At 74.0% G+C, this 57,671-nt stretch carries 43 protein-coding genes (2 of these 43 cut by a window edge); 20 read left to right on the forward strand and 23 right to left on the reverse strand.

Annotated features, from left to right (window positions below; genetic code table 11):
* Positions 1–571: the 3' portion of a hypothetical protein gene (locus AB0R04_RS09210; protein WP_363369475.1), read on the forward strand. 569 nt of this gene lie to the left of the window's left edge; 571 of the gene's 1,140 nt are visible here — the last part of the coding sequence; its start codon lies beyond the left edge, outside the window; the stop codon is at positions 569–571.
* A gap of 14 nt (positions 572–585) precedes the next feature.
* On the opposite strand, the gene AB0R04_RS09215 is transcribed toward AB0R04_RS09210, so the two are convergent.
* Positions 586–1,464 carry an alpha/beta hydrolase gene (locus AB0R04_RS09215; protein WP_363369477.1) on the reverse strand — a complete coding sequence of 293 codons (879 nt, stop codon included), beginning with the start codon at positions 1,462–1,464 and terminating at the stop codon, positions 586–588.
* 334 nt (positions 1,465–1,798) lie between these two features.
* Between AB0R04_RS09215 and AB0R04_RS09220 the strand changes: the two genes are divergently transcribed.
* Positions 1,799–3,052 (forward strand): MFS transporter, encoded by a 1,254-nt coding sequence (locus AB0R04_RS09220; RefSeq protein WP_363369479.1) that lies wholly within the window; start codon positions 1,799–1,801, stop codon positions 3,050–3,052.
* A gap of 42 nt (positions 3,053–3,094) precedes the next feature.
* Here AB0R04_RS09220 and AB0R04_RS09225 read toward each other — a convergent pair whose 3' ends face one another.
* The 7 genes from AB0R04_RS09225 to AB0R04_RS09255 form a co-directional block, all read right to left on the reverse strand.
* Positions 3,095–3,973, reverse strand: coding sequence for a helix-turn-helix domain-containing protein (locus AB0R04_RS09225; RefSeq protein ID WP_244293271.1), 879 nt, complete (start codon positions 3,971–3,973; stop codon positions 3,095–3,097).
* A gap of 112 nt (positions 3,974–4,085) precedes the next feature.
* Positions 4,086–4,928 (reverse strand): class I SAM-dependent methyltransferase, encoded by an 843-nt coding sequence (locus tag AB0R04_RS09230; protein WP_363369481.1) that lies wholly within the window; start codon positions 4,926–4,928, stop codon positions 4,086–4,088.
* A complete protein-coding gene (locus AB0R04_RS09235; protein ID WP_363369483.1) occupies positions 4,925–6,517 on the reverse strand; it encodes a 4-hydroxyphenylacetate 3-hydroxylase N-terminal domain-containing protein in 1,593 nt (530 codons plus the stop codon). Before AB0R04_RS09235 ends, AB0R04_RS09230 begins: the two co-directional genes overlap by 4 nt.
* Positions 6,518–6,544: 27 nt before the next feature.
* Positions 6,545–7,075, reverse strand: a complete 531-nt coding sequence (locus AB0R04_RS09240; protein WP_079135392.1) for a flavin reductase family protein — start codon at positions 7,073–7,075, stop codon at positions 6,545–6,547.
* Positions 7,072–8,907 carry an asparagine synthase (glutamine-hydrolyzing) gene (gene asnB, locus AB0R04_RS09245; RefSeq protein WP_363369485.1) on the reverse strand — a complete coding sequence of 612 codons (1,836 nt, stop codon included), beginning with the start codon at positions 8,905–8,907 and terminating at the stop codon, positions 7,072–7,074. The genes AB0R04_RS09240 and asnB overlap by 4 nt, the downstream gene beginning before the upstream one ends.
* Before the next feature lies 1 nt (position 8,908).
* A complete protein-coding gene (locus AB0R04_RS09250) occupies positions 8,909–9,688 on the reverse strand; it encodes a hypothetical protein (protein ID WP_079135393.1) in 780 nt (259 codons plus the stop codon).
* A gap of 252 nt (positions 9,689–9,940) precedes the next feature.
* Positions 9,941–10,882, reverse strand: a complete 942-nt coding sequence (locus AB0R04_RS09255) for a response regulator transcription factor (protein WP_363369488.1) — start codon at positions 10,880–10,882, stop codon at positions 9,941–9,943.
* A gap of 743 nt (positions 10,883–11,625) precedes the next feature.
* Here AB0R04_RS09255 and AB0R04_RS09260 point away from each other — a divergent pair.
* The 7 genes from AB0R04_RS09260 (at position 11,626) to AB0R04_RS09290 (ending at position 19,073) form a co-directional block, all read left to right on the forward strand.
* On the forward strand, positions 11,626–12,570 hold the full coding sequence (locus tag AB0R04_RS09260; protein WP_363369490.1) for an ABC transporter permease: 945 nt from the start codon (positions 11,626–11,628) through the stop codon (positions 12,568–12,570).
* Between the two features lies 1 nt (position 12,571).
* A complete protein-coding gene (locus AB0R04_RS09265) occupies positions 12,572–13,519 on the forward strand; it encodes an ABC transporter permease (RefSeq protein WP_363369492.1) in 948 nt (315 codons plus the stop codon).
* Complete coding sequence (locus tag AB0R04_RS09270; protein ID WP_363369494.1) at positions 13,516–14,298, forward strand: ABC transporter ATP-binding protein; 783 nt, start codon at positions 13,516–13,518, stop codon at positions 14,296–14,298. Before AB0R04_RS09265 ends, AB0R04_RS09270 begins: the two co-directional genes overlap by 4 nt.
* A complete protein-coding gene (locus tag AB0R04_RS09275) occupies positions 14,295–15,071 on the forward strand; it encodes an ABC transporter ATP-binding protein (protein WP_363369496.1) in 777 nt (258 codons plus the stop codon). Before AB0R04_RS09270 ends, AB0R04_RS09275 begins: the two co-directional genes overlap by 4 nt.
* Positions 15,072–15,154: 83 nt before the next feature.
* Positions 15,155–16,774: an ABC transporter substrate-binding protein gene (locus AB0R04_RS09280; RefSeq protein WP_363369498.1), complete on the forward strand. Its 1,620-nt coding sequence runs from the start codon at positions 15,155–15,157 to the stop codon at positions 16,772–16,774.
* Between the two features lie 81 nt (positions 16,775–16,855).
* Positions 16,856–17,917 (forward strand): LLM class F420-dependent oxidoreductase, encoded by a 1,062-nt coding sequence (locus tag AB0R04_RS09285; protein ID WP_363369500.1) that lies wholly within the window; start codon positions 16,856–16,858, stop codon positions 17,915–17,917.
* Between the two features lie 64 nt (positions 17,918–17,981).
* Positions 17,982–19,073, forward strand: coding sequence for an LLM class flavin-dependent oxidoreductase (locus tag AB0R04_RS09290; protein WP_363369502.1), 1,092 nt, complete (start codon positions 17,982–17,984; stop codon positions 19,071–19,073).
* A gap of 75 nt (positions 19,074–19,148) precedes the next feature.
* Here AB0R04_RS09290 and AB0R04_RS09295 read toward each other — a convergent pair whose 3' ends face one another.
* Positions 19,149–19,721: an RICIN domain-containing protein gene (locus AB0R04_RS09295; protein WP_363369504.1), complete on the reverse strand. Its 573-nt coding sequence runs from the start codon at positions 19,719–19,721 to the stop codon at positions 19,149–19,151.
* Positions 19,722–19,925: 204 nt separating this feature from the next.
* Between AB0R04_RS09295 and AB0R04_RS09300 the strand changes: the two genes are divergently transcribed.
* Positions 19,926–20,282: a hypothetical protein gene (locus AB0R04_RS09300; protein WP_363369506.1), complete on the forward strand. Its 357-nt coding sequence runs from the start codon at positions 19,926–19,928 to the stop codon at positions 20,280–20,282.
* A gap of 7 nt (positions 20,283–20,289) precedes the next feature.
* On the opposite strand, the gene AB0R04_RS09305 is transcribed toward AB0R04_RS09300, so the two are convergent.
* Positions 20,290–21,066: a helix-turn-helix domain-containing protein gene (locus AB0R04_RS09305; RefSeq protein ID WP_363369508.1), complete on the reverse strand. Its 777-nt coding sequence runs from the start codon at positions 21,064–21,066 to the stop codon at positions 20,290–20,292.
* A 254-nt stretch (positions 21,067–21,320) separates the two neighbouring features.
* On the opposite strand from AB0R04_RS09305, the gene AB0R04_RS09310 reads away from it, so the two are divergent.
* The 4 genes from AB0R04_RS09310 to AB0R04_RS09325 all read left to right on the forward strand — a co-directional run bounded on the left by AB0R04_RS09310 (position 21,321) and on the right by AB0R04_RS09325 (position 26,918).
* A complete protein-coding gene (locus AB0R04_RS09310) occupies positions 21,321–22,124 on the forward strand; it encodes an alpha/beta hydrolase (RefSeq protein WP_363369510.1) in 804 nt (267 codons plus the stop codon).
* A 287-nt stretch (positions 22,125–22,411) separates the two neighbouring features.
* Entirely contained in the window at positions 22,412–23,149 is a 738-nt protein-coding gene (locus tag AB0R04_RS09315; protein WP_363369512.1) for a class I SAM-dependent methyltransferase, read from the forward strand.
* 197 nt (positions 23,150–23,346) lie between these two features.
* On the forward strand, positions 23,347–25,134 hold the full coding sequence (locus AB0R04_RS09320; protein WP_363369514.1) for an ABC transporter ATP-binding protein: 1,788 nt from the start codon (positions 23,347–23,349) through the stop codon (positions 25,132–25,134).
* The gene (locus AB0R04_RS09325) at positions 25,131–26,918 is read left to right on the forward strand and encodes an ABC transporter ATP-binding protein (RefSeq protein ID WP_363369516.1); all 1,788 of its coding nucleotides are present in this window, start codon (positions 25,131–25,133) and stop codon (positions 26,916–26,918) included. Before AB0R04_RS09320 ends, AB0R04_RS09325 begins: the two co-directional genes overlap by 4 nt.
* A 39-nt stretch (positions 26,919–26,957) precedes the next feature.
* On the opposite strand, the gene AB0R04_RS09330 is transcribed toward AB0R04_RS09325, so the two are convergent.
* On the reverse strand, positions 26,958–27,383 hold the full coding sequence (locus AB0R04_RS09330) for a cupin (protein ID WP_363369518.1): 426 nt from the start codon (positions 27,381–27,383) through the stop codon (positions 26,958–26,960).
* 92 nt (positions 27,384–27,475) lie between these two features.
* Here AB0R04_RS09330 and AB0R04_RS09335 point away from each other — a divergent pair, with 92 nt between their 5' ends.
* Complete coding sequence (locus tag AB0R04_RS09335) at positions 27,476–28,138, forward strand: TetR/AcrR family transcriptional regulator (protein WP_363369520.1); 663 nt, start codon at positions 27,476–27,478, stop codon at positions 28,136–28,138.
* Positions 28,139–28,166: 28 nt separating this feature from the next.
* Here the strand turns inward: AB0R04_RS09335 and AB0R04_RS09340 are convergent, their stop codons facing one another.
* The 8 genes from AB0R04_RS09340 to AB0R04_RS09375 all read right to left on the reverse strand — a co-directional run bounded on the left by AB0R04_RS09340 (position 28,167) and on the right by AB0R04_RS09375 (position 36,982).
* On the reverse strand, positions 28,167–29,354 hold the full coding sequence (locus AB0R04_RS09340) for a flotillin family protein (protein ID WP_063346367.1): 1,188 nt from the start codon (positions 29,352–29,354) through the stop codon (positions 28,167–28,169).
* Between the two features lie 56 nt (positions 29,355–29,410).
* Entirely contained in the window at positions 29,411–29,647 is a 237-nt protein-coding gene (locus tag AB0R04_RS09345; RefSeq protein ID WP_350880803.1) for a hypothetical protein, read from the reverse strand.
* Between the two features lie 185 nt (positions 29,648–29,832).
* Positions 29,833–30,513, reverse strand: coding sequence for a hypothetical protein (locus AB0R04_RS09350; protein WP_208869047.1), 681 nt, complete (start codon positions 30,511–30,513; stop codon positions 29,833–29,835).
* 182 nt (positions 30,514–30,695) lie between these two features.
* Positions 30,696–31,328, reverse strand: a complete 633-nt coding sequence (locus tag AB0R04_RS09355) for a LysE family transporter (RefSeq protein ID WP_063346369.1) — start codon at positions 31,326–31,328, stop codon at positions 30,696–30,698.
* 168 nt (positions 31,329–31,496) lie between these two features.
* The gene (locus AB0R04_RS09360; protein WP_363369524.1) at positions 31,497–32,795 is read right to left on the reverse strand and encodes a coproporphyrinogen-III oxidase family protein; all 1,299 of its coding nucleotides are present in this window, start codon (positions 32,793–32,795) and stop codon (positions 31,497–31,499) included.
* 65 nt (positions 32,796–32,860) lie between these two features.
* Positions 32,861–34,366, reverse strand: a complete 1,506-nt coding sequence (locus tag AB0R04_RS09365; RefSeq protein WP_363369526.1) for a radical SAM protein — start codon at positions 34,364–34,366, stop codon at positions 32,861–32,863.
* 35 nt (positions 34,367–34,401) lie between these two features.
* Positions 34,402–35,838 (reverse strand): AmmeMemoRadiSam system radical SAM enzyme, encoded by a 1,437-nt coding sequence (gene amrS, locus AB0R04_RS09370; protein ID WP_063346372.1) that lies wholly within the window; start codon positions 35,836–35,838, stop codon positions 34,402–34,404.
* Between the two features lie 832 nt (positions 35,839–36,670).
* Positions 36,671–36,982 carry a TetR/AcrR family transcriptional regulator C-terminal domain-containing protein gene (locus tag AB0R04_RS09375; RefSeq protein ID WP_363369753.1) on the reverse strand — a complete coding sequence of 104 codons (312 nt, stop codon included), beginning with the start codon at positions 36,980–36,982 and terminating at the stop codon, positions 36,671–36,673.
* Positions 36,983–37,152: 170 nt separating this feature from the next.
* Between AB0R04_RS09375 and AB0R04_RS09380 the strand changes: the two genes are divergently transcribed.
* The 5 genes from AB0R04_RS09380 to AB0R04_RS09400 all read left to right on the forward strand — a co-directional run bounded on the left by AB0R04_RS09380 (position 37,153) and on the right by AB0R04_RS09400 (position 44,591).
* Positions 37,153–38,031, forward strand: a complete 879-nt coding sequence (locus AB0R04_RS09380) for a BadF/BadG/BcrA/BcrD ATPase family protein (RefSeq protein WP_363369529.1) — start codon at positions 37,153–37,155, stop codon at positions 38,029–38,031.
* 200 nt (positions 38,032–38,231) lie between these two features.
* Positions 38,232–40,964 carry a penicillin acylase family protein gene (locus AB0R04_RS09385; protein WP_363369754.1) on the forward strand — a complete coding sequence of 911 codons (2,733 nt, stop codon included), beginning with the start codon at positions 38,232–38,234 and terminating at the stop codon, positions 40,962–40,964.
* A gap of 192 nt (positions 40,965–41,156) precedes the next feature.
* The gene (locus tag AB0R04_RS09390; RefSeq protein WP_363369531.1) at positions 41,157–41,711 is read left to right on the forward strand and encodes a YceI family protein; all 555 of its coding nucleotides are present in this window, start codon (positions 41,157–41,159) and stop codon (positions 41,709–41,711) included.
* A gap of 93 nt (positions 41,712–41,804) precedes the next feature.
* Entirely contained in the window at positions 41,805–43,043 is a 1,239-nt protein-coding gene (locus AB0R04_RS09395) for a pyridoxal-phosphate dependent enzyme (protein ID WP_363369533.1), read from the forward strand.
* A gap of 192 nt (positions 43,044–43,235) precedes the next feature.
* A complete protein-coding gene (locus tag AB0R04_RS09400; protein WP_363369756.1) occupies positions 43,236–44,591 on the forward strand; it encodes a hypothetical protein in 1,356 nt (451 codons plus the stop codon).
* A 64-nt stretch (positions 44,592–44,655) separates the two neighbouring features.
* Here AB0R04_RS09400 and AB0R04_RS09405 read toward each other — a convergent pair whose 3' ends face one another.
* The 4 genes in view from AB0R04_RS09405 to AB0R04_RS09420 are tightly spaced (at most 26 nt apart) and all read right to left on the reverse strand, a layout consistent with a single transcriptional unit that may run on beyond the window.
* On the reverse strand, positions 44,656–45,711 hold the full coding sequence (locus tag AB0R04_RS09405) for an NADP-dependent oxidoreductase (RefSeq protein ID WP_363369535.1): 1,056 nt from the start codon (positions 45,709–45,711) through the stop codon (positions 44,656–44,658).
* Positions 45,708–47,372, reverse strand: a complete 1,665-nt coding sequence (locus AB0R04_RS09410) for an NAD(P)/FAD-dependent oxidoreductase (protein WP_363369758.1) — start codon at positions 47,370–47,372, stop codon at positions 45,708–45,710. The genes AB0R04_RS09405 and AB0R04_RS09410 overlap by 4 nt, the downstream gene beginning before the upstream one ends.
* A gap of 26 nt (positions 47,373–47,398) precedes the next feature.
* Positions 47,399–49,078 carry an NAD(P)/FAD-dependent oxidoreductase gene (locus AB0R04_RS09415; protein ID WP_363369537.1) on the reverse strand — a complete coding sequence of 560 codons (1,680 nt, stop codon included), beginning with the start codon at positions 49,076–49,078 and terminating at the stop codon, positions 47,399–47,401.
* Positions 49,065–57,671: the 3' portion of an amino acid adenylation domain-containing protein gene (locus AB0R04_RS09420; protein ID WP_363369539.1), read on the reverse strand. Its footprint extends 636 nt past the window's final position; 8,607 of the gene's 9,243 nt are visible here — the last part of the coding sequence; its start codon lies off the right edge, out of view; the stop codon is at positions 49,065–49,067. Before AB0R04_RS09420 ends, AB0R04_RS09415 begins: the two co-directional genes overlap by 14 nt.

The raw sequence follows: 57,671 nt of genomic DNA on the forward strand, positions 1-57,671 counted from the left end.
CACCGACTTCAGCGTCGGTTCGATCGTCCTGCGCCCCAACGGCCAGGACCTGTACGTCACCACCGGAGCCGGCCTGGTCCACCTGGCCGCCACGCCCACCTCGCTCACCACCGTCCGCGCCCTCACCGCCGGACACGGCGCCTCCGGCGGCGCGGTGCTCAGCCCCGACGGCAGCACGCTGTACGGCCTCGGCGGCTACGAGAGCGACTACCTCGTCGACACCGAGACCGACGCCGTCACCGAGAACTTCCACTTCGCACCGGGCAACACCGACCTCCGCTACCCGGTCGTCAGCCCAGACGGGAGCCGCCTGTACTTCATCTCCAAGTCGACCGTCTTCGTCGCCCCGGGCGGACCCACCCCTCCCGGCTACCACTACGAGAGCGTGATCCTCTCCTACGACACCGAGGCCCACGCGCTCGTCCCCGCCGAGACGGTGAACCCGCAGAAGGTGGAACTCGCCACCGGCCTGGCACTCGCCCCGGACGGCCACACCTTCTACCTCGGCGGCAACACCTACCCCGGCGGCGTTCCCGGCACCGCCGCCAGCCTGGAGATCATCAATAACTGACGCTCAGTCAAGTTCTAGGCGGGCGACCGACCTTCGGCGATCCGGCGGATCTCGCGGGCCAGGGTGTCGGGGTCGCTGGTCGGCACCATGTGGTCGGCGTCGGCCGCCAGTACGTGGCGGCCGACCTCGGCGCGGCCTACGCGGTAAGCATGGGAGGCGTTCACGGCCTCCCGGACCTTCGGGCCCATGCCGGTCGAGGTCCGGGCGGCCGAGACCACCGTGAGCGGGATGCCGTCCAGGGCCGGCGGGTTCTCCTTCATGGCGGTCAAGTCCGCCACCACTGAGCCGAGTTCGGCTCCCCGGGTGCGGATGGTGGAGACGGTGAAGCCCTCCTCGCGCATCTCGGCCGCGGCGTCCGCCGGCAGGGCGTCGAGCATCGGGCGGAAGGCCCGGGCCAGCAGGCCGGTGCGGGCCAGCAGCATGCTGACCGCCTGCCCGATCCGCTCCTGGCGGCGCACCGAGGGCGCGAACACCAGGTCGCAGGACTCGTCCGTCGGGTCGGCCAGCACCAGGCCCGCGATCCGCTCGGGGCGGGCCGCGGCGGCGATCCGGACGATCGGCCCGCCCCAGCTGTGCCCGACCAGGACGAACGGCCCGGGGCCGAGGTCGCCGAGGTGGTCGAGCAGGTCGTTGAGGTCCTCGGCAAGGCGGCGCAGCGGGCGCGGCGCGGGGTCCGGCGCGCTGCGGCCGAGCCCACTGCGGTCGTACGCCACCGTCGCCGCGACCCCGTCCAGCCGGAGCTGCACCGGCGCCCAGTACGAGCGGCTGGAGGCGAGCCCGCCCTCCAGCACGACCGTCGGCACGCCCTCGCCGCCGGGCCCCGGCCGCCGCAGGTAGAACAGCTCCCGGCCGTCCCGTGTCCGCGCCCGCCCCGGCTCACCCTGACTGTGCATCCCCGGCACCGCCCTCACCCTCGACCGTCCATCAAGTTTGGTTAGCCTAACCTCACTTCCTTGGTGATCGCGACCATTCCGCGGCCGACCTGCGGGGCCGCGCGGGCGGCGGGGTCTGCGGGGCGGCGGGGTCGGTCAGTGGTCGGCCGCCGGGTCACCGGCCGGACCAGGGCGGCAGCCTGTGACCTGGGGTCACAGGATGACCGCCTGTCTGGCTGGCCGCGGGGGCCGTCCGCAGGATGGCCGCATCGGACTCCTGCCCTCCCGTCGCGGCCGCTCCCGCCTGCCGTCCGAAGGCCCGGCCGCTCCCTCGCACGACAAGGTGGTGATCGCTGTGAGCAGCATCTCCGACCCGCCCCGACCCGAACAGGCCGAGGACGTCCCGCCCCTGGCGCCGGCCCAGACCTTCGACCGGTGGCGCTACGCGGGAGTGTTCCTCCTGCTGTTCCTGTTCGGCACGGAGACCTTCCTGGTGTCGCCGCTGCTGCCGACCATCGCGGACTCGGTGCACACCACCGAGGCGGCCGCCGCCTCCAGCGTCACCGCCTACGTGCTGGTGTACGCCGTCGCGGCGCCCTTCCTCGGGCTGCTGAGCGACCGGTTCGGCCGCCGTCGCACCCTGGTGGCGGGCACCCTGCTGTTCGTCGTGTCCAACGCGGCGGCCGCCCTCTCCACCGGGCTGACGCTGCTGGTCGTCTCCCGCGCGGTGGCCGGGCTGGCGGCGGCCGCGGCCGGGCCGGCGATCTGGGCGCACATCGCCGAGACCGCGCCGGAGGCGGTGCGCGGGCGGGCCCTCGGCCTGGGCATGGCGCTGTTCTCCTGCGGCCAGGTGATCGGCGTGCCGCTCGGCGGCTTCCTCGCCGGACTGGCCGGCTGGCGGTCGGCGTTCTGGGCGCTGACCATCGGCACCGCGGCGGCCGTGCCGCTGCTGCTGAGCCAGGTCCGGCGCCGTTCGGCGCAGGCGGCCGCGCCGCAGGTGGGGGCGGTCCGGGCGATCCTGGCGGGCTGGGCCGACCCGACGCTGCGGCGCGCCCTGCTGGTCAACACGGTGTTCAACACGGCCAACCTGGGCGCCTACACCTTCCTCGGCGCGGTGCTGGTGCAGCGCTTCGACCTGTCGGTGCAGGCCCTGGGCCTGGTGGGCGTGCTGGTCGGTGCGGGCAGCCTGGTCGGCTCGCTGCTGGGCGGCCGGCTCGGGGACCGGGCCAGGACGGCCGGGCGCTCCGACCTGCCGATGCTGCCGCTGTGGGGCGTGCTGCTGGCGGCGGGCGTCGCGCTGGCGGCCAAGGGGCCCGGCCTGGTCCTCGCCCTGGCCGGCGTGGTGGTGTGGTTCCTGGCCTCCGGAGGCTTCGTGACGGACCAGCAGACGCTGGCCGGCACCATCGCCCCGGAGCTGCGGGCGACCTCCAGCGCGTGGCTGACCTCGACCATGTACGCGGGCACCGGCCTCGGCGCCTGGGCGATCGGCACGTTCGGCAACGTCACGGACGGCACCCTGCTGATCGGCACCGGGCTCGCGCTGGTGGCCGCCCTGGGCGCGCTGGCGGTCAGCCTCGGCCTGCGCCGGTCCACCGCATCGGGCACCTGAGGCCCCGCCGGAACGGCCGGGATGCCCGGCAGGGCCGGCGGCTCAGCCGACCCGGCGCTCCCCCTCCACGCCGCCGACCGCGCGCAACGGATGATCGACGAGTTCGGTCATCCGCGCCCGGTCGGCGGCGCCGTGCGGGGTGAACAGCAGCACCGTCGCGGTCGGGTCGTCCACCGGGTGGAAGGACGACAGCGTCAGCCGGACCGGGCCGAGCCCGGCCGGCTCGACGGTGACGGTGCGGACGGTCAGCTCCGCCACCGAGTGGCACCCCCACCAGTGCCGGAACTCGGGCGCGTCCTCGTCCAGGTGCCGGTAGACCTCGCCGGTGCGGGGGTCGGCCAGGGCGGGGCCGGCCTGCGCCCGGAACTGCTGGAAGACGTTCATCGCGAGCGGCTCCCAGTCGCGGAACACGGCCCGCACCCGGTGGTCGGCGGCCATCACCCACATCAGGTTGCGCCGGTCCGCGGGGACGAACTCGGGCGAGCCCCAGAGCGCGACCCAGGCGGCGTTCCAGCCGAGCAGGTCGAAGTGGCGGTCGAGCAGGACGGCCGGGCTGGTGGGCCAGGAGTCCAGGACCGGCCGGATGGCCTCGGCGAGCCGGTCGGCGCCGTCCTCCGAGGCGGCGGCCGCCGTCGGCTCGTGGTAGCCGGCCAGGCGCATGGCGTGCCGCAGCCCGGCCGCGTCCAGCCGCAGCACCCGGGCGATCGCCTCCAGCACCTGCCGGGAGGCGGTGACCCGCCCCTGCTCGACCCAGGTGTACCAGGCCAGGCCGACGCCGGAGAGGGAGGCGACCTCCTCGCGGCGCAGACCGGGGGTGCGGCGCCGGGTGGTCGCGGTGAGGCCGACGTCGGAGGGCTTGAGGAGCTCGCGATGGGCGCGCAGGAAGGCGCCGAGTTCCCTGCCTGCGGGGGGAGTTGACACGGTTGGCTCCTCGGCCCTGGTCGGTGCCGTCGAATGCGGGGGTGTGGGCTGCCACCAGCGTAGACGCAGCCCGCCGCCCACCCCAGGGGTGAGCGGCGGGCTACACATGTTGTTAACGAGACGTCAGCTGCCACAGCCGGACGGGCATGTGGCTGACGTGGCCGCGCTCCTGCTGCCGGCGCCAGGCGCTCTCGCCGACCGCGCGGAAGAAGGCGGGCCGCTGCTGCGCCGGCACCGCACGGCTGTAGTAGTCCCCGAAGGTGGCGGCGTGGAAGTGCTCGTACTGGGCGGCGCCGTCGACGGTGACCACGGCGTCGCGCTCCAGGTGGCCGGCCACCGCGAGGTGCGGGCCCACCACCGCCGCGAGTTCGTCGACGGTCCTGGTCCGGGTCGCGATCGGCAGCACCCCGGCGCGTTCCAGGACGCCGGGCACCTCGTCGTACGGGGTGCCGAGGGCGACCAGGGCGTCGCGGACCAGCTCGTCCTCGCCGCCGAGGCCGCGCTCGTCCCGGGCCGGGTGGTAGGTGGTGAGCAGGAAGCGGCCGCCGGGGGCGAGGTGGGCGGCGGCCCAGGCGAAGATCCGCTCCTCGTCCGGGTACAGCCAGTGCAGCACCGAGGTCTGGGTGATCAGGTCGGCCCGGAACGGCAGCGGCTCGGGCACGGTGAGGTCGGCCCGGTGCAGGGCGACCCGCTCGCCGTAGGGCTGGAGCCGGGCGGCGGCCTCGGCGATGCGGTGCTCGGAGCGTTCCAGGCCGACGGCGCGCCGCAGGGAGGGGAAGCGCTCCAGGGCCTCCTGGAGCAGCTGGCCGATCCCGCTGCCGAGGTCGATCAGGGATTCGGGGGCTCCGGTGACCTGGTCGAGCACCCAGTCACGGTCCTGGACCTGGCGCAGCCGGCTGGCGTCGGCGTACCCCGCGAGGGTGCGGGCCTGGATCTCGACGGCGGACGTGCTCACGGCTGGTTCTCCTCCACGGTGGACGGCTGTGCGGTGGACGGCTGGTTGGTGGACGGCTGGTCGGTGGACGGCTGCTCCGCGGCGGACGGCTCCACGACGGCGGGCTGCTCCGCGACACCCTGGTCGACCAGCTTCAGCAGCCGTTCCCGGGCGGCGCTCTGGTCGTAGCGCTTGAAGAGGTTGATCCGGTTGCGGGCCAGGTCGCCCCGGTGCACGTACTCGTAGAGGTCCTGGCGCTGGCCGAAGCCGTCGCCGGTCAGCTCCCAGGCGATCCGGAAGAGCCGGGCCTTGCGTTCGGCGTCGATGTCCCGGCCGCGCATGTAGCGGTCCAGGTGCGGGCGCAGCCGGGGGTTGGCGAGGTCGCCGGCGGTGGGCTGGATGAGCAGCCCGGAGGCGCCGATCCTGCGGACGATCTCGACCGCGCTGCCGGCCACCTCGGCCGACCAGACCCGGGAGGCCGCCGTGTCGCCGGGGGCGAACAGGCCGCCGTCGGTGAGGCCGCCGCGCGCCTCGGCGGCGTCGAGGAAGTACTCGGTCAGTTCGGCGTACCCGGCGAGGCGGCCCAGGTCCTCCTGGATGTTGCGGAAGCCGTCCACCCCGATCGACTCGGCGACCAGGGTGGCGCTGGCCAGCAGGGTCCGCAGGCGCTCGCGGTAGCGGATGTGGCCGACGTAGGCGCTCCAGGCGTTGATCCGGCCGAGGCCGGTGCGCGCCAGGTTCGCGTCGCGCAGCAGGAAGACGCGGTCCCAGGGCACCAGGACGTCGTCGAAGAAGAGCATCGCGTCCTGCTCGTCGAACCGCGCGCCGAGCGGGTGGGCGTGCCCCCAGGAGGCGCTGCCGAGCGGTTCGCGGGCGAGGGTGATCAGGCCGGGGGTGTTGAGCGGCAGGGCGAACCAGGTCACGAACTGCTCGCCGCGGCCCTCGGTGAACGACGCCGAGAGGTAGACCAGCACCTCGTGGGCGATCGGGGCGAGCGTGGTGAGCTGCTTGGCGCCGCGCACCACGATGCCCCGGTCGTTCTCCTCCACGACGCGCAGGGCGAGGTCCGGGTCGTCGAGCGGGTTGGCGGAGCGGTCGATCTGCGGGTCGCCGAGGGCGTGCGAGAGGACCAGGTCGTTGCTCGCGCAATGCCGGTACCACGCCTCGGCGTTGGCGCCGAAGCGCGGGTCGGCCCCGGCCAGCTGGTGCCGGAAGTCGTAGACGCCGACGGCGATCGAGGCCATGAAGGCGGGTGAGCGGCCCTGCTGTCCGAGTGCCTCGGCGTGCCACAGCTCGGCGCTGCGGCGCTGGAGCCGCAGGTCCTCCAGGGTGCGCGGGGGCTGGTAGGCGCGGGCGAGCCGCAGGCCGCTGTCCGGGTCCTCCCAGGTGAGCAGGTCGCGGTGGGCCGGGTCGTGCTGGAGGTCGATCAGGCGGGCCAGTTCGTCCACGGCCGGGCGGAACGCGGGGTGCTCGGCGGGGTTCGCGATGCGCTTGCCGTCGAGGTAGAGCTCGCGGCCGTCGTCCAGTTCGGCCCGGTACCGGTCGCCGGTCAGCAGGCCGCGGGCGGTGGCGGGTGCGCCGCGGCCGGTGATGGTGCCCAGCAGTGTCATGCGCCAACTCCGTTTGATGTCAAGGGTTCAAGGGTTCAAGGGTTTCGGGTCGATCACGCGGTACCGGCCGTCGTGGTAGAGCAGCGGGTCGCCGTCGCCGCGGTCCGCGGCGGCGACCCGGCCGACCAGGATGGTGTGGTCGCCGCCGGGCAGGGTGCCGTGCAGCCGGCAGTCGAACCAGGCCAGGGCGTCGTCGACGAGCGGGGCACCGGTGACGGCCGTCCGCATCGGCACCGCGGTGAAGCCGCCGAGCGCGCGCCCGGCCCCGGGGGTGGCGAAGCGCCGGGCCACCGCCGACTGGCCGTCCGTCAGGACCGAGAGGCCGAACCGTCCGGCGGCGCGGGCCGCGGCCACGAGCGGGCTGTGGCGGCTGACCGCGACGGTGACCAGCAGCGGGTCGAGGGAGAGGGTGCTGAAGGAGGAGACCGTCTTGGCGAAGACCTCCTCGTCCGCTCGGGTGGTGACCACCGCGACCCCGGTGGTCCAGCCGCGGGAGGCGGCCCGGAAGGCCTCCTCGGTGGCCTTCGCCGTGGTCACGGCCGCCGCGGGGCCGCTCATCGCAGCCCCACCCGGTAGGCGCGCAGCCACTCGTCGACCTGGACCAGGTGGTCGAGGCCGCCGACCGGGTTCGGCGCGGTGCGCGGGCTGGGCAGCGGGCGGCCCTCGGCGAGCAGCCGGCGGACCAGCTCGCGGTCCACCAGCTCGAAGACCGGCGCGTTCGGGTCGGCCAGCAGCTCGTGCGCCCGGGCGGTGAGCACCTCGGTGTAGCGGACGGCCGGGGTGGACGGGTAGCCGCTCTTGGGCCGGTCGGCGACCTGCGGCGGGAGGAGGTCCCGGACGGCGTCCCGGAACAGGCCCTTGGCCCGCCCGTCCGGCGCCTTGAGCGCCCACGGGACGTTCCACAGGTACTCCACCAGGCGGTGGTCGCAGAACGGCACCCGCACCTCCAGGCCGACCGACATCGACACCCGGTCCACCCGGTCCAGCAGCGGGGGGAGCCAGCGGGTGAGCGCGAGGTGGAAGACCTCGCGGATCCGCGCGTCGGCGGCCGACTCGCCGGGCAGGCGCGACACCTCGCCGAGCGAGCGGTGGTAGGCGGCGGCGGTGTACTCCTCGGGGCGCACCTCGGCCCGGACGTCCGGGCGCAGCAGGTCCGCCGGCGTGGCCTTGCCGTGCAGCCACGGGAAGGTCGGCGCGGCGACGGCCTGCGCGTCGTGGAAGTACGGGTAGCCGCCGAAGATCTCGTCCGCGGCCTCGCCGGAGAGCGCGACCGTGGAGCGCCGCCGCACCTCGCGGAAGAGCAGGTGCAGCGAGGCGTCCATCTCACCCCAGCCGGGCCGGTCCCGGGCGCGCAGGACGGCGTCGCGGGCGTCCAGCAGGTCGTCGTCGGGCACCAGGACGGTGGTGTGCAGGGTGCCGATGTGCTCGGCGGCGGCCTGCACGTACGGGGCGTCGAGGGTGGTCCGCCAGGCGTCCGGGGTGCGGTCGGTGCTGCCGGGGAAGTCGACCGAGAAGCTGGCGATCTTCCCGTGGCCGGCCCGCTCGCGGGCGGCCGCGGCCAGCGCGGTGACGGCGCTGGAGTCGACGCCGCCGGAGAGCAGGGTGCACAGCGGCACGTCGCTGATCAGCTGCCGCTCGACGGCGTCGGCGAGCAGGTCCCGGACGGTGCCTCGGGTGGTCGCGGCGTCGTCCCGGTGCTCGGCCGACTCCAGCCGCCAGTACCGGAGTTCGCGGGTGGCGCCGCGGCCGACGACCACCAGGTGGCCGGGCCGGACTTCGTGCAGCCCGCGGAACAGGCCGTGGCCGGCGCTCGGCGCGGCGGGCAGCGCGAACAGTTCGGCGATGCCCTCGGCGTCCAGTTCGGCGCGGAACAGCGGGTTCGCGAGCACCGCCTTGGGCTCGGAGCCGAACAGCACCCCGGTGGCGTGGGCGTGCCAGTACAGCGGCTTGATGCCGAGGTGGTCGCGGACCAGCAGCAGTTCCTCGCGCGCGGCGTCCCACAGGGCGTAGGCGAAGATGCCGTTGAACCTGGTCGGCGCGTCCTTGCCCCACTGGAGGTGGGCCCGCAGGACCACCTCGGTGTCGGAGCGGGTCCGGAAGACGTGCCCGAGGGCCTCCAACTGCGCGCGCAGCTCGCGGTGGTTGTAGAGCTCCCCGTTGTAGCAGAGCACGGCGCCGGCGTCGGGCCCCGGGCGGTCGGCGAGCGGCTGGGCCCCGCCGTCCAGGTCGATCACGGACAGCCGGCGGTGGCCGAACGCGGCGTGCCGGGAGAGCCAGACGCCGTCCGCGTCCGGGCCGCGGCAGGCCAGGGTGGCGGTCATCTCCCGGACCGTCCGCACCTGGTGGCGCAGGTCGGTGTCCCAGTCGATCCAGCCGGTGACACCGCACATCTCAGGACTCCCCCGGTTCGTCGTTGGCGGCGGGCCCGGCTGCGGCGCTCGACTCCCAGCGGCAGCCGTGGCCGGTCGGGCCGTTGGTCAGGCGGTGCGCGGGCCGGTAGCCCTTGGCGCGGATGTTGGCGGACAGCGCCTCGGTGCAGTAGGTGCAGGGCGAGGCGAGGGTCAGCTGGACGCCCGAGCGCCGGGCCTTCTCCCGGTAGTCCCAGATCGCACAGTGCGTGATGGTGAGCGCCGCGTGCTCGGCGCCGGGCGGCTCCTCGTCGTCGAACTCGTACTCCGAGCCGTACAGTTCGGCCTGCCGGGCGATCCGGTGGATCGGGTCGGCGGCGCCCCGGCCGTGGTCGGGTTCGACCTCGCGGTGCACCTCGGCATTGGACCGGGCCCAGTCCCCCAGCCCCTCCTCGCCGTAGCGGCGCACGAGGAAACGTTCCATCAGCGCCTGGTCGCGGAAGAACACCCGCTGCCACTCCGGGGCCGGGGCGTCCGGCGCGGGAAGGTCGGCGAAGAGCTCGGACTGCAGCACGAACCAGTCGGTCAGGTGCAGCCCGTTCCCGCGCGACACCAGGTACCGCGTCAGGCCCGCCTCGGCCTCGTGCAGCCGCTGGCGCCAGAGCGCCGACCGCTCGGCGTCCGACATCGCGCGGTACGGGGACCTCGGCTGCTCCGCGCCGGGGCTCCGGTGGCTCGCGGCGGCCAGCACCGCCGTGCGCGGGCCGGCGTCGGCACCCGCCGCACCGGTGGAACCGGTCGGACCGCCGGTCCTGTCGGACACACCCCCCATCGGGCCATCTCCCTTCGGCTGGACGATCCTTCGGACCGTCGTGTGGTGGTCGTTTCCCGCCACGCTACGGAGCGGGCCGGGCGCCCCGGTAGCCCCGAACGGCGCCGCTCAGGGCGCCGATCGTCGCCTCGCGCATGCTCCGAAGGTCACCTGCGGGAGGCGGCCGGAACACGACGGAGGGCGGGCCCCACGTGCTGCGGGGCCCGCCCTCCGGAGGGTGGTGTGGTGACGAGGACCTGCCGACTACCCGGCGAGGCCGTGCCGGTGGGCGTAGAGCGCGGCGCGCAGCCGGTCGGGCTGCCCGATCTTGCGCATGGCCTGGGTGAGGTGCTTCTTCACGGTCGCCTCGGCCAGGGCGAGCTCCCGCCCGATCTCGGCGTTGCTCAGCCCGAGCCCGAGCTGGACCAGCACCTCGTGCTCACGATCCGTCAGTCCGGCGTGCTGCGGCGGCAGTTCGCCGACGTGCTGCGGGGGCACCGCCGCGTGGGAGCGGGCCGGCGGCGGCGCCGGCAGGAACACCGACCCGCCCGCCGCGGCGAGTTGGACGGCGCTGATGATCCGGTCCTCGGCCAGGTCGAGCGGGAAGCAGCCGCTGGCCCCGGCCAGCAGCATCCGGCTCGCCTCGGCGGTCGACTCGGCCCGGCGCAGCAGCAGGACCCGGGCGTCGGGCGCCGCGTCCGGGCCGCGCAGCGCCACCACGACGGCGAGGTCGGCCTCCAGGCTCGCGCCGCGGCCGAGCAGGATGACGTCGGGGGCGACCCGACGCACGGCGGCCACCGCGCGCAGCGGGTCGCCGGTGGACCCGACCACGGCCAGTCCGGGCACGGTGGTCAGCACGCTGCGCAGCCCGGCGCTGGCCACCGAGTGCCGCTCGACCAGGAACACCCGGGCGTCGGCGGTGCGGTCGCGGTCCTCCTCCACGCACATCGGATGGCCGCACCCACAGCCGGTGGCGGTCGGCCCGACCGACGGTGGCGGCGTCACCGTCTCCGCCAGCAGCTGGTGACCGGCGATCAGGTCGAGCGGGTTGTCGATCTCGGCCTGCGCCGGGGGTGCGGCGTGCACCGGCGGCGCGCCCGCGGCGGGGGCGTCCACCAGGGTGGCGCCGCCGCAGGCGCCGCGTCGGGCGGGAATCCGGCGGCCGCGCGGGCCGGCCGGTACGGCGAGCTTGCTCACTGCTGCCATCGCGCACCCCCGGGGGCGGAGGCAGGGCGTCTGAGGTACGGCATGGCGATACGGTCCCCTTGCTGGTGGCGGGCCGGCCCGGTGGGCACGGGTGCTGCGGCGAGGATCCGTCGAGGACGCGCACGGGCGTCGGCTGCGGAGTCCGGGACTGGGGAGGGGCGCCGACCGCAGCGGCTGGGAACGGGGCGGTCAGCGCGCAGCGCGCGGGCGACAGAGCTCGTCGAAACACCGTCGGTGCCACGAGCCGCCGATCCCGACCAGGGTGATGTCGGTCCGCCGAATAGCCATGCGGGGAACCCTAGGTCCGGTTCCTTGTGCAGGTCAAGGACGGAACCGGGGCTCGGCGTCCTGGGCAGTGGCGGTCCTGACACTCCGGATGCTGTGACCAGGAGTAACAGCATCAAGTGCTGACTGGCTGTCCGGGCCACTGGTCCGCAACGCTCCTTCAAGCGGCCGCAGCTGCCGGAGCGGCACCGACGTCCCCCGTCCCACGGACCGCCCGACCCGTGCTCCGGCACCCGATCCCGCCCGGACGCGGCATCCGCCCCCCGGCGAACGGCCCGTCCCACGGCCCCGGTCCGGCGCTCCAGCACCCCGGACGCCGCCGGTGACCGCCGGTGACCACCGGCGACCGTCCCGAACCGCTCCCGAACCGCCCCTCCCGGAAGGACCACCAGCCCCATGCCCGCCCCGCCCAACCGGCCCGCCGCCGGCCAGTCCGGCGCCACGCCACGGAGGGCCGGGTGACCCGCTTCCTGCTGCGCCGCCTCCTGCTGGCCGTACCGACCCTGCTCGGCGTCACCGCCGTCGTCTTCGCGACCGTCACGCTCGTCCCCGGCGATCCGGTGGCCCTCTTCCTCGGGCCGGGCGCACCGCCCGAGGCCCGCCGCGAGCTCTCCGAACGGCTCGGCCTGGACCAGCCGTTGCCCGCCCGCTACGCCTCCTGGCTCTGGCACGCGCTCACCGGCGACCTCGGCATCTCCGTCTCCGGCCAGCGCCCGGTCGCCGACCTGCTGCTCCCGGCGCTCGGCCAGACGCTGACCCTGACCGCGGCCGCCTTCCTGCTGGTGCTGGTCGGCGGGGTGGCGCTCGGCGCCGTCGGCGCGCTACGCCCGCGCGGCCCCGGCGGGCGGATCTCCGGCGCGCTGTCGGCCCTCGCGGTCTCCGCCCCGCAGTACTCGGTGGCCCTGCTGCTGATCGCCGTCTTCGCCGTGGGCCTGCGCTGGCTGCCGGCCGGGGGCACGCACGACGTGTTCGGCTCCGGCGGCCTGCCCGACCTGGCCCGCCACCTGGTCCTGCCGGCCGTGGCCGCCGCGCTCGTCCCGCTCGGGCTCACCGCCCGGGTGTTCCGGGCCGCGCTGGGGGGCGTGCTGGCCGGCGAGCTGGCCGACTCGCTGCGCGCCCGCGGCCTGCGCCCGGCCACCGTGCTACGGCACTGCGTGCACAACGCCTCGCCGGCGCTGCTGACCATCGGCGGCCTGCAACTCGCCTACCTCCTGGAAGGGGTGATCTTCGTGGAGACCCTGTTCGCCTGGCCCGGCGTCGGCCGGCTGCTGTACGACGCCCTCACCTCCCGCGACCTGCCCCTGGTGCAGGGCGGGGTGCTGGTGGTGGCGGTCGCGTTCGTCGGCGTCAACATCCTCGTGGACGCGGCGCACGCGGCGATCGACCCGCGAGTAAGGAACTGATGTGACGTCACGTGTCCTCGCCCGAGCGAACCTCGGCCTGACCGTCCCCGCCGCCCTGGCCGCGCTGCTGGTCCTGCTCGCACTCGCCGCGCCGCTGGTCGCCCCGTACGACCCGGCCGCCGGGCGGCTGGCGGACCGGCTGCTCGACCCGGGCAGCCCCGGCCACCTGCTCGGCACCGACGGCCAGGGCCGCGACCTGCTCAGCCGGCTGATCTGGGCCGGGCGCGCCTCGCTCACCGGCGGGCTCGTCCCGGTCGCGGTGGCCGCCGTCGTCGGCACCCTGCTCGGCGTCGTGGCCGGGCTCGGCGGCCGGATCACCGAACAGGCCCTGCTGCGCCTGCTGGACGTGCTCTACGCCTTCCCCGGGGTGCTGCTGGCGATCGCCATCGCCTCGCTGCTCACGCCCGGCCTGGGCGCGACGGTGCTCGCGCTGTCGGTGGTGCTCACCCCCGCGGTGGCGCGGGTCGCGTTCACCGAGACCCGGCGGGTCCGGGCCGCCGAATACCTGGTGGCCGCCCGGGTCAGCGGCGCCGGCTGGGGGTCGCTGGTCCTGCGCCAGGTCGCCCCGGTGGTGGCGCCGGTGGTCCTGGTGTACGCGTCCTCGCTGGTCGGGCTGGCCATCATGTACGCCGCCGGGCTGTCCTTCCTCGGGCTCGGGGTCGCCCCGCCCACCGCCGAGTGGGGCGCGATGCTGGAGGAGCTGCGGCCCTCGCTGCTCACCCACCCCTGGGTCGCGGTCCTGCCGGCCCTGGTCATCATCGCCGTCTCGGTCGTCTTCAACACCCTCGGCGAGACGCTGCGTACCCGCGTCGGCGACACCGGCGCCCTGCTGGCGCACGCCGCCCCCGCCGCCGCGAGCCGGTCCACCGACCGGTCCGCCGACCAGTCCGCCGACGGCTCGGCCGACGGCTCGGCCCGGCCGCGAGCCGCGAAGCGGGTGGGCGCATGAGCGCGCTGCTGGAGATCAACGGCCTGACCGTCGAGTACCCCGGCGGGGTCCGGGCCGTCGACGACGTCTCCCTCACCCTGCCCGCCGGCCGCTCCCTGGTGCTGCTCGGCGAATCCGGCAGCGGCAAGACCACCGTCGCCCGCACGGTGCTCGGGCTGCCGGGGCACGGCGCCGCCGTCACCGGAGGCGTCCGGCTCGCCGGGACCGGCCTGCGGGCGCTCGGCGAACGCGCACTGGCCGACGTCCGCGGCCGGCGGATCGGCTACGTTCCGCAGGACCCGACCGCCTCGCTCGACCCGCTGCGCCGGATCGGCCCGCAGCTCGCCGAGGTGCTGCGGCGGCACGGGATCGCCGCCGACCGCCGGGCCGCCCGCGCGGCCGTCCCGAAGCTCCTCGCCACCGCCGGCATCCCGGACCCGGAACGCGTCGCCCGGGCCTACCCGCACGAGCTCTCCGGCGGCCTGCGCCAGCGCGCCGCCATCGCCGTCGCGATCTGCTGCGGCCCGGAACTGCTGATCGCCGACGAGCCGACCACCGCGCTCGACGCGCTGATCCGCGGGCGGATCCTCGACCTGTTCACCACCCTGCGCGCCGACTGCGGCATCGCCCTGCTGCTGGTCACCCACGACCTCGCGGCGGCCCGCCGGATCGGCGGCACCGTGGCGGTCATGCGGGCCGGCCGGATCGTCGAACTCGGGCCCGCCGAACGGGTGCTGGGCGACCCGGAACACGCCTTCACCGCCGCCCTGGTGGCCGCCGAACCGGGAGCCCGCCGATGAACACCGTTGACCACACCCAGCCTGGCCCGGTCCTGGTCGTCGACGCCGTCACCAAGCGCTACGGCGACCGGACCGCCCTGGACGCCGTCAGCCTCACCGTCGCGCCGGGCGAGACCGTCGGCCTGGTCGGCGAATCCGGCTCGGGGAAGTCCACCCTGGCCCGCCTCGCCCTCGGGGTGCTCACCCCCGACGCCGGCAGCGTCCGCTTCGCCGGCCGCGATCCGTACCGGCTGCGCGGCCGCGCCGACCGGGCGCTGCGGGGTCGGCTCCAGTTCGTCCCGCAGGACCCGCGCGGATCGCTCAACCCCAGCCTGCGCGCCGGGGAGGCGGTCGCCTTCGCGCTGCGCCTGCACGGCACGCCGCGCGCCGAACGCGCCGCGGCCGTCGCCCGGCTCTTCACCCAGGTCGGCCTGGAGCCCGCGCTCGCCGACCGCTACCCGCGGGAGCTGTCCGGCGGGCAGCTCCAGCGGGTGGCCGTCGCCCGGGCCCTGGCCACCGGGCCGGACCTGGTCGTCTGCGACGAACCGACCTCCGCCCTCGACCGCAGCGTGCAGGCCCGCCTGCTCGACCTGCTGACCGACCTCCAGGAACGCACCGGCCTGGCCTACCTGTTCATCTCCCACGACCTCGCCGTCGTCCGGCACCTCGCCCACCGGGTGCTGGTGCTGCGGCACGGCCGGGTGGTCGAGGAGGGCCCGGCCGGCCTGCTCTGGGACTCCCCCGCGCACCCGTACACCCGGGCGCTGCTGGAGGCCGCCACCGGCGTCGCGTGACCCGCCGCCGAAGCCCGGCACACACCTCTTCTCAGCCCCCGCACCACCGAACCTCCGCACCACCGAACCGACGAGGAATCACCATGACGCGCACCAGCCGTATCCGCTCCAGAGCCGTCGCCCTGCCGGCCGCCGCCGTTCTGCTCGCGGCGGCGGCCGGCTGCGCCGGCTCCGACGGCGGCGGCTCCGCGGGAGCGGGCGGCGGTGACGGCCGCGGCGGCACCCTGGTCATCGGCGCCACCGGCAAACTCCCCAACCCCGACACCGTGATCGGCGGCGCCGGCTTCGAGGGCAAGCGGCTGGTCTCCTTCCAGCTCTACGAGGGCCTCACCCGGTACGAACTGCTCAAGGACACCGACAAGCCGCCGGTCGTCACCGGCGCCCTGGCCACCGACTGGCAGGTCGCCGCCGACGCCAGGACGTGGACCTTCACCCTCCGCAAGGGCGTCACCTTCCAGGACGGCACCCCGTTCGACGCCGACGCCGTGGTCTTCAACCTGGCCCGCTACCTCGACAAGAAGAGCCCCGAGTACACCGACGCCCTCGGCGCCGCCGCCGCCGAGTACGCGGGCGACATCGCCTCGTACCGCAAGACCGACGCCGACCACGTCGAGCTGGTCACCAAGGAGCCCAACGGCCACTTCCCCGAGGACCTCGCGCACGTCCTCATCGCGAGCCCCACCGCCGTCCGCAAGTCCGGCTCGGCGGACTTCGCCCAGCACCCGGTCGGCACCGGCCCCTTCTCGTTCGTCTCGCAGACCGAGGGCCAGCAGATCGAGCTGGCCGCCAACAAGGGCTACTGGCGCGGCGCCCCCAAGCTCGACCGGCTCGTGATCAAGGCGCTGCCGGACGCCGCGGCCCGCACCGCCGCCCTGCGCTCCGGCGGCGTGAACTGGATCGAGTACCCGAACCCGGACGACATCGACAGCCTCAAGGCCGACGGCGTCCAGATCGCCACGAACAGCTACGACCACCTCTGGTACTGGATCCTGGACACCTCCAAGGCGCCCTGGGACAACCCGCTGGTCCGCAGGGCCGCCAACTTCGCGATCGACCGCAAGGCCATCGCCGAGAAGCTGCTGCACGGCACCGCCGACCCCGCCTACCAGACCGCGCCGCGCGCCACCGCCGCCTACGACCCCGCCGGCGACGTCTACTCCTACGACCCCGCCAAGGCCCGGCAGTTGCTCGCCGAGGCCGGCGTCCCGAACGGCTTCAGCACCTCCGTCACCGTGCCCACCGGCGGCAGCGGCAACCTGCTGCCGGTGCCGATCGCCGAGGCCCTCCAGCGGGATCTCGGCGCCGTCGGCATCAAGGTCGAGCTGCGCACCACCGACTGGACCACGCTGATCGGCGCCGAGGCCAAGGGCCAGGTGGCGCTCGGCTCGGACGCCGTCGCCCAGTCCACCACGCTGTTCCAGTCCGAGGCGCTGCTCCCGCTGTTCATCGGCTCCAAGAGCCCGTTCTGGACCGGCCACTACGCCAACCCGCAGGTCGACGAGCTGCTCGCCTCCTCGGCCGCCAATGCCGACCAGGCCGCCCGGCAGGCCGGGTACCGCAAGGCGCTCGCCCTGGTCACCCAGGACGCGCCCTGGCTGTTCGTGGTCAACGACCGCAATCCGCGGGCCCTTTCGCCGAAGGTCCAGGGGCTCGTGCAGCCGCAGTCCTGGTTCCTCGACCTGACCACCGTGTGGGTCCGCTGACCCGCGGACACCGCCTCTCCCCCGCCCTCGCCCCGCCACCGCTGAAGAGCACCGCGCACCACAGGAAGGACGGCCATCCCGATGACCGACCCGCACCGACCGCACCACCACAGCGGGACCGTCCCGCCCGGCTCCGCACACGGCCCCGAGCACGCCGCGCCGCCCAAGTGGGGCATCACCCTCCCGCTGCCCGGCCTGACCATCGACCGGCACCGGTTCCTGGTCGAGCGGCTGCCCGACCTCGGCTACACCGACGTGTGGAGCGCCGAGGGCGGCGGCACCGACGCCTTCACCCCGCTGGCCGCCACGGCGGCCTGGTCCCCCTCGCTGCGGATCGGCACCGGCATCGTCCCGGTGCACACCCGCGGCCCGGCCGTGCTCGCCCAGACCGCCGCGACGCTCGCCCAACTCGCCCCGGGCCGACTGCTGCTGGGCATCGGCGCCTCGGTGCCCGCACACGTCACCGACATCAACGGCATCCCGTTCGACGAGCCGTTCAAGCGGACCAGGGACGTCCTGCGCTTCGTCACCCGGGCGCTGCGCGGCGAGTACGTCACCGGCGGGTTCGACACCTTCGACATCACCGGCTACCGGCTGCCGCACCCGCCGACCGAGCCGGTCAAGGTCATCCTGGGCGCGCTGCGGCCCAACATGCTCCGGCTCGGCTTCAACGAGGGCGACGGCGCCATCACCAACCTGCTGTTCCCGCACGACGTGCCGAAGATCCTGGACGCCGTCGGCCCGCAGCCGCCCGGGAAGGAACTGGTCGTCAAGGTCTTCGTCTGCCCCACCGACGACACCGACTACGCCCACCGCGCCAGCCGGCCGTTCCTCGCCTGGATCCTCAACCGCGAGCCGTACCGCAAGTTCCACGAGTGGCTGGGCCACGGCGAACTCCTCGCCGAGACCCACCGCCTGTGGGCGGCCGGCGACCCGGAGGGCGCCCAGAAGGCGCTGCCCGACGAGGTCGTCGACGGGCTGTTCATCAGCGGCTCGCCGGAGGAGTGCCGGGAGCGCATCCTCGCCTACCACCGCCCCGGCGTCACCACCATCCAGCTGTACGTGTCGCTGCCGCCCGAGGTGTTCGTCAGCCGCGCCAAGCTGCTCGACACCCTGGCCCGGCTCGGGCCGGCCGCCCTCTGACCGTCGCGCCCCACCCGCCCCCATCCCCTGCCACCCTCACGACGCTCACGACCGGAGGAGAGCCGTGCCACTCGAAATCCGCGGCGGGGTCCGCGCCGCACCCGTCCCCGGCCACACCGCGCAGGAACGCCAGGCCCTGCGCTGGGCCCCCGACGGCCGCGACCGCACCGCCGACCCCGCGTACGTCGCCCGCACCGCGCGGGAGAACGAGGAGGACGGGCTGGACAGCGCCCTGGTGGTGCAGTCCAGTTCGTGGCCCGACCCGTGGCTGGTGGCCTCGTGGGCCCTGGCCGCCACCACCCGGCTCCGCATCGCGGTCGCCCACCGGGTCGGCACCACCGCGCCGACCGTCGCCGCCCGCTCCCTCGCGACCCTGGACCGCCTCTCCGGCGGGCGGGCGGCGGCCCACGTCATCATCGGCTCCAGCGACCACGACACGGCCCGCGACGGCGACCTCCTGGACAAGCAGGAGCGCTACCGCAGGGCCGACGAGTACCTCGACCTGTTCACCCGCTACCTCGCCGCCGACCAGGACATCGACCACAAGGGCGAGTTCTACACCGTCACCGCCGCCCGGCCCGGCCTGCACCCCAGACCCGGCGGCGAGCTGCTCTCCTTCGGCGGCTCGTCACCGCAGGGCCTCGACCTGGCGGCCCGCTACGCGGAGGTGTACGCCGTCAGCCCGCTGCCGCTGCCGGACACCCGGCGGCGGATCGCCCAGGTCCGCACCGCCGCCGCCGCGCACGGCCGGACCCTGCGGATCTGGCGACACGTCACCGTCGTCCTCGCCGACACCGACGAGGCGGCCCGCGACCGCGTCCGCCGGCTGCGCCGCGACGCCCTCCGCCTCACCTCCGGCGGCGGCGGGCCCTGGACGGAAGCCGTCCAGCTCGACCGCGACCGCGAACGCGGCCGCTCCGACCCGGCCCGGGGCGACGAGCAGGTGGCTGCCTACATCCGCCGCTCCCTCACCGCCGCCTACGCCGGCTCCCCCGCCACCGTCGCCGCCCGCATCGGCCTGCTCCGCTCGGCCGGCGTGGACATCGTCCAGCTCGACCTCCCCGTCGAGACGGACCAGGACCGCGAGCTGCGCCGCAGCCTCGTCCGCCACCTCCGCACCGGCCTCGGCACCCCCGCCGACCGCCGCGTCTGGTGACCGGCGCCCCCCGTCCGGCCGGGGTCGAGGCGATCACCGCCTCGACCCCGGCCGCGTCTATACCCCTGACAGTGCTTAGATGTTGGGGTTGATCGGACGGTCGCTGTCGGAGTGGTGCCAGTCGAACTCCTGGGTCTGCCCCATGCTCGCGTTCCGCCCCAGCGTCCAGAGTCCGTAGGAGGACCGCGGGCCCTGGTTGCCGACGTAGGTCAGGCAGGCACCGACGGCGTTGCACACGCCGCGGTCGGTGTCGAACGTCCAACGCTGCTTCGGGTCACCCCCGTTGCACCCCACCGCCGTGGCGCCCGGGCCGTCGGACGGGCCGCTCGGGACGTGGCCCGACAGACAACGGCCGTCGTTGGTGCTGTGGATGAGACCGTCCGGCGAGACGAACCAGAACTGGTTCCAGGAGCCGTCGCACGGGCGCAGGACGACCGGCCGCCCGTCGCCGTTGGTCTGCCGGTACTCGTCCATGCAGTAGTAGGTGCCGTTGGGGCCGCCGCTGGCCGGGCGGGCGAGCGCGGCGAGGAAACCGTAGGCGTAGGGCTGCGGATTGGCGGGGTCGGCCTGCGCGGCGGCGACGGGCAACGAGACGCTCAGGCCGATCGCGAGTGCCAGTGCTGAGACGATCTTTCGGGCGGACTTCATGAGGTCCGACACCTCCCTCTCTGACGGTGTGTCACTGCGGAATGCGGCCATCCTGGCAGCGGGGGTGAGGGCCTGGGCCAGCTTTCCGAACGATCCCGAACAAACGGGAGTGTATGGATTTCGCCATTTGATTCACCTCAGTTGACAGGAACCCCCAGCGCGAAGAGGCTGTTCACGCAGGCCCGGCGGGGGGAGGACAGAGCTTTGACCTGGTCACCTATGCACACCACGGCGGCCCCGTGCATCTGCCGGGCAGCCGAGGCCAACTCCGCTTCGACGCTAGCCCGTTCGCACTCCCTGGACGCACTGACCGAGTCCCTCACTCTGCTCCGACAGGAGGCCGGCAGCCCCTCCTACTCGACCATCGTCCGGCGGATCAGCTCCGTCCGGGCAGCCCGCGGCGTCCCGGCCGGGGAACGCACACCCGGGCGGATCACCGTCTACGACTGCTTCCGCAGCGGGCGCCAACGCCTGGACGTCGAACTTCTCTCCGACATCGTCCAGGCCCTCGGCGCGGACCCGGACCCCTGGCGCCGCGCCTACCGCGCCGCCTCCCGGTGATCGCCGACTATCCGCGGCCCGAACCCGGAGCGGCCGTGTCGGCCGTGTCGGCCGTGTCGGCCGGGGCCGCCTCCGGCTTCGTGTGGAGGATCTCGCGGGCCTGCTCCGCCGCGCGGACGATGCTCTCGGAGACGAAGTCGACGAAGCGGGCGATGTTCTCCAGGCGGGTGGCGGCCGGGGTCTGCGGGCCGAGGACGCCGACGCCCTGCCGCGCGACCTCGACGAGGTGGGCCGTGGCGCGGGCGCTGGCCATCATCGACTGGTACCAGACGTCGTCGTCGACGACGTAGCGCTCGCGGCGGCGCTCGTCGCGCTCCCGGCGGACGAGGCCCTGGCCGTCGAGGAACGCGATCGCCTTGGAGATGGACGGCGGGCTGACCTGGAGGTGCCGGGCCAGCTCGGACGCGGTGAGGCTGCCGCTGTCGGTGAGGGTGAGGCAGGCCAGCACCCGGGCCGTCATCTTGGGCATGCCGGAGGCCATCAGGACGGTGGTGTACGTCTCCTGGTACTCGCGCACGGCCTCGGCATCGCGCCCGTGGGCCTGCGGCGGCGCCTCCGGCCCCCGGGGTGCGGCCGGCCGGCGCCGTTGGGCACGGCGGCGTTCGGTGGCGCGGTGGGCCAGGTCGGCACGGTAGGCGGTGGGGCCCCCGTTGCGCATCACCTCGCGGGTGACCGTCGAGGTGGGGCGGTCGAGCCGCCTGGCGATCTCCGCGTAGGCGAGGCCGTCGGCCATCCCCAGCGCGATCTGCTGGCGTTCCTGCTGAGTGAGCCTGCCTCCCGGCACCGCGATTCTCCCTTCACGCTTCCCTGAATGCCCTCACCATAGCGTTCACTCCCATTCCAGTGCAACGAACACGGTGGCTGACGTTGCGTTAAATTCAAAGCCACTGCAACGATAATTCCGCTTTCACCTGCATCGATACCGATTTCAAGCAACGACCTTGTTGCCACTACTTGTGAAGGCAACGTAGCGTTTCCATCATCAGAAACAACGAGCCGCAGCAGCCCGCCACCCCCACACCTGGAAGAAGGCACCCCATGACCATCAAGCAGCCCGTCTGGACCGGCATGGTCTCCGTCGACGACACCGCCCTGGCCGTGACCGACACCGGCGGGCCCGGCCGTCCCGTGGTCTACCTCAACGGCTCCTACGCCGACCAGTCGCACTGGCGGCGCGTCATCGCCGACCTCGGCGACGACTACCGGCACATCACCTTCGACGAGCGCGCCCGCGGCAAGTCGAAGCGCTCGGCGGACTACTCGTTCGAAGCGTGCCTGCGCGACGTCGACGCCGTCCTCACCGCGAGGGGCGTGGACCGGCCGATCCTGGTGGGCTGGTCCTACGGCGCGATGCTCGCGGTGCACTGGGCCGCCCGGCACCCGGACCGCGTCCTCGGGGCGGTGTCCGTGGACGGCGCGTTCCCGCACGAGTGGCTCGACGACGCCACCCGGGAGCAGGTCCGCAAGCTGTTCCGCCGGCTGAGCCCGCTGTTCCCGATCGCCCGCCGACTCGGCATGGCCGCGCGGATGAGCGCCGAGCAGCACGCCGAGATCAATCTTGAGATCAACGAGCTCTGCGCGCCCGCCGCCCTCGACCCGGTCTTCGACCAGGTGACCGCACCGGTCCGGTACGTGGTCGCCACGGGCGGCAACCTGGGCGGCGAAGCGAAGCTGATGGAACAGATCCGCACCAACCTCGACCCGGTGCTCGCCCGCAACCCGAACATCCGGGTCAGCACGAAGGTCGAGAGCAACCACTCCAAGATCCTGCGCAAGGACTTCCACGCCATCGCCGACACCGTCCGCGACCTCGCCGCCACCCCCGCGAGCGTGGCCTGCTGAGCCCCGCACCGACCCTGCGGGGTCACGGTGGAGCGCTCGCACGGCGGGGCGGCCGTTCGGGCGAACTTCCCTCGGAATTACCGCATTCGGGTGACGCGCGGCCGGCCTCGCCGGCCCGGGCCGTTAGCGTGACTGACCGTCATCGACCGTCCGGTCGGGCAGAGCTGCGCGCAGCTCGGGGGTCAGGGAAAGCCGGGGGCGGAGGCCTTCGTGGGACTCCCCACACGCCGCTCGCCGTCCGGGGACGATCCCGACACCGTGCTTCACCAGCTGGGAGGTTCTCCGCCATGCCCGTGTCGAGTCGGTACCTGAACGCCTGGGAGGGCTTCTGGCGCGACGCACCGGCGGAGGCCGGCGCGGTGATCTGGGACGCGGAGCCGGCGCTCACCGCGAGCGTGCACCTCGCGCTGTTCGACCCCTACCTCGCCGACCCGGCGCTGCCCGTCGTCGACGTCGGCTGCGGCAACGGCACCCAGACCCGCTTCCTCGCCGAACGCTTCGACCGCGTCCTCGGGGTCGACCTGTCCAGCGCCGCCGTGGAGCTCGCCCGCACCCAGCATCCGGACGGGCGGCCCGAGTTCGCCCAGCTCGACGCCACCGACCGGCAGGGCGTCCGGGAGCTGCACGCCCGGCTCGGCGATGCCAACGTGTACGTACGCGCCCTGATCCACCAGTGCGAACCGGCCGACCGCCAGCCGGTCGCCGACGCCATCGCCGCCCTGGTCGGGGATCGCGGCCGGGCGTTCGTCGTCGAGCTGTCCGCGTCGGCGAAGGCCGTCCTGGCCGGCCTCGCCCAGAGCCCGCAGGGCCCTCCCCCGAAGCTGCGCCCCGTCTTCGAGCACGGCCTCGCCCCCGCCGAGGTCGTCGACTCGGCCTTCGGCGAGCTGTTCCGCACCGCCGGGCTCACCGTCCTAGCCTCCGGCGAACTGCCGTTGTTCCTCACCGAGTTCGCGCCCGACGGCAGCCGGATCGACCTCCCGTCCCACTGGCTGGTGGTGGGCGCGGACGGCACACCGCAGAGGTGACGCGGTGGGGGCGGCCGCCGGAACCGGCCGCCCCCACCGCGTCACCCCCGGGTCAGCCGGCGCTCCGCGGGCCCCCCACCGCCAGACCTGGGGGTGCGTCAGTTCCGTGGCGGGGCGGTCTGCCAGACTCCGGGAATGAGACGTCAACGGATCCTGGACCAGTTCATAGCTCGGGGGCCCGCCCGGGGGCAGGCGGGATGACCGGCGACGGACCGGACCTGCCCGGGGGTGCGCGCCGGGTCCCCTACCGCGATCCCGGGCTGCCGGACCACCGGAGTCCGCTGCGCTTCCTCTGGTGGCTGGTGCGCAGGCAGCGCGGCCGCGTCCTGCTCGGGTCGACCTGGGGCAGCCTGTGGATGTGCGCCCTGATGCTGCCGCCCTACCTGATGTCCAGGACGATCGACGAGGGGCTCCGGGCCCGCGACAGCGGCGCGCTGGTCTTCTGGGTGTCGGCCGTCCTCGTGGTCGGCGCGCTCATCGCCGTCCTCGGGATCCTGCGGCACCGCACCATGACCTTCATCCGGGCGGACGCCGCGTACCGCACCGTCCAGGTCATCACCCGGCACATCAACCGGCTGGGGACGACGCTGCCGCGCCAGGTGTCGGCCGGTGAGCTGACCCACCTCCAGGCCGGCGACATCGGCCGGATCGCGCAGACGCTGACCATCACCGGGCCCGGGGTCGGCGCGGTCATCGCCTACCTCGCCACCGCCGTCCTGCTGGTCCGGATCTCGGTCGTGCTCGCGGCGGTGATCCTCCTCGGGGTGCCGCTACTGGCCCTCACCGTCGGCCCGTTGCTGGGGAAGTTGCACGGCGCCGAGGGCGGCTACCGCGAGCAGCAGGGGGCGCTGACGGCCCTGGCCGGCGACCTGGTCGCCGGGCTGGGCATGCTGAACGGCATCGGCGGCAAGCCGATGTTCGCCCGGCGCTACCGGGAGCGCTCGCAGGCGCTCGTCCCGCTCGGTTACCGGGTGGCCTCGTTCACCAGTTGGGTGCAGGCGCTCGGCGCCTGCCTGCCGGTGGTCTTCCTGGCCGTGGTGACCTGGCTCAGCGCCCGGATGGCGGCCGCCGGTTCGATCACGGTCGGTGAACTGGTCTCCGTCTACGGCTACGTGGCGGCCCTGCTGGTGCCCGTCTCCGCCTTCGTCGAGGGCGCGGACGACCTGCCGCGCGGGCTGGTCTCCGCCCGCCGGGTCATCGACATCCTGGCGCTGCGGCCGGATTCGACGCGCAGCCGGACGCTGACGGCCCCGCCGGAGGCTCCGGCGGGGCTGAGCGATCCCGACTCCGGCCTGCTGCTGCGGCCCGGGCGGCTCACCGCGCTGGCCGCCGCCCGGCCCGAGGAGGCCCGGGCCGTCGTCGAGCGGCTGGGCGGCTACACCGACTCGGACGCCACCTGGGGCGACACCAGGCTCTCCGACTGGGTGCCCGCCGAACTGCGGCGTCACGTCCTGGTGTCGGACGACGACGCGTACGTGTTCGGCGGCACACTCCGTTCCGCGGTGGCGATCCGCGGCGACCGCACCGAGGAGGAGCTGCGGCGCGCCCTGCACGCCGCCGCGGCCGAGGACATCGTCGACGCCCTGCCGGGCGGCCTGGACGCGCCGCTCGACGACCGCGCCGGCAACGTCTCGGGCGGGCAGCGCCAGCGGCTGCGACTGGCCCGCGCGCTGCTGGCCGACCCCGAGGTGCTGCTGCTGGTCGAGCCCACCTCGGCGCTGGACGCGCTCACCGAGGCGGCCGTGGCGGCCCGGATCGGCGCCGTGCGCGGCGGCCGGACGACGCTGATCGTCAGCACCTCCCCCCTGGTGCTCGGCCGCGCCGACGAGGTGGTCCACCTGGTGGACGGCAAGGTCCGGGCCACCGGCACCCACGGCGAGCTGCTGGCCCGCGACCCCGGCTACGCGGCGCTGGTGTTCCGCGGCGGCACCGACGACTGCCCGGCGAGCACCCCTGCGGACGCCGAGGAAGGCATGGTCCGATGAGCAACCCCGACGCCCCCGACACCCCCGACGCCCCCGACGCCCCCCACCGCCTCCCGGTCGCCGACACCGCGACGGTGCGCCGGGCCAGTTGGCGCCTGCTGGCGGACGACGGCCGGGCGATGGGCGCGATCGTCGCCCTCACCTGCCTCGCCGCCCTCGCGGGCGTCGCCGGGCCGTGGCTGCTGGGCCGCATCGTCACCCGGGTCGAGAACGGCGAGCTGACGGTCGGCCAGGTGGACGGCTTCGCCGCGGCGGTCCTGGGGTTCGCCCTCGCCCAGCTGGTGCTCACCCGCTACGCCCGCTACCTCTCCCACCGGTTCGGCGAACGCGCCCTGGCCCGGCTCCGCGAGGAGGTCGTCGACCGGACGCTCGCGCTGCCCGGGCGGTACGCGGAACGGGTCGGCGCCGGCGACCTGGTGACCCGCTCCTCGCTGGACGTGGGCACCGTGGCCGCCACCCTGCGCAACGCGGCCCCGGACGTCTTCATCGCCGTCGTCCAGGTGCTGGTCATCCTCACCGCGACCTTCCTGCTCGACCCGCTGATCGGGCTCTGCGCCCTGGTGGGCCTGCCGATCGTCTGGGCGGTGAGCCGCTGGTACCTGTCCCGGGCCCGGGAGGCCTACCTCGCCGAGGGGGCCGCGGCGGGCGGGGTCACCGAGGTCCTCGACTCCACTGCCCACGGCGCCCGGACCATCGAGGCGTACGGGGTCGGGGCGCGCCAGGACGGCGCGGTCGACCGGGCCGTCGACACCGCCTACCGGGCCGGGGTGCGCACTCTCTTCCTGCGGACCGTGCTGTTCCCGGTCACCGAGTTCGCGCACGCGCTGCCGATGGCGCTCGTCCTGCTGGTGGGCGGCCTCGGCCACCTCCACGGCTCGGTGACGCTGGGCGCGGTGGTGGCGGGCGGCCTCTACATGTGGCAGCTCGTCGACCCGCTGGACCGGGCGCTCAACTGGGTCGAGCAACTGCAGCGCAGCGGTGCCTCGTTCGCCCGCATCAAGGGCGTCGGCCTGGTGGCGCAGGAGCCGCCGGCCACCGGCCTGCGCCCCGCCGGCGACCGGATCGAGGCCGTCGGCGTGCGGTACGCCTACACCGGCTCGCACGACGTGCTGACGGACGTCGACCTGGTGGTCCGGCCGGGCGAGCGGCTGGCCGTGGTCGGCCCGTCCGGGGCCGGCAAGTCGACCCTCGGCAAGCTGCTCGCCGGCGTCGACGCCCCGGACGCGGGGCGGATCCTGGTCGGCGGCGTGCCGGTCGCGGACCTCGCCGCGGCGGGCGAGCTGGGCAACCGCGTCGTGCTCATCACCCAGCAGCACCACGTGTTCATGGGGACGCTCCGGGAGAACATGACGCTGGCCGCCCCGGACGCCGAGGACGCGGCGGTCCTGGCCGCGCTCGCGCTGGTGGAGGCGGACTGGGTGCGCGACCTCCCGGACGGGCTGGACTCGCTCCTGGGCACCGGCGGGACCGAACTCGGCGCCGCGCAGGCCCAGCAGCTCACCCTGGCCCGGGTCCAGCTGGCCGATCCGCACACCCTGATCCTGGACGAGGCGACGTCCCTCCTCGACCCGACCACGGCCCGGCAGGCGGAGCGGGCGATGGCGGCCGTGCGCTCCGACCGCACGGTCATCTCCATCGCCCACCGGCTCCAGACCGCGCACGACGCGGACCGGGTCGCCGTCATGGCGGCGGGCCGCATCGTCGAGCTGGGCACCCACGACGAGCTGGTCGCCGCCGGCGGGCCGTACGCGGCGCTCTGGCGGTCGTGGAGCGGGGAGTCCTGACCGGCCGCCGCTGAGAAAGCCGCCCGGGGACGCCTGCGGTCAGGGGGTGTCGGTGCGCTTTTCGAGCCGGGTGCCGTGGCGCAGGGTGAGCGACATCAGGTCGCTGGGGCCGTCGAGTTCGAGGCGGTGCCAGCGGCCGCGGGGGACGACCACGGCGCTGCCGGCGGGCAGCGGCACCAGCTCGTCGACACCGCCCCCCGCGCCGTCGCCGCCCCCGTCCGCGTCCCCGTCCGCGGGGCGGAGGTAGAGCCGCGCGCCGCCGGTGAGGCAGCACACCGCCTCGTCGGCCTCCGGGTGCATCTCCCAGTGGTCGGCGTGGACGTCGGCGTCGGTCTCCACGTGGAAGGCGCCGAGGTGCCAGGTGCCCGGCGCGCCGCCGGCCATCTGCCGCTCGGCGGCTCGGACTTCGCCGTCGGGGTGGAAGTGCAGGGCCGAGGCGAACAGGTCGACGGCGGTGGGCGTCATGGCGGTGTTCCTTCCGGTCAGCAATTTCTATACGCGTAAGAAAACTAACCCCACACCATCGCCGCTGTCGACCTCTGGGGAAGAATGGACCCATGCCGACCGCACCGCGCAGGACCTCGGGCCGACCGCCCCGCATCTCCCGTGAGCAGGTCGTCGAGGCGGCCCGCCGGATCGTGACCGAGGAGGGCGCGGACCGGCTGACCATGCGCCGCCTCGCCTCCGAGGTCGGCAGCACGCCGATGGCGCTCTACCACCACGTACGCGACAAGGAGGAACTGCTCGTCCTGCTGCTGGACGACCACGCGGCACGGACACTGCGCCGGCCCGAGCTGCCCGCCGACCCGCGCGACCGCGTCGTCCGGTCCGCCGCCGCGATCCACCAGGCCCTGGCCGACTGCCCCTGGATCGTCGAGGTGCTCACCGCCGACGACCTGATGTCCGCGTCCGCGCTGTGGTTCGTCGAGCAGATCGTCGACGGCCTCACCGCGTGCGGCCTCACGCCGGAGCGGGCCGTGCAGGGGTACCGGACGATCTGGTACTACACCGCCGGCGAGCTGGTGGTCCGGGCGGCGGCGGCCCGGCGGCGCGCGGACGACGAGCGCGCCACCTACCGGGAGCAGGTGTTCGGCGGCCTCGACCCGGACGAACTCCCCCGCCTCGCACAGGTCGCGGACCGCTGGGCCGCGCTGACCACCGACGACACCTACCTGGACGGCCTGCGGGCCCTGGTGGACGGCCTCGTCGCCGCCCGTTGACGCCTCGACCCGCGGGCCCTTGTGTGCCTCAAGTCCGTTCCGGGAAGCGGGGCTTGGACTTGCCGTCGCCGAACGGGCCGGTCGAGTGCTGGAGCGAGTGCAGGATGGCGAGGCCCTGGCTGACGATGCCCGCCGCCATCTGGTTGACCCCGTCGCTGCCGTTGAGGACGGTGAGCTCGGCTCCGGACATGCCCCGGGCCGCCGCGTCGGCGAGGGCCGGCAGGTTCTCCACGATCCGGTTGGCCGCGATGAGCTCCTGGTTGCCGCCGCGCAGGGAGTCGGCCCGGGCGGTGTTGGCGTCCGCCTGCGCCTGGGCGAGCGCCCGCTCGCTGTAGGCGCTGCCGTCCGCCTCGAACTTCACCCGGTCGCGAGCGGCCTCGGCCAGCGTCCGCTGCCGGTAGGCCTCGGCGTCCGCCGGGCGCCGCACGTCGGCCTCCAGCTGCTGGGCGGCCAGCGCGGCCCGGCGCTGAGCGAGCGCGGTCTGCTCCTCGATGACGTCCTGGGAGGCCCGCGCCTCGGCGAGCGGCCCGGCCTGGGCGGCCCGGGCCCTGGACTGCTCGGTCTCGGCGAGGAACCCGGCCCGTTTGATCGCGGTGTCGCGCTCGTACTCGGCCTTCAGCGCGGCCGCCTGCTGCTCCCGCTCGGCGGCCTCCTGGTCCGCCTTGGCCTGGGCGATCCGGGCCTGGCTGGCGACCGCCGCCACGTGCGGCGCGGCCAGGTTGTCGATGTACCCGGTCGAGTCCTCGATCTCCTGGATCTGCAGCGCGTCGACCACGATGCCGAGCTTCTCCATCTCGCCGTGGCTGCCCGCCATCACCTCCTGGGCGACCCGGCTGCGCTCCCGGATGATCTGCTCGACGGTCAGCCCGCCGATGATCGAGCGCAGGTGGCCGGCGAAGATCCGGCCGACAAGCTCCTCCATCTGGTCCTGTTCCGACAGGAAGCGGCGGGCCGCGTTGGCGATCGACACGGCGTCGTCGCCGACCTTGAACACGCAGACCGCGCGCACGGTGAGCCGGATCCCCTGCTGGGTCACGCAGTCCTCGGCGATCTCCGCCTCCCGCAGGGCCAGGGAGAGCATGCGGACCTTCTGCTTGACCGGCAGGACGAGGCTGCCGTGCCCGGTGACGATGCGGAACTGGGTGTCCTGCGCCTGGTGCTTGGACCCGGAGATGAGCATCGCCTCGTTGGGTGCGGGAACGTGCCAGAAGAACATGACCGACCACCTGACCAGCTGGGATCCGAAACCGCTATTGGGCGGCAACAGCTCGACTAGGGCGGCAGCAGCTCGACGATCACCGAGCGGGCCGAGATCGCGTCCACCACGACCACCCGGACGTCCCGGCCGACCGGCTCCGAGCACCAGGCCGCGAACACCTCCGAACCACCCCGGAGGGCGACCAGGACCTCGCCCGGGCCGCCCGCCGGAATGGGCACCGTCACCTTGCCGACGGCTCCGACCGGGCTCTGCCGGGAGTCGTCGACCGCGGGCATGCTCTCTCGCGCCACCGGCGCCTCCGGTCCCCACGTCGCACCACCGGGTCGAGGACACCTGCGGCAACCGCCGACGGCGGCGGTGCCTCGACCCCTTCCACGGTACTCCGGCAACCGCCCCGCCACCGGCCGTCGCCGACCACCGCCGGCCGCCGCCGGAGCGGGCCGAACCGCCGCCGGAGCGGCCGGACCGGCACCGGTCAGGGCACGGCCAGGGCGACCGCGAAGCCGTGGTCCGGGATGTCGAGGAAGCGCCGGTTGAACCGGACGAAGGGCTCGATGAGCAGGTCCACGAAGACCAGGAAGGCCACCGTGCCGATGCCCACCGGGCCCCCCAGCAGCCAGCCGCAGAGCAGCAGCACTCCTTCGATCAGCCCCTTCGCGCACCAGAACGGCCAGGTCCAGCGGTGCCGGATGGTGATCGCCAGCAGGTCGATGGCCCGGATGCCGAAGCCGCTCATGATGATCAGCGCCGAGGCGTAGGCGCACAGCAGCGCGCCGAGCAGCATCAGCGGGTAGCTGCTCAGCCCCAACCAGGCCGCCGGCCGCAGCCATTGGAAGAGGTCGATCAGGCTGCCGCACAGGAAGAAGGTCACGAAGGGCGAGACCACCGGGCGTTTGCGGTTCCACGCCGCCCACGCCCCGATGCACACCACCGCGACGGCCGCCTGGCACAGGCCGATGGTGAGCGGCAGGTGCTTGAGCACGCCCAGCGAGAAGACGTCGAGCGGGTCGGTGCCCAGATCGGACTGGATGAAGAAGTGGGCGCCCGTCGAGAAGACCACGCAGCCGGCCAGGTACACCAGCGCCCTGGGCAGTAACTCGCCCAGCCGCCAAGGTTTTCCGTTCGGATCGACGCCAGGGGGACGATGCGACGCCATGGGTTCCTCCAGGGGGACGGGCGTCCGGCCCGTTGCCGTCCCCAGAGGCGCGGAGGCGGGCAGCGGCGCGGACACCGGGCTGTTCGGAAGCCGGGGCCCCGCCACCGAACTCCCGTCACACAGCTGGGAGTTCGACGCAGGGCCTCGGTCAGCCGCCGCCCGACGCCGTCACCGCGGCCGGTTCAGGCGAGCGACTGGTAGGCCAGGAAGCCGCCGAAGAGGATGACCCCGATCCCGGCGACCAGGTCGACGCCCTTCAGCAGCCGGGCGCTGAAGCGCCGGCGGAACACCACGACGCCCGTGCTCAGCAGGGTGAACCACAGGAGCGTGCCGCAGCCGACGCCGACCAGCATGGACACCGAGGCGGGCAGCGTCCCGGTGACGTTCGCCGCCGTGGCCGCGGCGAAGGCGGCGGCCCAGTAGCCGATCGTCGCCGGGTTGGAGGCGGTGGCCGCCAGCGCCGTGCGGAACGCCGCCAGCGGGCGGACCACTTCGGGGTTCCGCTCGTCGTCGGTGGCCGCCTGGACCCGGAAGGCGGAGCGCAGCGAGCGCGCGCCGATGTACACCAGCACGGCAGCCCCGGCCAGCCCCAGGGCCGTCCGCAGCGCGGGGACGTCCAGCAGCCTGCCGACCCCGGCGAGGCCCAGGCCCGCGTAGGCGATGTCCACCAGGGCCGCGCCCAGGCCGATCGCCCAGCCGGTCGGGAAGCCGTCGCGCAGGACGCTGCGCACGCACAGCAGGCCGATGGGGCCGAGGGGCAGTGCGACCAGGAAGCCGAGGCTGAGCCCGGCGAACCACGCGGGGAGGATGTTCACCGCTGTCCCCCGCAGGTCACCGCGATCATTCCGGTCCGGTGAAAGTCCCGGCGAAAGTCCCGGTGAAAGTCCCGGCTCAGGTCCCGGCTCAAGGCCCGGCGGAAGGCCTGGTGCGAGCACGTGCGCGACAATTCGCTCTGCCCCTCGTCACAACACCCGCCGATCAGGTCACTCGACGAGCTCCGATATGCCGAACCGTACCTCATCCCCTTCGGCGGGACTGAGATCTTCCGGCGCGTAGAACAGCTCGTACACATTGGTCGACAACAACTGACCGAGCCTGGTCAGCGCATACACGTCGGTGCCCCGTTCCTCCAGCCAGCCCTTGTCGATGAGCTGCTCGATCTCCGCCCCGAAGACAGCCTCCATGGTGACGCCGAACCGGTCGTGGAAGTCCGGCCGGTTGACCTCGCACATCTTGAGGCCGCGGATCATGACGCGGCGCATTTCCTGCTCCTTGGTGAGGTACGTGGCGAAATCCAGCGGAATTTGACCACTTCCGACCATCTCGTAGTACTTCTTGAGCGGCTTGACGTTGACGAACAGCCGGTCGTGGATCACGCTCTTCGACGAGACGCCGAATCCGATCATCGGCCAGGTCCGCCAGTAGTACTCCAGGAAGCGCGAGTAGTCGGCGCAGCGGTCGGGGTGGTAGTACCCCGTCGAGCTGCGCCGGGCGAAGCCCGCCGCCTCCAGCGCGTCGATGGCGTACTCGTACATCCGGCGCTCTTCCTGCGCCGAGGGGAGCGCCATCTTCCCGGACGTGATGAGCGAGTGGAACGCCGTCTTGGGCCAGATCTCCAGGCCGTAGGCCGTGATGCAGGCCGGTTCGAGTTCGATGGCCCGGTCGACGCTGCGCTTCCAGTCGTCCACGGACTGGCCGGGCAGCGGGAAGATCAGGTCGATGTTGGTGTGCGTGAAACCGCCGTCGACGACGGTGCGGAAGGCGCGTTCGGCGGTGGCGAGGTCGTGCGAGCGGTTGCAGATCTCCAGCAGCCGGTCGTCGAAGGCCTGGACGCCGACGCTGAGCCGGGTGAATCCGGCCTCCCGCATGCGCGCGATCTTGGCCTCGTCGACCGTCGAGGGGTCGAATTCCAGGCCGATCTCCGCGCCCTCGTTGAATTCGAACGATTCCCGGCAGGCGTCCAGCAGCCGGGCCGTCTGGTCGCCGGTGAGGATGCCCGGCGTCCCGCCGCCGAAATACACCGCGTCGACCCGGAACGCGGGGAAGGCCCGATTGGCGGCGAAGGCGCGGATCTCACGTTCGAGCACGTCGACGTACTGGGCGAAGTGCTGCTCGTTCCGGTTGATGTAGACGGTGTAGTCGCAGAATCCGCACTTGGTGATGCAGAACGGGACGTGCAGGTAGAGCACCGCGTTCTCGGGGCGGAAGTACTCGTCGTACTCGTGGTGCCGGTATTTGAACGGGTACGTGTGGATGTTCCGTCGGATGATCTTCTCGGCCATCTGCTGTCACTCCTTCGTCGGGGCCGGCCTGGCGTGGTGGTGGACGGGTCCGGGGGCGGAGGCCGTCAGCAGAGGACCTGGAACGGGCGGACGTCGGCGGCCGCGTCGAGGGCCGGCCGATCGTTGGGGACCACCGGGCGCCCGCACGAGACGAAGAGGTCGTCGTAGCGCTCCCGCGACCGCTCGCGGTAGTCGGCGGCGGAGCGGGCCAGCATCTTGACGACCTCCTCGGCGAGCATCAACTGGTACTGGCAGGACTCGGTGTTGAGGACGTTCACGTCGCCCGAGGCCACGTGGTTCTCCTGCCGGCAGCCCCCGCCGCACAGGTAGCGGGCCCAGCAGGACCCGCACACCCGGTGCTCGTCGACGGTGCGCCGCCACTCGGGGTGGTCCCGGGTGAGGCCCTCGGCCCCGGTGCCCACGTCGAAGCCCTGGTCGCCGACCAGGCGGTGGCAGGGGCTGACGCTGCCGTCCGGGGAGTGCGTGTAGTACGTCCGGCCGCCCGAGCAGAACGCCAGCGCCGCCGCGCCCTCGGTGACCATCTGCACGGCACGCTCGTACTCCAGCACGCCCTTGAACCGGTTGTCGGGGGCGAACAGCCGCGGGTAGTGGACCAGGAAGTCCTTGAACTGCTCCACGATGCCGGGCTGGAGGAAGTGGTTGATGTACTGGATGCCCTTCGGCTCGGACAGCTTCCGGTCCCCCAGCGTGAGGGCGATCGGCACCGTCGTGCCCTGCTCCACCGGGTAGACGCCCGGGTAGATCTGGAAGTAGTCGAAGAGGTCGAGCCCCCACAGGTCGAGCACGCTCTCGGTGAGGCTGGGCGCCGCCGTCGCGATGGTCATCCGGGCCACCAGGGTGACGTCGTCGCCGCACGCCTCGCGCAGCCGGAACAGGTTGCGGATGATCCGGTCGTAGGATCCCTTCCCGTTCTTGGACGGGCGGTTGGCGTCCTGGACCTCGCGGCCGCCGTCGATCGAGACCGAGACGATGAACCGGTGGTCGCGGAACAACTCCTCGACGCCCTGGGGCATCAGGGTGAGGTTGGTCGAGATCCGGTGGACGAACTCGGTGCCCGAGCGCCCGGTGAGGTCGCGGGCGCGTTCGCAGATCTTGCGGATCACCGTGAAGTTCGCCAGCGGCTCCCCGCCGAAGAACTCGAAGCGGACCCGCTGCCCGGGCGCGGCGTAGCGGTGGATGAAGTCGAAGATCCAGGCGATCGAGTGCTCGCCCATCGCCTCGGTGATCCGGCCGTAGTCCCCGCCCTCGGCGAAGCAGTACGTGCAGGCGAGGTTGCACACGTTCGTCAGGTTGACGTTGACCGCGAAGTCGGCGCCGTCGGAGAGCGCGCTCTCCCGGAGCCGGATGCGGTTGGCCTCCCGGCCGGTGGCGGCGCCGGCCTGCAGCCGCTCCCACGCCCGCCGCTCGTCCAGCCGCAGCTGGTCGACGCCGGAGGCCAGCCGCTCGGCGGTGTCCGCCGGGGCGAGGAGCAGCCGGTGGCTCCCGGTGATGAGGACGGCCGACAGGTCGTCGCTGAACGGCAGGACGCGGTAGTCGGTCCCGTGCCGCATCGGACCCGCCTGCTCCGTCGTGCTCGCGGGCCCGGTCATGACCTGGCGCGGGGCTGGAAGAGCGGCAGCGGCGAGACGTCCTCGTTCAGCGTTCCGGCGGAGGCCTCCACGGTCGGGAAGTGCGCGCGGTCGAAGACCTGGTGGAGGCTGGAGGTGCACTGCGGCGGTACGGCCACCTGGACGCCGACCTCGCCCGCCGTGCTCTTGGCCGCGATGTACCGGAAGCTCTCCTGCGGGGCCAGGTCGATGACCTGCCAACCCTGGTCGGCGGCCGGGTCGCCGTAGCGGCGGTGGTAGGCCCGCACCGGTGCGGCGGAGGTGTTGCGCACCTGGACGTGCAGGGCGCGGACGTCGCCGTGCCAGTCGAAGCGGGCCAGGTCCAGGCCCTCGGCGGCGGGGAGTTCCGGCACCCGGGCGCGCGGGCGGGCGTCGGGCAGCAGGACGATCGGCGAGCGGGCGCCGCAGCCGATGCAGGCGCCGGCCGCGTCCAGGCCGACCAGGTCGGCGTTCAGGCCGTAGCGGGTGATCTGGAGCTGCCCGCACCGGTGGCACCAGGTGTTGGTCGACTCCGTGTCGTACACGTTCCCCAGGTAGACGTGGTTGAGCCCCATGTCCATGGCGACCTTGCGGGCCCGTTCCAGCCGGTCGACGGGGGTGCGGATGGTGTTGGTCATCTTGTAGTCCGGGTGGAAGCGCACGAAGTGCGTGGGCACGTCGGGGCTGAGCCGCTCGCCGACGAACCTCGCCATGTCCCGGGCGGTCGCCTCGTCGTCGCTGAGGTCGGTGACCATCAGCGTGGAGACCTCGACGTGCTTCCCGGCCCGGAACACCTGCTCGGTGCCCTCCAGGACCGGTTCCAGCCAGCCCTTGGTGATCTTCCGGTAGTACTTCGGGTCCAGGGACTTGATCGACACCGAGAAGATGTCGATCACCGGGATCAGTTCCTCGATCGCCTCGCCGCTGATGAAGAACGCGGACTTGTAGAGGTTGACGATTCCCGCCGCCTTGGCGAGAGCGGCCGTCTCCACCACGAACTCGTGCCACACCACCGGGTCGTTGTAGGTCCAGGAGATCACCTTCACGCCGTGCCGGACGGCGATGTCCACGACCTCCTCGGGCGTGTAGTGGTAGACGTCCTTGTCCTCCACGTGGCGCGCCTGCGACGTCTTCCAGTTGTGGCAGTAGTCGCAGTTGAGCATGCAGCCGACGTTCCCCATCGAGAGGATCCGGGCGCCGGGCGCGTAGTGGAACACCGCCTCGGTCTCGATGGTCTCCTCGGTGGCGTGGACCGAGCGCCCGTAGTTCAGGGTCACCAGGCGACCGTCCCGGTTGGCCCGGACCATGCAGAATCCGTGCTGGCCGGGGCGGATCCGGCAGTTCCGGGGGCTGAGATGACATCGGACCACTCCGTCGTCCAGGCGTTCCTCCAGCCTGGCGGGGCGTGGTTCCTTGTCCCAGGTGTTCTGCGACATGGCTGTTCCTTCCGTGCGGTGGTACGGAGGCGGTGGTGCGGCGGCGACGGGTCGGGGCCGGACGGGCAGGGACGGGCAGGGACGGGCGGCCCGGCGCGGTCGTCCGCACCGGGCGGGGCCCTCCGGATCAGGCCGTCGCCGGAGGAGGTGCGGTCACGTGCGCGGGGCGCGCCGGGACGGGGCGCGCCGGGACGGGGCGGTCGGGCAACCCGAATTCCCGCACTGCGGTGCGGAATTCAGCATCGGCCCGCCCGTACATCCGCCCGTACATCCGCCCGCGGTCCGGAACCCCGCTGTCCCGGTGTCTCGCTTTCGCCGGGCGGGCCGGTTCCGCACGGGTTTCCGCGGTCACGAACGTCAAGCGGATCTCACTTTCCCTCATGACGAAGCCACTGCTGAGAAAAACGCCTCGTGAAGAGGCCGAAGCGGAGCGGGAGTTCGGTGAGAAATTCGCCAACTGCGATGAGCTTCGGCGTATGGGCTCCCGCCTGTCAAGAAGTCCGCGTGCCGCCCGATCCGGCCAACACCTCGAAGCGGACAGCGCCCTCCGGTCGCAGCGGGGCACAGGTTAGGCAAGCCTCACAAACGGTGATCTCGCGCCTGCCCAGCGGGTTCCCGGGCCCGGGAACGGCGGGGGCCGATCCGGCGGGGTGGCGCGGCCGGGATCGCCCGATGTGGGAGGAGGGCCGAAAATCGCCGCCCGTCGACGGAATACCTGCTGTCACAGAGCCGATCGGCCGCCCCACCCGCCGCTCGCCGAGCACCGGTAAAGGCAGTCCCGAGGGGGGGCGTGTGGAGCGACCGGGGTAACGAGGGGGCGGCCGTTGGGAATTCAGGGGGCGATGGGGCCGGACGGGGAGAGGATCCGGGAGAGGCCGAACTCGAAGCGCTCGGTGAAGGCGGCATCCTCCAGGTGCGGGACGACCCGGGCGAGCGCCGGGTAGCCGCCGCCGGCGAGGGCCGGGCCGAGGGTGTGCACGCCGTCCTGGGCGGCCAGGGCCTGCTCCTCCTGGGTCAGGCCGAAGGCCAGGTACCGGATGGTCCAGAACACCCAGGACGCGCGGCGCCCGTCCAGCCCGCCGTCGAGGAGCGCGGCGATCATGACATCGGCGAAGCGCAGGGTGCCGGGCTCGACGGCGTAGATGCCCCTTCTGCCGCGATCCCTCTACGCTGAGGACCGGTCAGCCCACCGGCGCCCCCTCCGGAGCCCCGGCGGCAGCCGCTCGCGCAGGTCCGCGGCGCCCTGCCGGCCGCCGACCTGATGCCGCTCACCACCACCCCGGCCACCCGCCGAGCCCGCACCGGAGGCGCCCGATGACCACCCTCCACCTCGGCGTCGACGCCGGCGGCAGCCACACCCGCGCCGTCCTCCTGGACGCCGCGGGCGCCGTCCGGGGCCGCGGCGAGAGCCCCGGCGCCAACCCCGCCGGAGAGGGCCCGGAGCCGGCGCTCGACCGGCTGGCGGCGGCGGTCACGGCCGCCCTCGACGGGCGCGGCCCGGGCCGGATCGCCGCCTGCCTGATCGGCCTCGCCGGGTACCGCTCCCTACCGGACCCGGACGCGTTCGCCGAGCGCTGCCGGGCCGCCCTCGGCCTCCGCCACCCGGTGCGACTCGTCCCCGACACCGTCCCGGCCCTGGCCTCCGGCGGCGTCACCGACGGCCACGGCACCGTCCTGATCGCGGGCACCGGCGCGATCTGCGTCCGGCTCGCCGGCACCCGCACGCTCGCGCGCGGCGGCGGGCTCGGCTGGCTGCTCGGCGACGAGGGCGGCGGCTTCTGGCTCGGCCGCGAGGCCCTGCGCCACGCCCACGCCGACCCGGCCGGCCCGCTCGGCACCGCCGTCCGCGCCCACTGCGCCGCCGACTCCCCCGACGCCCTGCTCCACTGGGCCTACGCCGGCCCGCCCCGCCGGCTCGCCACCATCGCCCCACTGGTCTCCCGGCTCGCCGAGCAGGGCGACCCGGCCGCCCGCGCCATCGCCGACACCGCCGCCGACCACCTGGCCGACCTCGCCCGCGCCACCGCCACCCCCGCCGAACCCCTGGTCCTCACCGGCTCGGTGGCCACCGCCCCCGGCCCGATCCGCGACCGCCTCCACCACCTCCTCGCCGACCTCCACCCCCGCCTCCCCCGCACCGACGCCGCCACTGCCGCCGCCCACCTCGCCACCCGCCTCGCCGCCGGGCGGTAGGCCGTAGGCGGTCCCGACGGATCACCAACTCTACTGCGCCCCACCGGAAATGGCATGCACGCCACTAGCCAACCGGTCAGTAACGCCCCTACCGTCGAGCTCCCGTGGCTTCGACGGAGGAGCTCCCCTTGCGCCTACGCCCCCACCCCCTGCGCTTCCCGGCCGCCGCCGCCGCGTCGGCCCTGCTCGTCACCGCCGCCCTGACCACCACCCCCACCGCCGCCGCCCCCGCCGCCCCGACCGCCACCGCGGCCGACTACTGCGGCGGCCACTGCCGGGACATCCTGCCGCCCGGCGAGAACGGCAACGCCACGCTCGCCGAGATCCTGCTCAACCGGATGTTCGGCAGCCGCCCCGCCCACACCGACGACCAGCTCGGCCCGTACGCCGCCCTCGCCTCCGGCTACCCGGGCCTGACCGAGGCCAAGCTGCGCGACTTCTTCAACGACGCCTCCTTCGGCGTCCCCGCCGACCAGGTGGCCAGCACCATCAGCCCGCGCGCCGACGTCACCATCGTCCGCGACAAGGCCACCGGCGTCCCGCACATCACCGGCACCACCCGCTACGGCACCGAGTACGGCGCGGGCTACGCCGCCGCCCAGGACCGGCTGTGGGTGATGGACCTGTTCCGGCACGTGGGCCGCGGCCAGCTGTCCGGCTTCGCCGGCGGCGCCGCCGCCAACCGCCAGCTGGAGCAGAGCTTCTGGCAGGCCGCGCCGTACACCGAGGCGGAACTGCAGCAGCAGATCGACGCCCTGGCGGCCCGCGGCGGCCGGGCCGCCCAGGCCCTCACCGACGCGAACGCGTACCTCGACGGCATCAACCAGTACGCCAAGGAGTCCTACAACGCCCGCACCTTCCCCGGCGAGTACGACCTGACCGGGCACATCGACCCGATCACCAACGCCGGGTCGATCGAGCCGTTCAAGCTGACCGACCTGGTCGCCCTGGCCTCCGTGGTCGGCGCCCTGTTCGGCTCCGGCGGCGGCGGTGAACTCGCCTCCGCCCAGGTCAAGTCGGCCGCCGAGGCCCGCTACGGCAAGGACGCCGGGGACGCGGTCTGGAAGTCGCTGCGCGAGGCCGACGACCCGGAGGCCGTCCAGACCCTGCACGACGGCCAGCGCTTCCCCTACGCCCCGGTCCCCGACGCCCCGCAGGGCGAGGCGCTGCCCGACCCCGGCTCGGTGGTGCCCGAGCGGATGATCTACGACGCCACCGGCACGGGCGCCGGCGCCGCGAGGACCGCCGCCCCGGGCGTGCTGCCCGGCAACCTGCTCACCGCCAAGCACGGCATGTCCAACGCGCTGCTGGTCTCCGGCGCCCACACCGACGACGGCCACCCGGTCACCATGTTCGGCCCGCAGACCGGCTACTTCGCCCCACAGCTGCTGATGCTTGAGGAGATCCAGGGCCCCGGCATCAGCGCGCGCGGCGCGGCCTTCGCCGGCCTGAGCTTCTACGTGCAGCTCGGCCGCGGCCAGGACTACGCCTGGAGCGCCACCTCCGCCGGGCAGGACATCACCGACACCTACGCCGTCCCGCTCTGCACCACCGACGGCTCCCCGGCCACCACCGCCGCCAACTCCTACCTCTGGCACGGCCAGTGCGTCCCCTTCGACCGGCTGGAACGCAAGAACACCTGGAACCCGACCACCGCCGACTCCACCGCCGCCGGCTCCTACACCCTGGTGATGTACCGCAGCAGGTACGGCCTGGTGACCGCCCGCGGCACGGTCGGCGGCGCCCCCGTGGCCTTCACCTCGCTGCGCTCCACCTACCGGCACGAGGCGGACTCCATCATCGGCTTCCAGGAGCTCAACGACCCCGGCGCGGTGCACGACGCGGCGGGCTTCCAGCAGGCGGCGCAGGACATCAACTACACCTTCAACTGGTTCTACGCCGACTCCCGCGACATCGCGTACTACAACTCCGGCAGCAACCCGGTGCGCGCCCCCGGGGTCGACCCCGGCCTGCCGCTGCGCGCCGAACCGGCCTACGAGTGGGCCGACTTCGACCCCGCCACCAACACCGCCCGGTACACCCCGGCGGCCGAGCACCCGCAGTCCGTCAACCAGGACTACTACATCTCCTGGAACAACAAGCAGGCCGACGGCTTCACCTCGGCCGGGTTCGGCAACGGCTCGGTGCACCGCGGCAACCTGCTCGACGACCGGGTCAAGGCGCTGCTGCGCAACGGCGGCAAGGCGAGCCGGGTCTCGCTCACCCAGGCCATGGCCGGCGCCGCCCTGGCCGACCTGCGCGCCGAGGACGTCCTGCCGGACCTGATCCGGGTGCTGCGCAGCGCCCCCGTCACCGATCCGGCCGCCGCCACCGCGCTCCAGCAGCTGGAGGCCTGGCTGGCGGACGGCGCCCAGCGGAAGGAGACGTCGCCCGGCAGCCACGGCTACGCGGACGCCGCCGCGATCCGCGTCCTGGACGCCTGGTGGCCGCTGGTCGCGGAGGGCGTCATGCGGCCCGGCCTCGGAGACCAGCTGTTCACGGCCCTGACCGGCGCCCTGCAGATCAACGAGTCGCCCTCCGGCGGCCAGCCCGGTCCCGGCGGCGGCGGCCCCGTGAGCGCCAACGAGGCGATCCCGCACAAGGGTTCGGCCTTCCAGTACGGCTGGTGGAGCTACCTGGACAAGGACCTGCGGTCCGTCCTGGGCGACCAGGTGGCCGGCCCGCTGGCCCGCCCGTACTGCGGCGGGGGCGATCTGGCGGCCTGCCGGGGCGTGCTGCTGGACACCCTGAAGCGGGCGGCCGCCCAGACCCCGGCCCAGGTCTACCCGGGCGACGCGGACTGCTCCGCCGGCGACCAGTGGTGCGCCGACACGATCATCCAGCGCCCGCTCGGCGGTGTCACGGACGACAAGACCACCTGGCAGAACCGTCCGACCTACCAGCAGGTGGTGCAGTTCCCGAGCCACCGCTGAACCCATGCCGCTGTCTTCCACCCGGGCGGGGGCACCCGCGTGGAAGACAGCGGCCCGGGCCCGACGGGCGGGGACGGGGCGCAGCACCTAGCGTGGTCCGGGGCGACCGGGGCGGCACCGCCGCCGAGGTCGGCGACCCCCGAGGACCCGACCCCCGCGATTCCCCGCAGAGGCCCAGGAGGTAAGCCGACCATGACCGTCTCCCTGTCCGATCTCACCGGGGACTACGTCCTCGACCCCGCCCACACCCGGATCGGCTTCGTGGCGCGCCACGCCATGGTGACCAAGGTCCGCGGCTCCTTCACCGCCTTCGAGGGCAGCGCCCACCTCGACGGCGCCGACCCGGGCCGTTCCACCGCCCGGGTGACGATCCGGACCGACAGCATCGACACCGGCGTCGAGCAGCGCGACCAGCACCTGCGCACCAACGACTTCCTGGACGTGCCGAAGTTTCCGACCATCGCCTTCGCCACGACGGCAATCGAGCCGCGCGGGGACGGCGAGTTCCGGGTGACGGGCGACCTCACCGTCAAGGACGTCACCCGCCCGGTCACCATCGACGTCGAGTACACCGGCAACGCCGTCGACCCCCAGGGCAACCTGCGGGTGGGCCTGGAGGGTTCGGTGACGATCAGCCGCAAGGACTTCGGGGTGACCTGGAACGCGGCCCTGGAGGGCGGCGGCGTCCTGGTCGGCGACAAGGTCGTCCTGGAGTTCGACGTCTCGGCCGTCCGGCAGGGCCAGTAGCGGCCGCAGGAACCCCTGAGGCCCGCCATCCCCCGCCCACCGGGCCCCGAAATCCGCCGGACCGGGCGCCGCAGGTCCGGTTAGGCTCCTGACATGGCGACAGACGGCTCCCTCGCAACCGGCCAGCGCTCCCTCGGCGATCCCACCCTCGACTACCCGTTGTGGCCCCCGCTCACCGCGGGCTGTCCCCGCACCGGCACCGAGGACGTGTCCTACCCCGTCGAGGTCGACTACGCCTACCGCAAGGCCGACGCGGCCGCCCTGTTCGCCCCGGGGTCGGACGCCGGGGCGCCGCGCGGCGGGCTGGAGCGGTGGGCCCCCCTGCTGCCGCCGCTGCTCGCGCCGGGCCTGGGCGAGGGCGGCACGCCGCTGGTCGAGCTCGAACCCGGGGTGTACGTCAAGGACGAGGCCCGCAACCCGACCTGGAGCCATAAGGACCGGCTGAACCGCTGCACCACCAGCGCCGCCGTGGGCGTCGGCGCGCCCGGGATCGCGGTGGCCTCCTCCGGCAACCACGGCGCGTCCGCCGCCGCCTACGCCGCCCGGGCCGGGCTGCGCTGCGTGGTGTTCACCGGGCCCGACCTGCCGCCGGCCGTCGACGCGTTCCTCAACGCCTACGGCGCCGTCGTGCTGCCGGTGCCGTGGGAGGCCCGCTGGCCGCTGCTGCGGCAGGTCGTGGACCGGCTGGGCCTGCACCCGGTCAGCAACCTCACCACCACCCACACCGGCCACGCGTACGGCCCCGAGGGCTACAAGACCGTCGCGTACGAGATCTTCCGGGACATCGGCGTGCCGGCCGCGGTGTTCGTGCCCACCGGCTACGGGGAGCTGCTCTTCGGCGTCTGGAAGGGCTTCAGCGAACTGCACCGGCTCGGCCTGGCCGACCGGGTGCCGCGCATCGTCGCCTGCGAGTCCGCGTCCGGCGCGCCGCTCGCGCTGGCCGTCCGCCAGGGCCTGCCGGCGGCCCGGGTGACGGTGGGGCCGAGCGAGGCGTACTCGATCGCCTCCCCGGTCGGCGGTTACCGGGGCGTGGTCGCGGTCCGCGAGAGCGGCGGCCGGGTGCTGACCCTGGACGACGGCCAACTCGCGGCCGCCCAGGCCGAACTGGCCCGCTCCGGGCTCTGGACGGAGCTGTCCGCGGCGGCCGGGCTCGCGGGGCTGCGCAGCCTCGGCGGCGTCGAGGGCCTCGGGCAGGCCGAGGGGCCGGTGGTGTGCGTGTCGACGTCCAGCGGTTTCAAGGACCGGGGCGTCGGCGCGCGGTCGACCGCGCCGGTCGCCCCGGAGTGGGAGGAGGTCCGCCGCCGCCTGCATACGGCCGGAATCCGCGGCTAGGCCATGCCCGGCCGGGCCTTTCCCCCAACTCCCGCCCGCCGTTGGAGGCCTGCTGTTCGCCGTCCGGTTCTCCGGCGTAGGGTTGGCGTTCGCCGCGGCCGCCCAGGCTGGTCCGGATCCGCACCGCCCCCGCTCCTCCCCGTGCGTCGAAGGGCTGTCACCGTGTCCCGTTCCCCCCGCCGTCTGCTGCCGCTGGCCGTCGCCGTCGCGGCGGTGCCCGTACTCGCCCTGCCGGTCGTCCCGGCCGCCGCGGCCTCGTACGGCACTCCGACGATCACCTTCTCGGCCGGCTACCTGTCCGGCGCGGTCGGCGCCACCGGCGACCCGACGGTGTCCGTGGCGGTGGCGCAGAGCGGGGCCGCGGCCTCGGCGCTGACCGTCGCCGCCTCGGCGAGCACCCGCAGCGCCGTCGCGCGGACCGGCGACGTGGCGGTGACGGGCACCGGCGGCACCCGCACCCTGGCGGTCGCCGCGCAGGGCGTCGGCTACACCGACCTCACCATCAAGGTGACCGGCCTGGGCGGCAAGACCGCGACCCGCACCCTGCACTACGCGGCCTCCCCCGCCGTCCAGTTCCCGGCCGCCAGCCGCTACCTGACCGGCTCCAGCGACGCCTCCGCCGCGGTGGACGCGGGCGGCGGCTACATCCTGGTCGGCGACGACGAGTCCAACGTGCTGCGGCTGTACGACCGCAACGCCTCCGGCGCGCCGGTCCGCACCTGGGACTTCAGCTCCGCGCTCGGCGTCTCCAAGGAGATCGACATCGAGGCCGCGGCCCGGGTCGGCGACACGATCTACTGGACGGGCTCGCTCGGCAACAACAAGGACGGCAAGGTCAAGCCGGACCGGCACACCGTGTTCACCACGAAGGTCACCGGCTCGGGCGCCAACACCCAGCTGTCGCTGGCCGGTTCGTACCACGGCCTGCGCGACGACCTGATCGCCTGGGACGGCGCCCACGGCGACCGCTACGGCTTCGCGGCGGGCGCGGCGGACGGCCAGGCGCCCAAGCAGATCGACGGATTCAACGTCGAGGGGCTGGAGTTCGCCCCGGGCAGCACCACCACCGCGTACATCGGCTTCCGCGCGCCGCTGACCCCGGCGGTCACCGGCGGCCGCGCGCTGCTCGTCCCGGTCACCAACCTCCCGTCGCTGCTGTCCGGTTCGGCCTCGCACGCGACCTTCGGCGAGCCGGTCGAGCTGGACCTCGGCGGGCTCTCCATCCGCGACCTGCGCCGCAACGACCTCGGCCAGTACCTGATCGTGGCCGGCTCCTGGTCCGCCGAGGACAACTCCGCCCCGTACGCCCTCTACCGCTGGAACGGGCAGCCGGGTTCCCAGCCGGCCAAGCTGGTCGACCTGCCGACCAGCGACGCCGGCGCCTGGGAGGCCGTCCCGGACGTCCCGAACCTGGACGCCCCCGGCGCCCGGGCCCAGCTGATCACCGACGACGGCTCCGCCGACCTGTACGGCGACGGCACTGCCGCCAAGGACCTCGCCCAGCCGGAGTGGAAGAAGTCCCGCTCCACCTGGTTCAGCCTGAACTGACCTGCGCCCGGCCGGGGCGGGCCCACGAACCGCCCGCCCCGGCCGGCCCCGCGGACCGCCCGGCTCAGAGTTCGACGAGCACCTTGCCCCGGCTCGCGGAGCGGTCCACGTACAGGCTGCGGTAGGCGGCCGGAATGTTGTCGAAGCCCCGGTGGACGGTCTGCTGGTAGCCGAGGTCCCCACTGCGGACGAGCGCGCCCAGCTCCTGCCGCAGCGCCGACCAGTTCTCCTCGGTGAACCACTCCAGCGAGAAGATGCCGCGGATGGTGGTGCGCGGGAACATGATCATCGGCAGCAGTCGCGGGCCCGCCCAGTCGCCGCCGACCTGGCTGCCCCACTGCCAGCAGACCGCGACCCGGCTGTCCACGGCGAGCTGGGAGAAGACCGCGTCGGTGAGCGCCCCGCCCAGGCTGTCGAAGTAGCGGTCGATGCCGGCCGGGGCGAGCTTGGCGATTTCCTCCCGCAGCCGCTCGGGGTCGTCGCCGTCGCGGTAGAGCAGGACCGCGTCGAAGCCCAGCTCACTCAGCCGGGCGGCCTTGGCCGGGGTGGCGGTGGTGCCGATGACCCGGGCCCCCCGGTGCCGGGCCAGCTGTCCGACCACCGAGCCGACCGCCCCGGACGCCCCGCTGACCAGCACGGTGTCCCCCGGCCGGACCTTCAGGAACTTCTCGACCGTACCCCAGGCGGTCATCCCCGGGCCGCCGAGGACGCCGAGGGCGGTGGAGATCGGCAGGGCGTCGTCGTAGTCGCTCCGGTCCAGTCGCCGGTAGGCGGGGAAGACCATCGGGAAGGTGCCGGTCTGCCAGAGCGCCGGGGCGCCGTTGCTGATCACGTGGCTGCGCCAGCCGCCGAAGCCCTGCACGAGGTCGCCGACGGCGAAGGCGGCGTCCGGCCCGGCCTCCACCACCTCCATGATGGAGTCCGCGCCCATGTGGTCGCCGATCGGGGTGTCCAGGGCGATCCCCTGGAGGTACGGGTCGACCGAGACGTACCTGGTCCGCAGCAGCATCTCGTCCGCGGCGAGGCGGACGTCCACCTCCTCGACCACCTTCCGGTACATCCGCTCGACGTCCGGCACGCCGTCCACGTGCTCGCGGACGACCCACTTCTCGACCCTCATGAGGTGACTCCAAACCGCCGGTCGGCGGGCCCGACCGGTTCGATGACCAGGGTGGGCGGCGGCGCGCTGTCGTCCACGGCGGCGGTGAACGGCCGGCCGTCGTCGCGGCAGATGAACTGGACGACGTGCCGGCCGGCGGCGGCCGCCCGGATCAGCCCCCCGGTGGTCGCCCACACGCCGGAGAGGTAGAAGTTCGCCAGGCCGGGCAGCCCGGGCCCGTTGCGCTTGATCTCCTCCTCCAGGGTCTCGCCGCTCTCCACGAACGGCTGCCAGCCGAGCACCGTGCCGTCGTAGTTGCCGGTGTAGCGGACCTGGGTGAGCGGGGTGGACACGTCCTTGACCGCGACGGCGTCCCGCAGGCCGGGGTGGTGCCCGTCCAGGAACTCCACGATGGCGTCCCGCACCCGCCGCTTCTCGCGCTGGTACTCGCGGCCGCGCCCCACCGGCAGGGTGTGCAGTTCCTCGCCCCGCCGCAGCCGCGGCGCCTGCTCCGGGCCGGTGCTCAACTCCCGCCAGGGGGCGATGTCGCAGAAGTAGCTGGCGTAGACGACGGTCGTCGCGGCGGGCGACAGCTCGGGGTAGTGGCGGCTGCGGAACTGGACGTTGATGCTGGCGTGGCGGATGCCGGTGAGCCGGTCGGCGACCTCGTCCTCCAGCAGGTAGGTGGTGCACGGGTCCCCGGCCGGGAAAGGGCGGCGCAGGCCGAGGAAGACGGTGAGGTAGCCGGGGAAGACCATGCCGGGCTCGGTGATGGTCCGGGTGTACAGCCGGCGGTAGGTGTCGTTCAGGTAGCGGCCCTTGAGCAGGTCCAGCATGGTGGTGCGTCCGTCGCAGGCGGCGACCACGATGTCCGCCCGGATCTCCCGGCCGTCGCTCAGCCGCACCCCGACGGCCCGGTCCTGCTCGACCAGGATCTCGGCCACCTTGGTGTTGTAGCTGATCTCGCCGCCGAGCCGCCGGTAGCGCTGCTCGATCGAGCGGGCCAGCCCGAGCGAGCCGCCCTCCGGCACCCCGGCCGACTGCCCGGCGTGCGAGGCGAGTTGGAAGTAGGTGGGCAGCACCGGGAAGTTGGGGTGCTGCTCGTAGAGCACGAAGTTGAACGCCTCGCGTAGCAGCGGGCTCCGGAAGCGCGCCGAGTAGTCGCTCATCAGCACCGTGATCGAGCGCCGGATGACGTTGAAGTACGGCAGGAAGGAGGCGAGCATCCGCCAGCGTTCGGCCCGGCCCATCAGCCCGACCGGCTTGAGGAAGGGGTAACGGACCAGGGCGCGGCGGAACTTGCGCAGCCCTGCGCAGAACTGCCGGATCCGCCGGGCGTCCTCCGGGGCGAGGTCGAGCAGGTGCGCTTCGAGGCGGTCGGGGTCGGAGTAGAAGTAGACGGCGCGGCCGTCCCGGGTGCGCACCACGTTGAAGACGTCGAAGTTGCGCATCACCTTGCCCTGCAGCGCGCCGAGTTCGAGCCAGATCTGGTGCATCTCGTTGCCGGGGCCGCTGCCGAGCAGCCAGCTCACGCAGCAGTCGAAGGTGAACTCGCCGCGGTCCCAGGCCGTGCAGCAGCCGCCGGGGAGTTCGTGCATCTCCAGGACGGTGGTGCGGTAGCCGTTCATCTGCGCGTAGCAGCCGGTCGACAGGCCGCCCAGCCCGCCCCCGACGATCACCATGGTCTGCCTGCTGGTATTCGTTCCGGTCATTCCGGCACTCCCACGGTGGCCCGGTCGAGTTGCGGCAGTTTGCCCAACTTGCCCGTGTGCCAAGGTTCCTGGTTTTCGCTGGGCCAGGCCCGGAACGGCCGGCCGAGCTCCCGGCAGAGGTACTGCGCGGCGTACCGGCCGCTGGTGGCGGCGCGGATCAGGCCGCCGAGGCCGGCCCACTGCCCGGCCATCGAGAAGCCGCGCAGCCCGGGCAGCCGCATCCGGTCCCGGTTGACCAGCCGGTTGGCGGCGTCCTCGGCCTCGGAGAAGGCCTGCCAGGCGAGGATGCTGCCGTAGGTGTTGCCGGTGAACCGCTCGGTGGTCACCGGGGAGGCGACGTCGACGAGTTCGATCCGGCGGCCGAGCCCGGGGTACGTCCGCTCCAGGAACTCCCGGACGAACGCAGCGACTTCCTGCTTGCGCGCCCGGTAGGCGCGGCGGTCGCGGACCCGCAGGTCCTTCCAGGAGCGGTAGTCGCTGAAGTAGGTGCAGTGCAGCACCGACTTGCCGGGCGGCGCGAAGCCCTCCGCGTAGTCCGACCGCATCTGGACGACCAGGCTGTGCTGGAGCGAGCCGGGCAGCCGGGCGCCCTGCTCGGGGGGCAGCAGGTAGGTGGTGCTGTGCGGTTCGCCCTCGGGCAGCGGGCCGTCCACGCCGACGAAGGCCGAGACGACGGCCGGGTACAGGTTGCCGGGCTTGTCCAGCAGCTCGCCGTACAGCCGGTCGGTGGCGGGGCTGGACCAGCGGCCTTCGAGGAGCCGGTCGAGCACCGTCGGTCCGTCGCAGGCGGCCACCACGTGGTCGGCGAAGTGCCGGGAGCCGTCCCGGAGTTGGACGCCGACGGCGCGGTCCCCCTCGATCAGGATCCGCTCCACCCGGCAGCGGTAGCCGATCACCCCGCCGAGCGAGGTGTAGCGCTCCTCCACCGAGCGGGCCAGCCCGAGCGAACCGCCCTGCGGGAAGCCCGCGTTGCCGTTGTGCGCGGCGGCCAGGGTGTACAGGTACGGCAGCAGCGGGAAGCCGGCCGGCTCCTGGAGGAACATGTTGGGCAGCGCCCGCCGCAGCAGAGGGTCCTGGAAGCGCTCGGCGAAGCCGCTCATCGGGGTCGTCGCGGTCCGCCAGAAGAGCCGGAACGCGGGCAGCACGGTGCGCAGGGTGCGCAGCCGCTCGGCCGGGCCGCGCAGCGGCGGCGGGGTGAGGTCCCAGGGCAGGTCGATGGCGGCGAAGCGGCGCAGGTCCCGGCAGAAGGCGCGGATCGGCTTGGCGTCGCCGGGGGCGGTGGCCAGCAGGTGCTGTTCCAGCCGGTCCGGGTCCCCGTAGAAGGTGACGGCGCGGCCGTGTTCGTCGACGACGCGGTTGAAGACGTCGAAGCGGGTGATCGACTTGCCGTCGAGGGCGCCGAGTTCGCGCCACACCTGGTTCGCCCCGGTGCCCTCGGCGGTGCCGATCAGCCAGTCGATGCAGTAGTCGAACAGGTAGCCGTGCCGGGACCACGCGGTGCAGCAGCCGCCGGGCAGCACGTGCTTCTCGAAGATCCGGGTCTCCAGCCCGCTCATCTGCGCGTAGCAGCCGGTGGAGAGCCCGCCGATGCCCGCGCCGATCACGATGACCCGGGGCGGGCCGCCGGAAGCCCGCTCCCGGCTCGACCAGTCCGGTCCGCGCTCAGGCCCGGCCATCGGCGGTGCCTCCGGCCAGGATGGCGCCCGCCAGTTCGGCGTTGCGGGCGGCGAATTCGGCGTCGAGCATCTCGGCGTGGCTGCCGTGCCCGGCGTGGACGGCGGTGCCGGCGCTGGAGGCGCCGTGCCAGGAGCCGTGCTCGCCGCCCGCGTGCAGCGCCAGCCGGTCCCGTTCGCAGACCACGTTGAGCGGGGCCTTCAGGACGCCCAGGTTGGGGGTCCGGCTGCAGAACGCCAGGTAGTCCCGGGCCTGTTCGAGGGTCTCCTGGGCGACGATCCGGGAGCCGGTGTGCCGGTGCAGGTGCTCGTGGAGTTCGCGCTCGAAGACGGCCAGGTGCTCCTCTCCGAGTTCGAAGGGCTCGGGGATCCGGTAGGAGTCCACCACCAGGACGGAACTGACCGTACGGCCTCGGCGTTCGAGCTCCCGGGCCACCTCGAAGGCGAGGTTGCCGCCGAGCGAGTAGCCGAGCAGGACGTACGGCCCCGACTCCTCCAGCTCCTCGACCAGGTCGGCGTAGCGGGCGGTCTTGTCGTCGCCGGTGAGGTAGTTGAAGGCGGCGAGCCGGTGGTCGGGCAGGTGGGCGGCGAGCTGGCGGTAGACCAGGCCGTGGCCGCCGGCCGGCGGGAAGCAGAACACCGTCCGCCCCTCGGGCGCCCCGGGGTTGAACCAGAGGTACGGCTGCCCGCCGGCGACTTCGCCGGTGATGATCTGCTCCAGCGTGCGGGCCATCCCGTGCAGGGTGGTGACCTTGAACAGCAGCCCGACCGGGATGCTGATGTTGAACTCGGTCTGCAGGTGGTGGATCAGCTCGATCAGCCGGATGGAGCTGCCGCCGAGTTCGAAGAAGTCGTGCTGGAGGCCGACCTCCGCCACGCCGAGCAGCTTGCTCCAGTGCTCGGCGGTGCGGATCTCGTAGAGGGTGACGGGCGGTTCGTGCTGCGCGTCGCCGGTGTCGATCCGGGGCTCGGGCAGGGCGGCCAGGTCGACCTTGCCGTTGGGGGTGAGCGGCAGGGCGGCCAGTTCGGTGAGGTGGGAGGGGATCATCACGGTGGGCAGGTGCTCGGCCAGGTGGCGGCGCAGTTCCCGGCGGTCCAGGGTGGTCCCCTCGGCGGGGACCAGGTAGGCGGCCAGCACGGCTTCGCCGGTGGCGTCCTGACGGACCGCCACACACGCCTGGGCCAGTTCGGGGCGGGCGGTGAGGTGGGCCTCGATCTCGCCGATCTCGATCCGGTGGCCGCGCACCTTGACCTGGTTGTCGATCCGCCCGAGCAGGTGGGCGGTGCCGTGGGCGTCCCAGTGTCCGAGGTCGCCGGTGCGGTAGAGCCGGACGGGCGGGCCGTCGAGCTCCAGGGTGGTGAAGCGCCGGGTGGTCTGCTCCGGGTCGTTCGGGTAGCCGGCGGCGACACCGGCGCCGCCGATCCACAGCTCGCCGGGCACGCCGGGCGGTACCGGCTCGCCGTAGTGGTCGAGGATGTACAGCGCGCTGTTGGGGAAGGGCCGGCCGATCGGCACCATCCGGCCGGGTTCCAGCGCGTCGGCCCCGCCCTCGTAGTAGCTGGTGTCGATGGTGGCCTCGGTCAGGCCGTAGGAGTTGACCAGCCGGGTGTCCGGCCCGCACAGGGCGCGCAGCCGCCGGTGCTCGGCGGCCTTCCAGGAGTCGGAGCCGACGACCAGCAGCCGCAGGAAGTCCAGCCGCAGGCCCTCGCGTTCGCAGTGGGCCAGCAGGCCGCGGGCGACGGCGGGCACGAACTCGCCGCAGTCGACGGCCTCCTCGCGCATGGTGCGGTACAGCCGGGCGGTGTCGAACAGCAGGTCGCGGTCGACCAGGACGAGGGTGCCGCCGGTGCTCAGCGCCCGGGCGAGGTCGCCGGAGAAGACGTCGAAGGCGGTCCCGGCCATCTGGAGGTGCACCCGGGCCTCGGTGTCGAGGCGGTACTCGGCGCGCCAGCCCGCGGTGACGGCGGCGAGGTTGCGGTGGTCGACCCGCACGGCCTTCGGGCGGCCGGTGGAGCCGGAGGTGTGGATGACGTAGGCGGGGCGGTCCGGGTCGGCGGCGGGCAGCGGGCCGCTCTCGGCGGCCGGCCGGTCGAGTTCGTCCAGGGTGACGGGGCGGACGGGCGGCTCGGTGCCGAACGGGTTCCGCTCGGCGACCACGACGAGGGCGGCTCCGGCGTCGGTCACCTGGTAGGCGAGCCGGTCGGCCGGGTGGCCGGGGTCGAGCGGCAGGTAGGCGGCGCCGGCCCGCCAGATCGCCAGCAGGACGACGACCAGCTCGGGTGACTTGTCCAGGCAGACCGCGACCACCGAGCCTTCGCCGACGCCCAGTTCGCGCAGCCGCAGGGCCGTCCGCTGGGCCCGCCGGTCGAGCTCGCCGTAGGTGAGGCGGCGGACGCCGTCCGGGCGGGGGGAGGTGACGGCGACGGCCTCGGGGTGTTCGGCGGCGGCCTTGGCGACGAGTTCGGGCACCGGGGTGTCGTGGTCGGCCCGCCGGTCGGCGCCGCTGAAGCCGGTGAGGATGCGGCGGCGTTCGGCCTCGTCGAGCATCCGCAGCCGGCCGACCGGGCGGTCGGTGCCGGCGCTGGTCATGGCGTCCAGCAGGTTGCGGTAGTGCGCGGCCAGCCGCTCGACGGTGGCGGCGTCGAAGAGGTCGGAGTTGTACTTGAACACGCAGTGGAAGCAGCCGTCCGCGCGGTCCTCGTAGGCGGACAGCGTCAGGTCGAACTGCCCTTCCTCCTCGGGGAGTTCGATGTACTCCAGGCGGTAGCCGAAGCGTTCCACGGCGACCTTGTGGGTGAGCAGGATGAACATCGCCTGGAACACCGCCGAGCGGCTGGGGTCGTGCTGGAGCCCCAACTGCTCGACCAGCAGCGGGAACGGGTACTCCTGGTTGTCCAGGCCGCCGAGCACGCTCTCCCGCACCCGGGCCAGCAGCTCGGCCACGGTCGGCTCCCCGGCCAAACTGACGTGCAGCGGCAGCGGGTTGACGAAGTAGCCGTAGACGGAGGCGAACTCCTCCTGGGTGCGGCCGGTGACGGGGCTGCCGACCACGATGTCCTGCTGGCCCGACCAGCGGTGCAGCAACAGGTAGTAGGCGCTCAGCAGCACCATGAACGGGGTGGCGTGGTGCGCGCGGGCCAGCTCGTGGACGCGGGCGGTCAGGTCGGCGTCGAGCCGGAAGAACGCCGAGGCGCCGTTGTGGGTCTGCACGGCCGGCCGGGGCCGGTCGGTGGGCAGGGCGAGGACGGGCATCTCGGCCGGCAGGTGGCCGCGCCAGTAGTCGAGCATCCGCCGGGCGTCGGGGCCGGCCAGGAAGCGGTTCTGGTGGTTGAGGAAGTCGAGGTAGCGGGCGGCCACGGCGGGGAGTTCGGGGGTGCGGCCCTGGCGCAGCGCCTCGTAGACCTCGAACAGCTCCTCGATGAAGGTGAAGGTGGAGATCGCGTCCGAGACGATGTGGTGGACGGCCTTCATCAGGATCCAGCGGTCCGGTCCGCGCCGGAACAGCCGCAGCCTGACCAGCGGGTCGTTCGCGAGGTCGTACGGCCGCCGGTACTCGGCGACGATCAGCGCGTGGATCTCCTCCCAGGGGCGGCCCTCGACGTCGAACAGGCCGGTGTCGGCCACCGCCTCCGGGCGGATCCGCTGGACCGGCCGGCCCTCCTCGGCGGTGAAGGCGGCCCGCAGCCCGGGGTGCCGGGCGACCAGCGCGCGGAAGGCGGCGAAGACCAGCTCGGGGTCGAGCTCGGCGCGCACCTCCACCGCGCCGCCGATGTTGTAGGCGAAGCCGTCCGGGTGCAGCTGGCGCAGGAACCACAGCGCCTGCTGATTGTGGGTGAGCGGGTAGCGGGCCTCGTCGGTGTACAGCGCGACCTCGGCCTGCTCGGGGCCGCCCTCGGCGTCGAGCCGCCCGGCCAGGCCGGCGACGAGCAGGTCGACCAGGTCGCCGACGGTGCCGTTGCTGAGCAGCGCCACCACCGGCAGGGCGACGCCCAGTTCGCCGTGCACCCGGGCGCGCAGCTCCATCGCGAGCAGCGAGTCCAGCCCGTGTGCGCCGAGTCTGGTGTCCGGGGCGATCCGCTCGGCACCGATCCGCAGCACGGCCGCGGCGGCGGCGGTGAACCGCTCGGTGACGAGCCGGTGCCGGGTCGGCGGATCCGCCGTGCGGTAGGCGTCCAGGAAGCCGCCGGTCTCGGCCGGGGCCTGCTCGGCGGCGCTGGCGGCCAGGTCGGCGACCAGCGGCGGCGGCGCGGGGTACCAGGCGAGGAAGGTCGGCCAGTCGACCACGGTGGCGACCAGCAGCTGGGCGCGGTCCTGGCCGAGGACGCGTTCCAGCACGGCCGTGCCGGCGTCCGGCGGGAGCGAGCTCATGCCGCGGGCGTCGCGGTAGTGGGCGACCAGGCCCAGTTCCTCGATCATGCCGGTGGCCCAGGGGCCCCAGTCGAGGCTGAGCGCGGGCAGGCCGGCGGCCCGGCGGTGGTGGGCGAGGGCGTCCAGGAAGGCGTTGCCGGCCGCGTAGTTGGTCTGCCCGGCGGTGGTGAGCAGCGAGGCGACGGAGGCGAACAGCACGAAGTGGTCGAGCGGTTCGTCGCGCAGCAGCCGGTGCAGCAGGTGGCCGCCGACCACCTTCGGGGCGTATCCGGCGTCGAAGGCGGCCCGGTCCATCTGCGGCACCAGCACGTCCTTGACCTGCCCGGCGAGGTGGAACACCCCGCGGATGGGCGGGCGTTGGCGCTGCCGGTAGTCGGCGAGCCAGGCGGCGAGGGCGGTCTCGTCGGTGACGTCGACGGGGGCGAGCAGCGGTTCGGCGCCGAGCGCCTGGAGTTCGCGCAGGAAGGCGATCCGTTCCCCGGCCGGGCTGGCGGGGTCGGTCCGGTACCACTGGTCGCGCTCGGGCAGCGCGGTGCGGCCGACCAGGATCAGCCGCCGGGCGCCGCGCCGGACCAGGGTGCGGCAGAGCAGTCGGCCGAGCGCGCCGAACGCGCCGGTGACCAGGTAGCTGCCGTCGGGGCGCAGGACCGGCGGCAGCGGGCGGGTGAGGCCCTCGGCCTGGCGGAGCCGGCTGGTGCGGCGGTGGCCGGCCCGCAGGGCGATCTCCTGCTCGTCCCGGGAGGCGAGTTCGGCGAGCAGCGCCTCGGCCTGGTCGAGCGGGTCGGCGGCGGGGTCGAGGTCGATCAGGGTGCCGCGCTGGGCGACGAGTTCCTGCTGCCAGAGCACCCGTCCGATGCCCCAGGCGGGTGCGCCGAGCGGCTCGACCCGGTCGGCGGGGTCGGCGGCCTGGGTGCCCCGGGTGACGATGTGCAGCCGGGCGTCCGGGAGGGCGGCGGGCAGGGCCTGGGCGAGGGCGATCAGCGCGTAGCCGCCGAGGGTGGCGAGCTGGCCGAGCCGGTCGGCCGTGGTGGTGTCGAGGGCGGGCTGGTCGAGGTTCCACAGCTGGACGACGGTGCGGTAGCCGGGGCCGAGGTCGGTGAGGAGCCGGGTGAGGTCCTCGGCGGAGTCCGGGCGCACGGTCGAACGCCCGTCGCCGGGCCGGTAGCCGGTGCCGGGCCGGACCAGGTGGCAGCGGGCGCCGCGTTCGGCGGCCAGCGCGGCGAGGCGTTCGGCGAGGCCGCCGGTGTCGGCGAACAGCAGCAGGTCGCCGAGGTCCTGGTCGGCGGGCGCGGCCGGGGCGTCCGTCCAGGCGAGTTCGGTGAGCCAGCCGTCGATGGTGGCGAGGCCGACCGAGGCGGGGGCCTGCGCGACGTCGGCGACCCGGAAGCCGGTGATCCGGCCGACCGGGGTGCCGTCCTCGGTGTACAGGGCGAGGTCGCCGACGAGTTCGCCGCCGCCCTCGCGGGTGACGGTGGCGTGCGCCCACAGCGGCCGGTCGCCGACCTGGTCGAGCCGGACCTCCTCGATGGACACCGGCAGCCGCACGCCGCCGTCCTCGGGCGTGAGCAGCCGGGTGGCCAGCAGGGTCTGGAAGCAGGCGTCGAGCAGCACCGGGTGCACCTGGTGGTCGGCCGCCTCGGGGCCGAGCCGGTCGGTCGGGCTGATCCGGGCCAGTGCCTCGCCGGGGCTCGCCCACACCTCCTGGACGGCCTGGAAGGCGGGCCCGTAGTCGTAGCCGCGGGCGGCCAGGAGCCGGTAGCAGTCGGGGCCGTCGAAGCGCTGTCCGCGCGAGCGGATCGCCTCGACGTCCAGCGCCGGCCCGTGGGCGCGGCGCTGGCCGGTGCGGACCCGGCCGCCGGCGTGCACCACCGGTTCGCCGCCGGCCGGGGTGGAGGCGATGGTGAAGCGGGCGTCCTCCGGGGCGTAGCCGAGCTGGACGGGGGTGGGCTCGGTGTCGGAGAGGAACAGGGCCCGGTTCAGCTCGATCTCGGCGAGCACCACCTCGGTGCCGCCGGTGAGGGCGCGGACGGCCTGGGCGGCCATCTCCAGGTACCCGGCCGCAGGGAAGACCACCTGGCCCTCGATCCGGTGGTCGGCCAGGTAGGGCAGCCGCTCGGGGTCGAGTGCGGTGGTCCAGGCGGGTTGGGCGCTCGCGGTGCGGCGGCCGAGCAGCGGGTGGTCGACCTCGCCGAGCCGGACCTGCCGGACGGCGCTCGGCTCGACCCAGTACCGGTCGCGCCGCCACGGGTAGCCGGGCAGCGGCACCGGCCGGCCGGCCGGGTGCAGTGCGCGCCAGTCCGGTTCGACGCCCAGGGTGTGCAGTTCGGCGAGCGACCGGGTGAAGCAGGCGGGCTCGTCGGCGTGCCGGCGGATGGACGGCAGGGCGTGCGCGCCGTCGACGCACTCGCGGATCGCGTGGCCGAGCACCGGGTGCGGGCCGACTTCCAGGAACAGGCCGTGCCCGTCCTGGGCCATCCGTTCGACGGCGGCGCGGAAGCGCACCGGGTTGCGGACGTTGTGCCACCAGTACCCGGCGTCGAGTTCGGGGCCGCGGGCGAGGCCCTCGCGGGCGGTGAGGTAGAGCGGCAGCCGGGCCTCGTTGGGCTTGAGCGCGGCGAGCGCGGCGGTCAGCTCGTCCCGGATCGGGTCCATCCGCACGCTGTGGTACGGGACTTCGACGTCCAGGAAGCGGGTGAACACCTCCTGGCCGCGCAGTTCCTCGGCGAGTTCGCGCAGCGCGTCGGTGTCGCCGGCCAGGGTCACGGCGGAGGGGCTGTTGACGGCCGCCAGCGAGACCCGGGCACGGTACGGGCGGATCCGGCGCTCCGCCTCGGCCTCCGGGAGGCCGACGGCGAGCATGGTGCCGGTGCCGGACAGCCGCTGCTGGAGGCGGCTGCGGGCCAGCACCACCCGGACGGCGTCGGCCAGGTCGTACACCCCGGCCTCGTGGAAGGCGGCGACCTCGCCGGTGCTGTGCCCGACCACCGCGTCGGGGCGCAGGCCGTGGCTGCGCCAGAGCGCGGACAGGCCCAGCTGGACGGCGAAGTTGGCGGGCTGGGCGAGCCAGGTCTCGGCCATCCGGGAGTCGACCTCGTCGCGGTGCAGCTCGTCGAGCAGGGACCAGCCGGCCTGCTCGCGGATCTCCCGGTCGCAGGCCTGGACGGCCGCCCGGTAGACCGGTTCGTTCTCGTACAGGCCCCGGCCCATGCCCCACCACTGCGGGCCCATGCCGGTGAACACCCAGGCCAGGCGGCGCTGTTGGCGCTCCCGGGCACGGCCCTGGAGCACCCGGGGGTGCGCCTCGCCGCGCTCGTGGGCGGCCAGCGCCTCGTCCAGGTCGTCCTGCGTGGAGTAGACCACCGCGAGCCGCTCGGGCAGGTGCTGGCGCCGGTGCGCCAGGGTGTGGCCGAGGTCGGCGAGCGGCACCCCGGCGGCAAGCTCCCGGCGGATTCCGGCGGCGAGTTCGGGCAGTCCGGCGGCGTCCTTGGCGCTCAACGGCAGCACGGTGCAGGCCGGCTGCGGGGCCGGGGCGGCGGGCCCGGCGCTCGGCGCCTCCTCCAGCAGGACGTGCGCGTTGGTGCCGCCGAAGCCGAAGGAGTTGACGCCGGCCCGGGCCGGCCCGTCGTGCTCGGGCCAGTCGACCGGGGCGGTCGGGATGTCGAAGGGCAGCGCGGCCAGGTCGATGCCGGGGTTGGGCCGTTCCAGGTTGAGGTGCGGCGGGATCCGCCGGTGCTTGAGGGCGAGGGCGGTCTTGATCAGCCCGGCGACGCCGGCGGCGGCCTCGGTGTGCCCGATGTTGGTCTTCACCGAGCCGACGTAGCAGCGGTCGCCCGGGCGGCGGCCGACGCCCAGCACCCGGCCGAGCGCGGCCGCCTCGATCGGGTCGCCGACCGGGGTGGAGGTGCCGTGCGCCTCGACGTACTGGAGGCTGCCGGGCAGCACCCCGGCCTCGGCGCAGACCCGTTCGATCAGGGTGACCTGGGCATCCGCGCTGGGGACGGTGATGCCGTTGGTGCGCCCGTCCTGGTTGACGCCGCTGCCGAGGATGACGGCGTGTACCGGGTCGCCGTCGCGCAGCGCGTCCGACAGCCGCTTGAGGACGACCACGCCGACCCCCTCGGCCCGGACGTAGCCGTCGGCGGAGGCGTCGAAGGCGCGTGAGCGGCCGTCGGCGGACAGGAAGCCGCCCTTGGTCTCGGCGATCGTGTACTGCGGCGCCATGTGCAG

The sequence above is a fragment of the Kitasatospora sp. NPDC056731 genome, from assembly GCF_040687675.1.
GTDB lineage: Bacteria > Actinomycetota > Actinomycetes > Streptomycetales > Streptomycetaceae > Kitasatospora.

Bases quoted from the DNA above. Each gene is read 5' to 3' on its own strand.
- AB0R04_RS09235 (WP_363369483.1), bottom strand. From the start codon at position 6,517: ATGACACTGCTGGGCACCATCACCGGCCGCGGCGCACCCGCCACCGCC.
- AB0R04_RS09390 (WP_363369531.1), top strand. From the start codon at position 41,157: ATGACCGTCTCCCTGTCCGATCTCACCGGGGACTACGTCCTCGACCCC.
- amrS (WP_063346372.1), bottom strand. From the start codon at position 35,838: ATGTCGCAGAACACCTGGGACAAGGAACCACGCCCCGCCAGGCTGGAG.
- AB0R04_RS09215 (WP_363369477.1), bottom strand. From the start codon at position 1,464: ATGCACAGTCAGGGTGAGCCGGGGCGGGCGCGGACACGGGACGGCCGG.
- AB0R04_RS09320 (WP_363369514.1), top strand. From the start codon at position 23,347: ATGACCGGCGACGGACCGGACCTGCCCGGGGGTGCGCGCCGGGTCCCC.
- AB0R04_RS09410 (WP_363369758.1), bottom strand. From the start codon at position 47,372: ATGGTGATCGTCGGGGGCGGGCTGGGCGGCCTGTCGACCGGCTGCTAC.
- AB0R04_RS09310 (WP_363369510.1), top strand. From the start codon at position 21,321: ATGACCATCAAGCAGCCCGTCTGGACCGGCATGGTCTCCGTCGACGAC.
- AB0R04_RS09275 (WP_363369496.1), top strand. From the start codon at position 14,295: ATGAACACCGTTGACCACACCCAGCCTGGCCCGGTCCTGGTCGTCGAC.
- AB0R04_RS09380 (WP_363369529.1), top strand. From the start codon at position 37,153: ATGACCACCCTCCACCTCGGCGTCGACGCCGGCGGCAGCCACACCCGC.
- AB0R04_RS09295 (WP_363369504.1), bottom strand. From the start codon at position 19,721: ATGAAGTCCGCCCGAAAGATCGTCTCAGCACTGGCACTCGCGATCGGC.
- AB0R04_RS09335 (WP_363369520.1), top strand. From the start codon at position 27,476: ATGCCGACCGCACCGCGCAGGACCTCGGGCCGACCGCCCCGCATCTCC.
- AB0R04_RS09315 (WP_363369512.1), top strand. From the start codon at position 22,412: ATGCCCGTGTCGAGTCGGTACCTGAACGCCTGGGAGGGCTTCTGGCGC.
- AB0R04_RS09280 (WP_363369498.1), top strand. From the start codon at position 15,155: ATGACGCGCACCAGCCGTATCCGCTCCAGAGCCGTCGCCCTGCCGGCC.
- AB0R04_RS09255 (WP_363369488.1), bottom strand. From the start codon at position 10,882: ATGGCAGCAGTGAGCAAGCTCGCCGTACCGGCCGGCCCGCGCGGCCGC.
- AB0R04_RS09270 (WP_363369494.1), top strand. From the start codon at position 13,516: ATGAGCGCGCTGCTGGAGATCAACGGCCTGACCGTCGAGTACCCCGGC.
- AB0R04_RS09340 (WP_063346367.1), bottom strand. From the start codon at position 29,354: ATGTTCTTCTGGCACGTTCCCGCACCCAACGAGGCGATGCTCATCTCC.
- AB0R04_RS09325 (WP_363369516.1), top strand. From the start codon at position 25,131: ATGAGCAACCCCGACGCCCCCGACACCCCCGACGCCCCCGACGCCCCC.
- AB0R04_RS09365 (WP_363369526.1), bottom strand. From the start codon at position 34,366: ATGCGGCACGGGACCGACTACCGCGTCCTGCCGTTCAGCGACGACCTG.
- AB0R04_RS09350 (WP_208869047.1), bottom strand. From the start codon at position 30,513: ATGGCGTCGCATCGTCCCCCTGGCGTCGATCCGAACGGAAAACCTTGG.
- asnB (WP_363369485.1), bottom strand. From the start codon at position 8,907: ATGTGCGGTGTCACCGGCTGGATCGACTGGGACACCGACCTGCGCCAC.
- AB0R04_RS09285 (WP_363369500.1), top strand. From the start codon at position 16,856: ATGACCGACCCGCACCGACCGCACCACCACAGCGGGACCGTCCCGCCC.
- AB0R04_RS09330 (WP_363369518.1), bottom strand. From the start codon at position 27,383: ATGACGCCCACCGCCGTCGACCTGTTCGCCTCGGCCCTGCACTTCCAC.
- AB0R04_RS09360 (WP_363369524.1), bottom strand. From the start codon at position 32,795: ATGGCCGAGAAGATCATCCGACGGAACATCCACACGTACCCGTTCAAA.
- AB0R04_RS09405 (WP_363369535.1), bottom strand. From the start codon at position 45,711: ATGAGGGTCGAGAAGTGGGTCGTCCGCGAGCACGTGGACGGCGTGCCG.
- AB0R04_RS09240 (WP_079135392.1), bottom strand. From the start codon at position 7,075: ATGAGCGGCCCCGCGGCGGCCGTGACCACGGCGAAGGCCACCGAGGAG.
- AB0R04_RS09395 (WP_363369533.1), top strand. From the start codon at position 41,805: ATGGCGACAGACGGCTCCCTCGCAACCGGCCAGCGCTCCCTCGGCGAT.
- AB0R04_RS09415 (WP_363369537.1), bottom strand. From the start codon at position 49,078: ATGGCCGGGCCTGAGCGCGGACCGGACTGGTCGAGCCGGGAGCGGGCT.